Origin of the sequence: Streptomyces sp. NPDC017676 (assembly GCF_044329325.1) — a bacterium.
Lineage (GTDB): Bacteria > Actinomycetota > Actinomycetes > Streptomycetales > Streptomycetaceae > Streptomyces.
This window is the reverse complement of sequence record NZ_JBIRJA010000010.1, coordinates 56,978-114,248: the sequence shown is the minus strand read 5'-3', so window position 1 is coordinate 114,248 and position 57,271 is coordinate 56,978. Positions and strand designations below refer to the sequence as shown.

47 protein-coding genes (2 of these 47 cut by a window edge) are annotated in these 57,271 nt (G+C 73.2%); 16 read left to right on the top strand and 31 right to left on the bottom strand.

Translation table 11 applies throughout. The features are described from left to right. A protein-coding gene (locus tag ACH4LD_RS22845; protein WP_398058713.1) for an NAD(P)H-binding protein crosses the window boundary here: on the bottom strand, positions 1–871 show its 5' portion. The gene continues 11 nt to the left of window position 1, outside the view; only the first 871 of its 882 coding nucleotides appear in the window; its start codon is at positions 869–871; its stop codon lies off the left edge, out of view. A 247-nt stretch (positions 872–1,118) separates the two neighbouring features. Between ACH4LD_RS22845 and ACH4LD_RS22840 the strand changes: the two genes are divergently transcribed. Together ACH4LD_RS22840 and ACH4LD_RS22835 are read left to right on the top strand one after the other, a co-directional pair. Then, entirely contained in the window at positions 1,119–1,529 is a 411-nt protein-coding gene (locus ACH4LD_RS22840) for a lipocalin-like domain-containing protein (protein WP_398058714.1), read from the top strand. Positions 1,530–1,927: 398 nt separating this feature from the next. After that, positions 1,928–2,635 carry a BTAD domain-containing putative transcriptional regulator gene (locus tag ACH4LD_RS22835; RefSeq protein WP_398058715.1) on the top strand — a complete coding sequence of 236 codons (708 nt, stop codon included), beginning with the start codon at positions 1,928–1,930 and terminating at the stop codon, positions 2,633–2,635. Positions 2,636–2,724: 89 nt separating this feature from the next. Here ACH4LD_RS22835 and ACH4LD_RS22830 read toward each other — a convergent pair whose 3' ends face one another. From ACH4LD_RS22830 to ACH4LD_RS22815, 4 genes are all read right to left on the bottom strand, one after another. Continuing rightward, on the bottom strand, positions 2,725–3,711 hold the full coding sequence (locus ACH4LD_RS22830) for a carbohydrate kinase family protein (RefSeq protein ID WP_398058716.1): 987 nt from the start codon (positions 3,709–3,711) through the stop codon (positions 2,725–2,727). A 541-nt stretch (positions 3,712–4,252) separates the two neighbouring features. Next, a complete protein-coding gene (locus tag ACH4LD_RS22825) occupies positions 4,253–4,579 on the bottom strand; it encodes an acyl-CoA carboxylase epsilon subunit (protein WP_398058717.1) in 327 nt (108 codons plus the stop codon). 20 nt (positions 4,580–4,599) lie between these two features. Then, complete coding sequence (locus tag ACH4LD_RS22820; protein ID WP_398058718.1) at positions 4,600–6,174, bottom strand: acyl-CoA carboxylase subunit beta; 1,575 nt, start codon at positions 6,172–6,174, stop codon at positions 4,600–4,602. Between the two features lie 35 nt (positions 6,175–6,209). Further along, positions 6,210–6,371 carry a DUF6059 family protein gene (locus ACH4LD_RS22815; protein WP_398106186.1) on the bottom strand — a complete coding sequence of 54 codons (162 nt, stop codon included), beginning with the start codon at positions 6,369–6,371 and terminating at the stop codon, positions 6,210–6,212. A 255-nt stretch (positions 6,372–6,626) separates the two neighbouring features. On the opposite strand from ACH4LD_RS22815, the gene ACH4LD_RS22810 reads away from it, so the two are divergent. Beyond that, entirely contained in the window at positions 6,627–7,682 is a 1,056-nt protein-coding gene (locus tag ACH4LD_RS22810; RefSeq protein WP_398058720.1) for an aldo/keto reductase, read from the top strand. A 76-nt stretch (positions 7,683–7,758) separates the two neighbouring features. Here the strand turns inward: ACH4LD_RS22810 and ACH4LD_RS22805 are convergent, their stop codons facing one another. The 8 genes from ACH4LD_RS22805 to ACH4LD_RS22770 form a co-directional block, all read right to left on the bottom strand. Continuing rightward, positions 7,759–8,571 (bottom strand): LLM class F420-dependent oxidoreductase, encoded by an 813-nt coding sequence (locus tag ACH4LD_RS22805; protein WP_398058721.1) that lies wholly within the window; start codon positions 8,569–8,571, stop codon positions 7,759–7,761. Then, positions 8,568–9,638: a methyltransferase gene (locus tag ACH4LD_RS22800; protein WP_398058722.1), complete on the bottom strand. Its 1,071-nt coding sequence runs from the start codon at positions 9,636–9,638 to the stop codon at positions 8,568–8,570. The genes ACH4LD_RS22805 and ACH4LD_RS22800 overlap by 4 nt, the downstream gene beginning before the upstream one ends. A gap of 41 nt (positions 9,639–9,679) precedes the next feature. Next, a complete protein-coding gene (locus ACH4LD_RS22795; protein WP_398058723.1) occupies positions 9,680–10,165 on the bottom strand; it encodes a cupin domain-containing protein in 486 nt (161 codons plus the stop codon). Between the two features lie 132 nt (positions 10,166–10,297). Then, on the bottom strand, positions 10,298–10,648 hold the full coding sequence (locus tag ACH4LD_RS22790; protein WP_132782799.1) for a DoxX family protein: 351 nt from the start codon (positions 10,646–10,648) through the stop codon (positions 10,298–10,300). A 63-nt stretch (positions 10,649–10,711) separates the two neighbouring features. Continuing rightward, positions 10,712–12,037 (bottom strand): alpha/beta hydrolase, encoded by a 1,326-nt coding sequence (locus ACH4LD_RS22785; RefSeq protein WP_398058724.1) that lies wholly within the window; start codon positions 12,035–12,037, stop codon positions 10,712–10,714. A gap of 60 nt (positions 12,038–12,097) precedes the next feature. Further along, positions 12,098–12,418: a hypothetical protein gene (locus ACH4LD_RS22780; protein WP_398058725.1), complete on the bottom strand. Its 321-nt coding sequence runs from the start codon at positions 12,416–12,418 to the stop codon at positions 12,098–12,100. Further along, entirely contained in the window at positions 12,412–14,082 is a 1,671-nt protein-coding gene (locus tag ACH4LD_RS22775; RefSeq protein ID WP_398058726.1) for a cytochrome P450, read from the bottom strand. The genes ACH4LD_RS22780 and ACH4LD_RS22775 overlap by 7 nt, the downstream gene beginning before the upstream one ends. Before the next feature lie 54 nt (positions 14,083–14,136). After that, positions 14,137–15,189, bottom strand: coding sequence for a methyltransferase (locus ACH4LD_RS22770; RefSeq protein ID WP_398058728.1), 1,053 nt, complete (start codon positions 15,187–15,189; stop codon positions 14,137–14,139). Positions 15,190–15,505: 316 nt separating this feature from the next. Here ACH4LD_RS22770 and ACH4LD_RS22765 point away from each other — a divergent pair, with 316 nt between their 5' ends. The 6 genes from ACH4LD_RS22765 (at position 15,506) to ACH4LD_RS22740 (ending at position 22,102) form a co-directional block, all read left to right on the top strand. Next, entirely contained in the window at positions 15,506–16,810 is a 1,305-nt protein-coding gene (locus tag ACH4LD_RS22765) for an amidohydrolase family protein (RefSeq protein ID WP_132782804.1), read from the top strand. 314 nt (positions 16,811–17,124) lie between these two features. Continuing rightward, positions 17,125–18,393: a beta-ketoacyl-[acyl-carrier-protein] synthase family protein gene (locus ACH4LD_RS22760; RefSeq protein ID WP_132782805.1), complete on the top strand. Its 1,269-nt coding sequence runs from the start codon at positions 17,125–17,127 to the stop codon at positions 18,391–18,393. Beyond that, positions 18,390–19,595, top strand: a complete 1,206-nt coding sequence (locus ACH4LD_RS22755) for a ketosynthase chain-length factor (protein ID WP_398058729.1) — start codon at positions 18,390–18,392, stop codon at positions 19,593–19,595. Before ACH4LD_RS22760 ends, ACH4LD_RS22755 begins: the two co-directional genes overlap by 4 nt. Positions 19,596–19,609: 14 nt before the next feature. Next, a complete protein-coding gene (locus ACH4LD_RS22750) occupies positions 19,610–19,864 on the top strand; it encodes an acyl carrier protein (RefSeq protein WP_398058730.1) in 255 nt (84 codons plus the stop codon). A 285-nt stretch (positions 19,865–20,149) separates the two neighbouring features. Next, positions 20,150–21,214 (top strand): biotin/lipoate A/B protein ligase family protein, encoded by a 1,065-nt coding sequence (locus tag ACH4LD_RS22745; RefSeq protein ID WP_398058731.1) that lies wholly within the window; start codon positions 20,150–20,152, stop codon positions 21,212–21,214. Positions 21,215–21,433: 219 nt separating this feature from the next. After that, the gene (locus tag ACH4LD_RS22740) at positions 21,434–22,102 is read left to right on the top strand and encodes a hypothetical protein (RefSeq protein ID WP_398058732.1); all 669 of its coding nucleotides are present in this window, start codon (positions 21,434–21,436) and stop codon (positions 22,100–22,102) included. A 213-nt stretch (positions 22,103–22,315) separates the two neighbouring features. On the opposite strand, the gene ACH4LD_RS22735 is transcribed toward ACH4LD_RS22740, so the two are convergent. The 4 genes from ACH4LD_RS22735 to ACH4LD_RS22720 form a co-directional block, all read right to left on the bottom strand. Next, entirely contained in the window at positions 22,316–22,891 is a 576-nt protein-coding gene (locus tag ACH4LD_RS22735; protein WP_398058733.1) for an FHA domain-containing protein, read from the bottom strand. After that, positions 22,866–24,878: an AAA family ATPase gene (locus tag ACH4LD_RS22730; RefSeq protein ID WP_398058734.1), complete on the bottom strand. Its 2,013-nt coding sequence runs from the start codon at positions 24,876–24,878 to the stop codon at positions 22,866–22,868. Before ACH4LD_RS22730 ends, ACH4LD_RS22735 begins: the two co-directional genes overlap by 26 nt. Before the next feature lie 102 nt (positions 24,879–24,980). Beyond that, a complete protein-coding gene (locus tag ACH4LD_RS22725) occupies positions 24,981–26,606 on the bottom strand; it encodes a hypothetical protein (protein WP_398058735.1) in 1,626 nt (541 codons plus the stop codon). Next, entirely contained in the window at positions 26,603–29,302 is a 2,700-nt protein-coding gene (locus tag ACH4LD_RS22720) for a serine/threonine protein kinase (RefSeq protein WP_398058736.1), read from the bottom strand. The genes ACH4LD_RS22725 and ACH4LD_RS22720 overlap by 4 nt, the downstream gene beginning before the upstream one ends. A gap of 167 nt (positions 29,303–29,469) precedes the next feature. Between ACH4LD_RS22720 and ACH4LD_RS22715 the strand changes: the two genes are divergently transcribed. Continuing rightward, a complete protein-coding gene (locus ACH4LD_RS22715) occupies positions 29,470–30,654 on the top strand; it encodes a macro domain-containing protein (RefSeq protein WP_398058737.1) in 1,185 nt (394 codons plus the stop codon). Here ACH4LD_RS22715 and ACH4LD_RS22710 read toward each other — a convergent pair. After that, positions 30,629–31,306, bottom strand: a complete 678-nt coding sequence (locus tag ACH4LD_RS22710) for a 4Fe-4S single cluster domain-containing protein (protein WP_398058738.1) — start codon at positions 31,304–31,306, stop codon at positions 30,629–30,631. The two genes, ACH4LD_RS22715 and ACH4LD_RS22710, sit on opposite strands and share 26 nt — an antisense overlap. Before the next feature lie 238 nt (positions 31,307–31,544). On the opposite strand from ACH4LD_RS22710, the gene ACH4LD_RS22705 reads away from it, so the two are divergent. The 3 genes from ACH4LD_RS22705 to ACH4LD_RS22695 all read left to right on the top strand — a co-directional run bounded on the left by ACH4LD_RS22705 (position 31,545) and on the right by ACH4LD_RS22695 (position 34,631). After that, positions 31,545–32,231 carry a hypothetical protein gene (locus tag ACH4LD_RS22705; protein ID WP_398058739.1) on the top strand — a complete coding sequence of 229 codons (687 nt, stop codon included), beginning with the start codon at positions 31,545–31,547 and terminating at the stop codon, positions 32,229–32,231. A gap of 65 nt (positions 32,232–32,296) precedes the next feature. Next, positions 32,297–33,061: a hypothetical protein gene (locus ACH4LD_RS22700; protein ID WP_398058740.1), complete on the top strand. Its 765-nt coding sequence runs from the start codon at positions 32,297–32,299 to the stop codon at positions 33,059–33,061. Further along, positions 33,036–34,631 (top strand): hypothetical protein, encoded by a 1,596-nt coding sequence (locus ACH4LD_RS22695; protein WP_398058741.1) that lies wholly within the window; start codon positions 33,036–33,038, stop codon positions 34,629–34,631. Before ACH4LD_RS22700 ends, ACH4LD_RS22695 begins: the two co-directional genes overlap by 26 nt. A 430-nt stretch (positions 34,632–35,061) precedes the next feature. Here ACH4LD_RS22695 and ACH4LD_RS22690 read toward each other — a convergent pair whose 3' ends face one another. The 3 genes from ACH4LD_RS22690 to ACH4LD_RS22680 are packed head-to-tail and all read right to left on the bottom strand — an operon-like array spanning position 35,062 to position 41,011. Then, positions 35,062–35,712: an RES family NAD+ phosphorylase gene (locus ACH4LD_RS22690; protein ID WP_398058742.1), complete on the bottom strand. Its 651-nt coding sequence runs from the start codon at positions 35,710–35,712 to the stop codon at positions 35,062–35,064. Next, positions 35,712–36,389: a hypothetical protein gene (locus ACH4LD_RS22685; protein ID WP_398058743.1), complete on the bottom strand. Its 678-nt coding sequence runs from the start codon at positions 36,387–36,389 to the stop codon at positions 35,712–35,714. Before ACH4LD_RS22685 ends, ACH4LD_RS22690 begins: the two co-directional genes overlap by 1 nt. After that, positions 36,386–41,011, bottom strand: a complete 4,626-nt coding sequence (locus tag ACH4LD_RS22680; protein ID WP_398106184.1) for a CHAT domain-containing protein — start codon at positions 41,009–41,011, stop codon at positions 36,386–36,388. The genes ACH4LD_RS22685 and ACH4LD_RS22680 overlap by 4 nt, the downstream gene beginning before the upstream one ends. Before the next feature lie 146 nt (positions 41,012–41,157). Here ACH4LD_RS22680 and ACH4LD_RS22675 point away from each other — a divergent pair, with 146 nt between their 5' ends. Both ACH4LD_RS22675 and ACH4LD_RS22670 read left to right on the top strand, forming a co-directional pair. After that, entirely contained in the window at positions 41,158–41,529 is a 372-nt protein-coding gene (locus tag ACH4LD_RS22675) for a hypothetical protein (protein ID WP_398058746.1), read from the top strand. Continuing rightward, positions 41,526–42,179: a hypothetical protein gene (locus ACH4LD_RS22670; RefSeq protein ID WP_398058747.1), complete on the top strand. Its 654-nt coding sequence runs from the start codon at positions 41,526–41,528 to the stop codon at positions 42,177–42,179. The genes ACH4LD_RS22675 and ACH4LD_RS22670 overlap by 4 nt, the downstream gene beginning before the upstream one ends. 31 nt (positions 42,180–42,210) lie before the next feature. Here the strand turns inward: ACH4LD_RS22670 and ACH4LD_RS22665 are convergent, their stop codons facing one another. From ACH4LD_RS22665 to ACH4LD_RS22625, 9 genes are all read right to left on the bottom strand, one after another. Further along, a complete protein-coding gene (locus ACH4LD_RS22665) occupies positions 42,211–43,734 on the bottom strand; it encodes an NCS1 family nucleobase:cation symporter-1 (protein WP_398058748.1) in 1,524 nt (507 codons plus the stop codon). Between the two features lie 122 nt (positions 43,735–43,856). Next, entirely contained in the window at positions 43,857–44,876 is a 1,020-nt protein-coding gene (locus ACH4LD_RS22660; protein ID WP_132782811.1) for a TIGR03842 family LLM class F420-dependent oxidoreductase, read from the bottom strand. Between the two features lie 12 nt (positions 44,877–44,888). After that, positions 44,889–46,283, bottom strand: coding sequence for a dihydropyrimidinase (gene hydA / locus ACH4LD_RS22655; RefSeq protein WP_398058749.1), 1,395 nt, complete (start codon positions 46,281–46,283; stop codon positions 44,889–44,891). A 103-nt stretch (positions 46,284–46,386) separates the two neighbouring features. Beyond that, on the bottom strand, positions 46,387–47,229 hold the full coding sequence (locus ACH4LD_RS22650; protein WP_132782813.1) for a nitrilase-related carbon-nitrogen hydrolase: 843 nt from the start codon (positions 47,227–47,229) through the stop codon (positions 46,387–46,389). 155 nt (positions 47,230–47,384) lie between these two features. Next, a complete protein-coding gene (locus tag ACH4LD_RS22645; RefSeq protein ID WP_132782814.1) occupies positions 47,385–48,950 on the bottom strand; it encodes a PucR family transcriptional regulator in 1,566 nt (521 codons plus the stop codon). A 17-nt stretch (positions 48,951–48,967) separates the two neighbouring features. After that, complete coding sequence (locus ACH4LD_RS22640) at positions 48,968–50,251, bottom strand: aspartate aminotransferase family protein (RefSeq protein ID WP_398058750.1); 1,284 nt, start codon at positions 50,249–50,251, stop codon at positions 48,968–48,970. Beyond that, positions 50,248–51,090 carry a nitrilase-related carbon-nitrogen hydrolase gene (locus ACH4LD_RS22635; RefSeq protein WP_103813467.1) on the bottom strand — a complete coding sequence of 281 codons (843 nt, stop codon included), beginning with the start codon at positions 51,088–51,090 and terminating at the stop codon, positions 50,248–50,250. The genes ACH4LD_RS22640 and ACH4LD_RS22635 overlap by 4 nt, the downstream gene beginning before the upstream one ends. Positions 51,091–51,296: 206 nt before the next feature. After that, positions 51,297–52,964, bottom strand: coding sequence for a hypothetical protein (locus tag ACH4LD_RS22630; protein ID WP_398058751.1), 1,668 nt, complete (start codon positions 52,962–52,964; stop codon positions 51,297–51,299). Positions 52,965–53,115: 151 nt separating this feature from the next. Continuing rightward, a complete protein-coding gene (locus ACH4LD_RS22625) occupies positions 53,116–53,367 on the bottom strand; it encodes a helix-turn-helix transcriptional regulator (RefSeq protein WP_132782816.1) in 252 nt (83 codons plus the stop codon). Positions 53,368–53,938: 571 nt separating this feature from the next. Between ACH4LD_RS22625 and ACH4LD_RS22620 the strand changes: the two genes are divergently transcribed. Then, positions 53,939–56,488 (top strand): ATP-dependent Clp protease ATP-binding subunit, encoded by a 2,550-nt coding sequence (locus tag ACH4LD_RS22620; RefSeq protein ID WP_132783404.1) that lies wholly within the window; start codon positions 53,939–53,941, stop codon positions 56,486–56,488. A 203-nt stretch (positions 56,489–56,691) separates the two neighbouring features. On the opposite strand, the gene ggt is transcribed toward ACH4LD_RS22620, so the two are convergent. Continuing rightward, on the bottom strand, positions 56,692–57,271 hold the final stretch of the coding sequence (gene ggt, locus ACH4LD_RS22615) for a gamma-glutamyltransferase (RefSeq protein ID WP_398058752.1). Its footprint extends 1,226 nt past the window's final position; only the last 580 of its 1,806 coding nucleotides appear in the window; its start codon lies off the right edge, out of view — the gene reads right to left on this strand; its stop codon occupies positions 56,692–56,694.

Genomic DNA, 57,271 nt, shown 5'->3' with positions numbered 1-57,271 from the left:
GCACGGCGGGGGCCAGAACCTCCTCGCACCAGCTCCGGAAACCGGTGGGCGTGGCGGACCGCGCGGTGCGCGGCTCGACGGTGTCGAGGCCCTCGTCCTTGGCGAGCAGCATGTCGACCATGCCCTGCGCCATGGCGTCGGACATCCCGCCCGCGAGCATGGCCGCCTTGAACTCCTCCGGCGCCAGGCGCTGGTAGCGCACGGGCCTGCCGAGGACCTGGGACATGATGCGGGCGATGTCGTGGAAGGACAGGTCCCGCGGGCCGAGGACGGGCACCTCGTCCCGGCCGGTCCAGGTGCGGTCGAGCAGCAGCCGGACGGCGACGGCCGCGATGTCGCGGGAGGCGACGGTGGGCAGGATGCGGTCGCCGTCGATCAGCGAGAAGAACCTGCCCTCCGCCCTGATCAGCGGGGCCTGGGCGAGCAGGTTCTCCATGAACGCGGGCATGGTCAGCGCACGGTAGCCGACGCCGGTGCCGGCGATGAGGTCGTCCATGGCCAGGGAGGCGGTGGCGAGGCCCGCCTTCCCGGGGAAGCCGCGCCCCAGCGCGGAGATGCCGACCACCCGCCGGACCCCATGGCGGATCAGGGCGTCGCAGGCGGGGCGGGTGAAGCCGGTGAAGGCGGACTCGACGCTCTCGGCCCGCGGGTCGGGCGGCACCACCCAGAAGACGGTGTCGGCGGAGGCGAACGCCCGGTCGACGACGGCGGGGTCGCCGTGCGAGCCGGCCACCACCTCGACGCGGGCCCGGACGAGGGCCGGAAGGCGGGAGGGGTCGCGGACGATCACGCGGACGCGTGCGCCGGCCCCGAGGAGGGCGGCGAGGACCTGGCTCCCGAGATTTCCGGTGGGTGTGGTGACGACGATCATGCGGTGCTCCTCGGTGGCTGCCGGTGATGTGGAGGCGTACCGTGCCACCCGCGGTCGGAATTCCGTCCCACTGTAATAACGTCACCGCACACGTGATTAACGCTCTTTGAGTGGTTTTTTAGCCCATCGCGCCAGTGTGGCTTGATCGCCCCGGTCGGTCAGGGGCCGGGATTCGGATTGACAGCCCGGCGCACCAGCCGTGTTTCCCGGTGCGGGCGTCGGGCTCGTCCAGGTGCAGGGAGCACGCATGCTGTCCGAAAAGGATCTCATAGGAGTCTGGCGACTGGTGTCCCACTTCTACCTGGAAGACGACGGCTCCGCGAGCGAAGGCCCGCTGGGCAACGAAGCGGACGGACTGCTGATTTATCACGCGGATGGGTACATGGCGGCCAGCCTGATGCGGAACGAGCCACTGGCCGGAATCGACGGTGTGCCACCGGCGACCTACCTCGGCTCCGCCGACGACTATCTCGGGTATTCAGGGCGCTGGCGGCTGCGCGGCGACGCGGTCGTCCACGACGTGGTCATCGGGTCGCACCGGCGGGTGGTGAACACCGAGCAGGTCAGGGAGGCCCTCCTGCACGACGGCGTGCTGCGGTTGCAGCGCCGTCTCGGGGGTCCGCACGCCTATGTGGTGATGGACTGGCGACGCGTCTGACCCCCACCCCCGTCGACCAACTCTTTGCGAAGCCATGGGAATGCAAACACCATTCCAGGGGTAGGCGACAACCCCGGTTGTATTTCAAAATCTTTACAGAGTCCGCGACGGCGGCATGGAACGCTCGTTGACACGGCTGCTCAGACGGTCCTAGGCTCCAGCCGAAAACGAATACTTGAGCGAGCAGTCAGCCGTTGATGAATTCAATGGTGGATCAGAATTCTCGGTTCGTGTCCGTTCCGTATTTTGCGTTTGGCCGGTCGGCCATAACACCGAAATGGACGACCGTACGTACGCCGAGGTCTAGGGGGAAATCCACAGTGCTCGGGGAGCTGATATGGGTCAATCTGCTCGGCCCGCTTGAAGTGAGCCACGCCCTGGGAACCGACGACACCCGCTTGCCCGTCAGAATCACCGCGACCAAGCTCCGGCAGGTCCTCGCACTCCTGGCCGTCAACGCCGGCTCGACGGTGAGCGTGGAGCGCGTGATCGACGAGCTGTGGCCCGACGGTCCGCCCAACACGGTCAAGACGATCGTGCAGACGTACGTCCACCAGCTTCGCAAGCTCTTCGACAAGAACTTCCACTCCGCCCGCGGCGCGGAGCTGCTGGTCACCCGGCCCGACGGGTACATGCTGGCCATGCCGACCGACCACGTCGACGTCTTCCAGTTCCAGAGCCTCCTGGAGCGCAGCAGGAACGAGCTGCGCCGCAAGCAGCCCACCCGGGCCGCGGAACTGCTCCGCGAGGCCCTGAACCTGTACCGCGGCACGATACCCGCCGACATCACCTCCGGACCGGCGCTGTACGGCCTCTCCGTCCTCCTGGAGGAACTCAGGCTGGAGGCGGTGTCGCTGCGGATCGAGGCCGACCTGGCGAACAACCGGCACCGGGAGATCGTCGGTGAACTCCGGTCGCTGGTCGCCACCCACCGCCTGCACGAGGCGTTCTACATCAAACTCATGGAGGCGTTACACCGGTCGGGCCGCCGGGGGGACGCGCTGACCGTCTACCGCGATCTGCGCTGCGTGCTCGACGCCGAACTCGGCCTGAAACCCTCGCCGGAGGCGAGGAGGCTCCAGCACGAGATCCTGGTCAGCACATAGCGGACGGCACAGCACGTCGCGTCTGCCGTCTCCCCGGGGGCATCACCGGGAGACGGCAGTTCGCGTGCCCGCCCCGGGGGCCGGTGCGATCAGCGGACGCCGGTCAGACGGGGCCCGATCGCGCGCGCCTCGGCAGTACCGTAGGCGGCTTCGACCCGGCCGATCAGGTCGGCGGCCACCAGCTCGTACTCCTGGGTGCCCGTCGACTCCAGGACGACCGCGGCGACCGCACAGCCGAGGCGGGCGGCCCGCTCCTGCGGCCACTGCCAGGCGAGCCCGGCCAGGAAGCCGGCCCGGAAGGCGTCACCGGCCCCGGTCGGGTCGGCGATCCGCCGGACGGGGACCGCGGCAACGGCCGTCGGGCGCCGTCCGCTGCGGGCGACGGACACCCCGCCCGCGCCGAGCGTCACCACCCACCGCCCGACCCGCTCCAGGACCTCCCGCTCGGTCCAGCCGGTGCGCTCCCGCAGCAGCGCGGCCTCGTACTCGTTGGTGAACAGCAGCCAGGCACCGTCGACCAGCCGGCGGACCTGCTCCCGGTCCAGCCGGGCGAGCTGCTGCGAGGGGTCGGCCGCGACGGCGACGCCCAGGCGGTGCGCGGTGCGGGTGTGACGGAGCATCGCCTCGGGGTCGTCCGCACCGACGAGCACCACGTCCAGGCCAGGGGCTGCCCGCCCGGCGACGGCGGCGAGGTCGATGTGGCGGGCTTCGGCCATGGCGCCGGCGTAGAACGTGGCGATCTGGTTCTGGTCGGCGTCGGTGGTGCAGATGAAACGCGCGGTGTGCAGCGCGGCGCTGAGCCGCACCGGCGTGGTGTCCACCCCGGCCGCCCGCAGCCAGGCGCCGTACTCGGCGAAGTCGGTGCCCGCGGCGCCCACGAGCAGCGGGGTCAGCCCCAGCCGGGCCAGGCCGTAGGCGATGTTCGCGCCCACGCCGCCGCGCCGTACCTCCAACCGGTCGGCGAGGAAGGAGAGCGAGACCTTGTCCAGCCGGTCGGCGAGCAACTGGTCGGGGAAACGGCCGGGGAAGGTCATGAGGTGGTCGGTCGCGATGGACCCTGCTACGGCGATCCGCACGGGATGCTCCTGTCGGTGAGGGGGCGGGCCGCGGCACCGGCGTCCGGCCGGAACTTCGTTGAGTCCGGGGAGGTGACGGTGGAGCGGCCGGTCAGGCTCCGGCGGCGGCCCGCGGGGCGCCGACGCGGTCGGCGCGTTCCACGACGCCGCCGGCCGGTCCGCGGCCGAGGTGGCGGCCGCACGCCGCGGTCCGTTCCGTGGACGGGTCGCAGCACGTTCCGGTCGCTGTCCGGATGGGGGCGGATACCGGCCTCTCCGGTGATGCGCACCCGGCCGGTGTGAACAGGCGGCGGGGCACGGGGCGTCTCGGGGACGGGTGAGCGGTGGGGGCGTCAGGAGACGCTTCGCACCGCGTCGGGGCGGTCGGGGCGTGCGCGGCCGGGCAGGTGAGCGGTGGCGGGGCAGTCGTGGGCGTGCGCGGCCGGGCAGGTGAGCGGTGGCGGGGCAGTCGGGGGCGTGCGCGGCCGGGCGGGTGAGGGGTGGCGGGGTGTCAGGTGACGCCTCGCACCGCGTCGGGGCGGCCGGGGGCGTGCGCGGCGCGTCAGACGACGGTCTGCCAGCTGTGGGGGGCGGCGAACGTCCGGACGGGGTTCCACCGGGCGGCGGCCGGCAGCGCGACGGTCTCGACCGGCCGGGCACCGGCGGGGTGGGCCAGGGCCAGCAGGGCCACGACGACCGCGGCCAGTTCGCCGGGCTCGGCGTGGCCCCGCTCGACGCGCAGCAGCGGCTGCCCGGCGGCGGGGGCGAGGGCGGGGGGTCCCCCTTCGGCCACCGCGGAGGCGGTGCCGGGTCCCGCGTCCGCGGGCGCCTCCCGCCCCTCGGGCGACGGGGACGACGCATGTGCTTGGGACGTGTGCGAGGAGGGCATGGCGGCTTCCTGGGAGGAGGTCACTGGGGCGGGTTGCCGTGTTTGCGGGAGGGCAGGTCCGCGTGTTTGGTGCGGAGCGCGGCCAGCGCGGACGCCAGCACGGCACGCGTCCGCGCCGGGTCGATCACGTCGTCGACCAGGCCGCGCTCGGCGGCGTAGTAGGGGTGCATCAGCTCGGCCTTGTACTCCTTGACCAGCCGGGCCCGCATCACCTCCGGGTCGTCCGCCTCCGCGATCTGCCGCCGGAAGATCACGTTCGCCGCGCCCTCGGCGCCCATGACCGCGATCTCGTTGGTCGGCCACGCGAAGGTCAGGTCCGCGCCGATCGACTGGGAGTCCATCACGATGTACGCGCCGCCGTACGCCTTGCGCAGGACCACCGAGACGCGCGGCACGGTCGCGTCACAGTACGCGTAGAGCAGCTTGGCGCCGTGCCGGATGATCCCGCCGTGCTCCTGCTCCACCCCCGGCAGAAACCCGGGAACGTCCAGCAGGGTGATGATCGGAACGTTGAAGGCGTCACACGTCCGCACGAATCGCGCCGCCTTCTCGGACGCCTCGATGTCCAGCACGCCCGCCAGCGAAGCGGGCTGGTTGGCGACCAGCCCGACCACCTGCCCGCCGAGCCGGGCGAGTGCGCAGATGATGTTGGTGGCCCATCGCTCGTGGACCTCCAGGTACTCCCCCTCGTCGACGATCTCCTCGATCACCCGGCGCATGTCGTAGGAGCGGTTGCCGTCTGCGGGCACCAGGTCCAGCAGCGCCTCGGCGCGCCGGTCCACCGGGTCCGCCGGGTCCGCGGCCGGAGGGTTCTCCCGGTTGTTGGCCGGCAGCAGCGACAGCAGGTACCGCACCTCCTCCAGGCACGTCGGCTCGTCGTCATGGACGAAGTGCGCCACACCCGACACCTGGGCGTGCACGTCCGCACCGCCCAGTCCGTTGTGGCTGATCCGCTCCCCGGTCACGGCCTGCACCACGTCGGGGCCGGTGATGAACATCTGCGCGGTGTCGCGGACCATGAACACGAAGTCCGTCAGCGCCGGCGCGTACGCCGCCCCGCCCGCACACGGGCCCAGCATCACCGAGATCTGCGGGATCACGCCGGACGCCCGGGTGTTCCGCCGGAAGATGCCTCCGTAGCCGGCCAGCGCGGACACGCCCTCCTGGATGCGGGCCCCGGCACCGTCGTTCAGCGACACCAGTGGCGCACCGGCCGCGACGGCCATGTCCATGATCTTGTGGATCTTCGCCGCGTGGGCCTCGCCCAGCGCACCGCCGAAGATCCGGAAGTCGTGCGCGTACACGAACACCGTGCGGCCGTGCACCGTCCCCCACCCCGTGATCACCCCGTCGGTGTAGGGACGCTTCGCCTCCAGTCCGAACCCGGTCGCCCGGTGCCGGCGCAACTGCTCCACCTCGTGGAAGGAGCCCTCGTCCAGCAGCAGGCCGATGCGCTCACGCGCCGTCAGCTTCCCCTTGGCCCGTTGCGCCTCGGTCGCCTTGTCACTGGGACCGCGCTCCGCCTCCGCGCGCAGGAGGCCCAGTTCGGCCACCCGGCCGCGCGTGCTGCCGACGTCCGGCGTCACGTGTGCCACCTCTCGTCCTCTCTCCCCGGGCGCGCGCCCGGGCGTCAGGCCGTGTCGCGTATCTGGCGTTCCCAGGCCCTCTCGGCCCGGCTCAGGGGGATGTCGGGGCGTACCCGTTCCGGATGGCGCTCCCCGGGCGCCGCGCCCGCGGGCCCGGCCTCGGAAACCTCCGGAACGGCGATCCACATTTTTCCGTAGGCCACCACATTCCCCCAGACGGAGCGCAGACAGGCGAGAGCAATGGATTTCAGTGGGCGCAGCACGTCGGGCCCCTTTTCGACGGAACGACGGAACGACGCTAACGGGTCCCGCTAGAGCAGGGCTCAGAAAGCGGTTCAGCGGTCTGTCGGGGATGGAAGCGCAGGTGAGCGGCGGTTCTGGAGGATGGCTCCAGTGAAAATACTGCCGTCCTGCAGCGGCGCTTTAATGCGTCCACCGGCCGTACGGCTAGCATCTCGGACATGGAATATCGACAGCTCGGTAATTCCGGTCTCCGGGTTTCTGTCCTGACCCTGGGCACGATGACATTCGGCGGGCGCGGTGTTTTCGCGAAGGTGGGCCGGGCCGACCTCACCGAGGCGAGCCGGCAGATCGACCGCGCGCTGGACGCGGGCGTCAACCTGATCGACACGGCCGACTCCTACTCCGGCGGTCTGTCGGAGGAGATCGTCGGCCGGGCGATGAAGGGGCGCCTGGACCGCGCGCTGATCGCCACGAAGGCCCGCATGCCGACCGGGACCGGCCCCAACGACGCGGGCCTGTCCCGCCACCACCTGATCCAGGCGTGCGAGGCGAGCCTGCGCCGGCTGGGCACCGACCACATCGACCTCTACCAGGTGCACGCGTGGGACGGCCTGACCCCGCTGGAGGAGACGCTCTCCGCCCTGGACGCCCTGGTGCGCGCCGGCAAGATCCGGTACGTCGGCTGCTCCAACTACTCCGGCTGGCACCTGATGAAGGCGCTCGGGGTCTCCGACCGGACCGGCACGGCGCGGTTCGTCAGCCAGCAGATCCACTACTCGCTCCAGGCCCGGGAAGCCGAGTACGAACTGCTCCCGATCGCCGTCGACCAGGGCCTCGGCGTCCTGGCGTGGAGCCCGCTGGCCGGCGGGCTGCTGTCCGGCAAGTACCGCCGGGGCGTGGAGCCGCCCGCGGGTTCCCGGCGCCTGAGCGGCTGGGACGAGCCGCCGGTGCGCGACGAGGACCGGCTGTACGCCGTCGTGGACGCGCTGGTCTCCCTCGCGCGGGACCGGGACGCGACCCCGGCGCAGGTGGCGCTCGCCTGGCTGCTGTCCCGGCCGGCCGTGACCTCGCTGGTGATCGGTGTGCGCAGCGAGGAGCAGCTCGACCAGAACCTGCGCGCCGCCGACCTGGTCCTGGAGCCTGCCGAGCTGGGGCGGCTGGACGAGGTGAGCGCCCCGCCGCTGCCGTACCCGTACTGGCACCAGGCGAAGATCGCCTCCGACCGGCTGGGCCCGGCCGACCTGACACTGCTCGGCCCGTATCTGCGCCGGTAGTACCAGTGTGGTGACAGCGGAGCGCCGCCGGCCCGGTGCCGGCGGCGCTCCGCTGTCCTGAGCGGGGGCCGGGGGCTCAGGTGACGGAGTCCCGCCAGCTCACCATGTCCTTCAGCAACGACAGGTCGTACCCGGCGTCCGTCGGCTTGACCTCCGTGACGAAGAGGGTGACGCCTTCGGCCCGCAGCGCGTCGGCCTGGGCGGGGCCGCTCCAGTTGGCGGCCCGCTCGATCGCGTCGGCGTCCCGGCCGGCCGCCGCGGCGTGCTGCTTGACGAGGTCGTTCTTGCGGCGGAAGGTCTCCAGGTCCAGTCCGCAGTGCCAGATGTCGGCGTACCGCCCGACGACCGGCAGGGTACGGCGTTCACCTCCGCCGCCGATGAGGAGCGGGATCTTCCGCAGGGGTGGCGGGGTCAGGTGCCCCAGCCGGTGCTCGATGCGCCGGACGCCCTCGGTGAACAGGTCCATCCGGGACCCGAGGGTCCCGTAGGCGTAGCCGTAGGCCGTGTAGTCCTTCTCGTACCAGCCCGCGCCGACGCCGAGGACGAGCCGGCCGCCGCTGATGTGGTCGACGGTACGGGCCATGTCGGCGAGCAGGTCGGGGTTGCGGTAACCGATGCCGGTGACGAGCAGGCCGATCTCCACCCGGCTGGTGATCTCCGCCCACGACGCGAGCGAGGTCCAGCCCTCGAAGTTGGTGACATCGGGCTGCACCGGGTCGATCTCGATGCCCTCCGGGCCGCGGCGCACCCACGGCTTGTGGAAGTGGTCGTAGCCGAAGACGGCGTCGGCGCCCATCTCCTCGGCCCGCAGCACCGCCGCGCGCCAGGTCGCGTAGTCGGGGGCGCCGCCGGGCCACAGGTGGGCGGCGACGCGGACGGGACGGGTCATGCGGTCTTGGTGGCGGACAGGATGCCGTGGACGACGAACGTGCCGGGCGGCATCGTGGCGCGGTCCTGGGTGAGGGTCCGGGTCACCTCGAAGCCGCACTCCTCCAGCCAGGCGCGGTAGGTGGACATCTTCTGCGGGCCGCCCTGGCCCATGGTGCAGCCGAGGAAGAAGGCGGGGAAGAAGTCGATGTCGACGTTGTCGTCGCCCTTGACGTCCTCCGGGTAGACCGGGACCAGGATGTGGATCTGCCCGCCGGCCGGCAGCGCCCCGTGCACCCCGCGCAGGATCTCGAACACCTGGTCCTTGTCGAACATGTCCAGGAAGTGCTTGACCAGAGCGACGTCGAAGCCCGTGGGGACGGACTCGAAGACGTCACCGCCGATGAAGGAGCAGTGCTCGGCGACGCCGTGCGCCCGGAAGTTCTCCAGGCACTCGCTCTCCTTCTCGGGCAGGTCGAAGGTGGTCACGTGCAGTCCGGGCGACTGCTTGCGACGGTACGTCAGGATGGCTCCCAGGCCGGTGTTGCCGGCGACGTCGAGCACCTGGGAGCCGGCCGGGATGTCGACGTTGGCGAAGAACCAGGTGTCGATGTACTCGGTGACGTTGTCCATCAGCGTCGCCCACGACTCGCGCAGGTCCTTGTGCTCGGCGACGGCTCCGTACAGGTTGCCCTGGTATCCGTAGAGCTTCTCCAGGCCGACGACCGTGCCGGTCTGCACGCTCTCGGTGAGGTAGAAGACCTGCCGGAGCATGACCACCTTGATCATGTTCATCAGGGTCAGCAGGCGCTGCACGTCCGTCTGGTCCACGCGGGCGAGCGAGTCGAGGGAGTACTGGCCCGACGCCTCGTCGTGCGCGACGAAGCCCTCCTTGACCGGCAGGAGCAGCAGTTGTTCCACGGCGTCGGGGCGGGTCCCGGCGGCGGCGCCGAGCTGGGCCGCGGTCAGGGCGCCGTGTTCCCGGAGTTCGTCGATGAGGCCGAGTTCGAAGACGCTCAGCAGGTTCATGAACCTGGCCGGGCCCACCATGTAGTCGCGAAAGCGCTCGAACGTGAGGTCCGCGGTCATTGCAGTGATCCCTTCGGCTGGGGTTGGCTCGGTCGTGCCGTTCACTCGGGCTGCTCGGGCGCGCCCTCGGCGCGGACGGGGGGTCCGAGCCGCTCCACCTCGAACCGGAACGCGGGGCGGGGCACGTCGGGGTCGCTCGACGCGGCGGCGAAGACGTTCTCCAGGCCGCCGGGGGTGGACACGGTCAGTCCGGCAGCGGGCTCGCCACCGGCGTTGGAGAAGGAGTGCGGGGTGTTCCGGGGCATCCAGGCCAGCTGCCGCGGGCCGAGGACGTGGCGCTCCTCCCCCACCTGGAAGACCACGTGGCCCTCCAGCACGTAGAAGGCCTCGTCGAAGTTGTGCTGGTGCAGCCCCGGGCCGGTCTGCCAGGGGTCGAGGTGCCATTCGAGGAGGCTGAACCGGGCGTCGGTGTCGCTGGCGATGAGCTTGAAGGCCGTCCTGAAGGCGGTGCCGGCCGCGTCCTCGGGGCTGGGGGCCCCGGGCCGGGCCTCGGACGGCTTCAGCACGAAGGGTTTCGAGATGTGCACGATGACCTCATCAGCATCGGGGATTTCGCTGGTCGGACGCCTGTGTTCCGGCGTCGCTCGTGTCGATGGTCCGGGGCCGCCGTAAATCCCGGCTCAAGCCTGGCTAACCGGCGGGGCCGCTCGGACCGGGCCTCACGCGCTCAGCGTCACCAGGCACAGTGCCGTGACGGAGCCGAGCAGGATGGCGGCGGACAGTCCGGCGCGGCGCGGGTGCCCGACCCGGAGGTGCGACCCGACGGCGCCGAGGAAGTACAGCACGAGGCCCGTGGCGGCGGCGATGGCCAGCGGCGACCAGTACAGGCCCGCGATCAGGCCGACGGCGCCGGCGCACTGGGCCAGGCCCAGGAACCACAGGAGGGATGCCGGGAAACCCACCTCGACGATGCCCCGGCGGACGGCCTCCTTGCCGGTGAAGGTCGCGTAGGAGGTGAAGAGGAGCACCGCGGCGAGCATGACCGAGACGGTGGTGGCGGCGGCGGACATGAGCACTCCAGGGCAGCGGTGAGGACGGCTGGGCGGATCGGGTGCCGGGTCGGGACGGACGGGTCAGGACAGGCCGGTGCCGGGGCCGTCCCCGAGCAGGGTGCGCGGGTCGAGGGGGGCACCGTAGGTGTAGTGCCGCTCGCCGCCCCACGGTTCGGTGTGGGAGCGGCCGCGGGCGTCGACGGTGGTGTGCCGGGACGTGAGCGGTTCTCCCGCCGCCCGTTCGGCGAGCCAGTCGGCGACGGCGACGAAGACGGCGGGGCCGAGGCGGCCCGCGGTGCGGGTGACCGGGGCGTGGTGCTCGCCGACGTAGAACAGCAGTTCCTTGGGGCCGGGCACGTCGTTGAGGTGCCGGTAGGTGTCCGCGGGGTCGCACAGCGGGTCGTCCTCGCCCATGACCGCCAGGTAGGGCATGTGGATCTGCTTGCTGAGCCCGGCGACGGTCATGGTGGCGACCTTGGCCTCCAGCTCCTCGACACCGGACGTGCCGGTCATGTACATGAAGCGCTGGCGGAAGGTCGGCGAGGCGGAGCCGAACATGACGGCGTTGCCGGGGTCGAAACAGGTGAACAGCGTGGCGCAGGCGGCGTACCGGGGCTCGGCCGCGGCCATCTGGGTGACCCAGAACGACCCCTGGCTCACCCCGCAGAGCATGACCCGCTCCGGGTCGACCTCCGGGCGGGCCGCGACCGCCTCGTAGGCCGCGGTGCCGACCTGTCCGTAGCGGTCGGGGTCGTACCAGATCTCCCGGACCAGGGACGTGCCCTGGCCGGGACCGTCCAGGGTGAGCACGGCCATGCCGCGGCGCAGATGGCGGTCGGCGCTCGCGAAGACGTTCATCTCCTTGAAGCCGTCCATCCCGGAGAGCAGCACCACGCACGGCAGCGGGCCGGTGGTGTCCCTGTGCCCCGGGGGCAGGTGGAACCAGCCGGCCAGCGTCCGGCCCTCGTACGGCACCTCGACGGGTTCCACGAGGTGGTCCGCGCCGGCGGCGTAGGCGGTGTAGCAGTCGGTCTTCTTCTGTTCCAGTACGACGTTGAGCTCGGTGTTGGCGAAGATCGGCCACTGGGCGCCGCCGTAGAGGACGGCGGCCGCGAAGTGGTCGTCGCTCGCGGAGGCGGTGTGCCCGGCCCGCCGCTGCGCCGCACCGCGGAGTTCGAAGTGCCGGGCGAGGTTGACCATCTCACGGGTGAAGTCGTCCAGTTTGCGGATCGAGCGCCCCAGCCCCAGGATCGCGCCCTTGTGATCGGCGCTGACCGGAGCCGACAGGTAGTGCAGGCGGTCCTGGTCCCATTCCGGCCCGAACTGCTCGATGGCCAGATCCAGCAGCCAGCGCTGATCGGCGAAGCGGGGATCGCGGTTGCCCAGGGCATGAGGATTGACCGGCATGGTCTGACGCTCCGGTGGGTGAGGGGGACGGACGGCACGACGGGAGTTCGACGACGGGGCCTACTCCTCGGTGTTCACCGAGACCGCCTGGTAGGGGAACCTGGACTGCCAGTGGCGGACGAACTCCAGCAGTGGCGGGTGGGCGAAGAGTTCGCGCATCGTGCCGAGGTCGCGGCAGGTGATCCGGGCCATCGCGGAGGGGACGAAGACCGGGGCGACCTCGGCACCGACGTCGTCGTGCAGCGGCACGTGCGGCCAGTGCCGGTAGGAGTCCGCGAACCCGGAGGCGAGGACCAGCGCGGAGCCCTCCCGGAAGAACCGCGCGCGGTCCGCTTCGGACATCTCGTCGCTGAAGTGGAAGACGAGCGTGTGCGTCACCATGACGTCTTCGCCCACAGGTCGGCCACGAACTGGTGGTAGTAGCCGGACTGGAGCACCAGCATCAGCTCCAGCAGCTTCGCCTTGTCGCCGGTCACCCGGAACTGCCCGGTGACGAAGGCGGTAGCGGCGTGCAGCTCCCCGGCCTGGAAGTCGACCAGGTCGCGGTAGGTCCCGGTGATCGCCAGGTCGCTGTCGCCGATCACCCCGCGGCCGGCCTTGACGATGACGCCCCGTCGGATCAGCAGGTGGTAGTCGACCTGGCCCTCGGGCGTGTCCGTGACGTGGAACTGCACCCGGACGTTCACGTGCGGTATCTCCGGCTGCTTGGCCGGAGCCAGCGCCTCCAGCTCCGCCAGGTACTCCTCCGACAGGAACCGCACGGTCGAGCCGGACGGCGCGGGACGCTCCGCCGGGTGCTCGTGGAACCGGATCCGCAGCGACTCCAGCTGCGGGAAGGCGACCCGCGCCCGGTGGCGCAGCGGTTCGGTGATCTCCAGCCGGGAGAAGCGGGTGAGCAGCGACGAGAAGACGACCTGCGCCTGGAGGTTCGCCAGCCGCCAGCCGAGGCAGAAGTGCGTGCCCAGCCCGTAGGCCAGCGGCGCGGGCTGCCCCTCACGCAGGATGTCGAACCTGTCCGGGTCCGGATAGCGCTCCGGGTCGCGGTTGGCCGCCGCGATCCACACCATGACCCGCGCGCCGGCCGGGATCTCCACGCCGCCGACCCGCACCGGCGCGGTCGTCGTCCGGGGGATCATGTGCGCCGACGGCATGTAGCGCAGCACCTCCTCCCGCGCCCGGTCGAGGAGCGACGGGTCCGCGCGCACCAGGTCCGCCTGGTCCGGGTGCTCGGCGAAGAGCCGGATGCCGTTGGTCATGAAGAAGGTGGTGGTCTCGCTGCCCGCGGCGATGATCATGTGGCACATCTGCACGAGCTCGTCGAAACCGAGCCGTTCACCCTCGTCCTCGGTGTCGATCAGTGCCGAGACCAGGTCGTCGCCCGGCCGGCGCTGCTTGCCGCGGACGTGGTCGGCGAAGTAGTCGTCCAGGAACTTCGCCGCCTCGTCGGCCTTGCGCAGCTCGGTGGCGGTCATGCCCGGCTCGAAGGTGCGCTGGAAGTCACGGATCTTGTCGCGCAGCAGCGGGGCCTCCTCCTGCGGGACTCCGATGAGGTTCGCCACGACGCTGAGGGCGAGCGGGAAGCAGACGTCGTTGCAGATGTCGCCGCCGCCCGCCGCGGCGAGCGGCTCGATCAGCTCGTCGAACCTGCGCTCTATGAAGGCCCGGTGCTCGTTCACCCGCTTCTCGGTGAACGCCCGGTTGGCGATCCGGCGCAGCCGGGTGTGCTCGGGCGGGTTGGTCCACAGCATGTTGGCGGCGAGCTTGCGCAGCGCCTGGTGCTGTTCCCAGTCGCCGCTGAACCGTCCGGCCATGTAGACCTGGATGTCCTTGTTGACCAGCTTGCTGCGCAGGAACTCGTCCACGTCGTCGTAGCGGGTCAGCACCCAGGTGCCCATCGAGGTGCGGTGGACCGGCGCGGCCTCACGCAGTCGGTGGTACCGGGAGAACGGGTCCGCGAGTCCCTCGGGGGAGAACAGCAGCTCGGCGAACGCCTCGTCGGCGGTGTGCTCGGCCGTGGCGTCCGGCCGGGCGATGTCAGTGGTCATCGTGGCACCTCGATCGGTGGGAGGGGTCGGATCTGGTCGCTCGCGCCGCGCGGGTCACTCGGGGACGGACGTCTCGACCACGTGCAGGAGCCGGCCCACCGGGGCGATGCCCTCCAGCCGCAGTCCGGCCCGGTCCACGAGTCCGGCCACGCCCTCCCGGGTGTGCCGCCTGCCGTTGGTGTTGAGCAGGAACAGCAGGTCGATGCCGGTGGCATAGCGGATCTCCGGGCTGTCGTCGACGAGGTTGGTGACGACGAGGACGCGGCTGCCGGGCCGGCCCGCCCGCCGGGCGTTGCGCAGCGCGGTCACGGTCCGCTCGTCGTCCCATTCGAGGATGCTCTTGAACTGGTAGACGTCCGCCTCCACCGGGATCTCCCGCAGGCAGTCGCCGGCCACCACACTGGAGCGTCCGGCGAGCGCGCCTCCGGGGCGCAGCCGCGGATCGGGGTGGGCGACCGCGGCCGGCAGGTCGACGAGTGTGCCGTGCAGGTGCGGGTTCGCCTCCAGCAGCTCCGCGAGCGTGAAACCGCGCCCGCCGCCGACGTCGGCGAAGGTCTTCACCTCGCTCAGGTCCAGCGACTCGGCGATGGCCGCGGAGGTCAGCCTGGACAGCTCCGTCTGCGACTTGTTGAAGATCTCGGTGGACTCCTGCCACCGGCTGTGCAGGTGGGCGAAGAACTCCTCGCCGTAGCGGTCCTCGAAGTGACCCCGGCCGTCGCGCACCGCCGCCTCCAGGTCGGGCCACAGCTCCCACACCCACGGCTCGGTGACCCACTGGACCCAGTACTTCAGCCGCTGCGGGTCGTCCTCGCGCAGCAGCCGGGAGGTGGCCGTGTGCACGATGCCGTCGGCGGTCTCGTCGAAGACGCCGTAGCAGCGCAGGTTGCGCAGCAGGCGCAGCAGCACCGCGGTGTCGACCTTCAGTGCCGCCGCGAGGTCGCCGACCGGCACGGGGGTGTCGCCGAGCGCGTCGGCGACCCCGATCCGGACGGCGGCCCGCAGCGCCGCCGGCGCGGCGGAGGCGAGCGACAGATCACGCAGTGCGGTGACGGGCGAGGGACCCTGGTCACCGGCCGCGGCGGACGGTGTGCTCCTGATGACGGGCATCTGTTTTCCTCTTCGGCCACTCGGTTCTGCCGGAACGGGACATGACGGCGAGCGGGCCCGGGAACGCGACGGCCGGAAACAACGGCCAGGAATTCCGAAGGCCGCGCGACGGGTAATTGTCGCCCGGCTGGAAAGAGGTCGGTCCACGCATCCGGAAAATCGACCCTCGCCACATCGGTCACATGGTGGATCAGTCCGTTAAAGCGGGGCTCAATTATGGCTAACCAGTCGGCGCGTGGGTATTCGACCTTGCCCCGCCTCAATAATTCCGTTATAGATTCCGGGAAAACATTTTCTCGTGCGCTGGAGGCGTGCCGTGGAATCCGTACTGCTGCGCAACGGGCTCGTGATCGACACGGAGCCCGAGCCGGTCGCCCATCCCGGCTGGGACCTGCTGATCGAGGACGGCCGCATCGCCGCGGTCGGCCCGCACCTGTCCGCCCCCGAGGGGGCGACCGTCATCGACGCCACCGACCGGATCGTGCTGCCCGGTTTCGTGGACACCCACCGCCACGTCTGGCAGGCCGTGCTGCGCTCCATCGCGGTCGACGTGGACCTGCCCGAGTACTTCCAGCTGGTGCGCCAGCAGATCGGTCCCCGGTTCCGGCCCGAGGACGTGCGGGTGGCCAACCTGATCGGCGCCTTGGAGTGCGTCGACTCGGGCGTCACCACCGTGCAGGACTTCGCCTACGCCCGTGCCGACCGCATCAAGCCCGACGGCTTCGTGCCCGGCTTCGATCTCGACTACGCCGAGGCCGCGCTGGACGGTCTGCGCGCGGCCGGCGTCCGCGCCGTCTTCGGTTACCTCCTCACCCCGCAGTACCAGGCCGAGGTCCGCCGGGCCCGTGAGCTCATCCGGCCCGGCGAGACGCTGCTGCGCATGGCGGCGGCCTCGCTCGGCCCGTCGAACCAGAAGCTGGACGCGGTCGAGGCGGACTGGAAGCTCGCCGACGAACTGGGCCTGCCGATCGTCACGCACGTGGCCAGCGGACCGGTCAACGAGCGGCCGATCGAGCTGCTGCGCGACAACGGGCTGCTGCGCGAGGACACCCTCTACGTGCACGGCAACTCGCTGGCCGACGACGAACTGGCGATGATCGCGGACTCCGGCGGCGCCGTCTCCATCACCCCGGCGGTGGAGGCCCGGCTGGGCCACGGCGGCCCGCTGATCGGCCGGCTGCGTGCGGCCGGTACGACCACCGGCCTGGGCGTGGACGTCGTCACCACGGTGGGCGGCGACTTCTTCTCCGTCATCCGCGCCGGCCTGCTGACCAGCTACCTGACGCCGGGTCCGCACCTGACCCCGGCGGATCTGCTCCGGATCGCCACCCTGGACGGGGCCCGGGCGCTCGGCCTCGGCGACGAGGTCGGTTCGCTACGGGTCGGCAAGCAGGCGGACATCGTGCTGCTGCGGGCCGACGACGTGAACCTGGCCGGCGCGCACGACCCGATCGGCGCGGTGGTCAGCTCCGCGCACCCCGGCAACGTCGACACGGTGCTGGTGGCCGGCCGGGCCGTGAAGCGCAACGGCGTCCTGCTCCACCACGACCTGGCGGCCGTGCGCGCGCAGGCCCGGGCGGCGGCGGAGTACGTCACCGGCGGCGAGGCCGTCACCTCCTGACGCTCTCGCGGAGCGCGTCCCGCCGGCCCCCGCGGACTCTTGGTGCCGCCCTCGCCGGGCCGCGGGCCCGGGTGACCCGACCGGCGTCACCCGGGTGGCGAGGGCGCGCACCCGAGGTGCGGCCACGGCCGGATTCCTCGTGCCCGGAACCCGTCTCACCCGGCGCATTCCACGGCTCCCTGCTTTAGAGCACGGATTGAGCGAGCGTTGAGCTGCGAACTTTATCTTTCGGAGCGACGCGAATTCGTACGGAGACCACATCACAGCGCGGAGGCCACGCAAATGAACGGCATAAACGTGCCCGGTGGCACCTCATGAATCGTCGAGTCGTCATCACCGGGATGGGAGTGCGGGCACCGGGATCACGAGGCAAGGGCGCCTTCTGGGATTTGCTGTCCTCCGGCCGTACGGCGACCCGCCGTATTTCGTTCTTCGATCCCTCGCCCTACCGGTCCCAGGTCGCGGCCGAGGTGGACTTCGACGCGGCGCAGGAGGGGCTCACCCCCCGTGAGGTACGGCGGATGGACCGGGCCACGCAGCTCGCGGTGGTCGCCGCCCGAGAGGCGGTTGCCGACAGCGGCATCGACCTGGACGCGCTGTCGCCGTACCGGACGGGGGTCAGCCTGGGCAGCGCGGTCGCCGCGGCGACCAGCCTGGAGCAGGAGTACCTGGTGCTGTCCGACGCGGGCAGGAGCTGGGAGATGTCGCCCGACCACCTCTCGCCGCACATGTTCGACCACATGGTGCCGAGCATCATGCCGGCCGAGATCGCCTGGGCGTTCGGCGCCGAGGGGCCGGTCACGATGGTCTCGGACGGCTGCACCTCCGGGCTCGACTCCGTCGGGCACGCCGTCTCGCTGATCCGCGAGGGCAGCGCCGACGTCATGATCGCGGGGGCCACCGACACCCCCATCACCCCGATCGTGGTCGCCTGTTTCGACGCGATCAAGGCGACCACCACCTACAACGACGACCCCGCCCACGCGTCCAAGCCGTTCGACGGCACCCGCAACGGCTTCGTGCTCGCGGAGGGCGCGGCCTTCTTCGTACTGGAGGAGCTGACCGCCGCCCGGCGGCGCGGCGCACGGGCGTACGCGGAGGTCGGCGGCTTCGCCACCCGCTGCAACGCCTACCACATGACCGGCCTCAAGGCCGACGGCCGGGAGATGGCGGAGGCGATCCGCGCCGCGCTCGGCCAGGCGCGGGTGCACCCGTCCGAGGTGGACTACATCAACGCGCACGGCTCGGGGACGAAGCAGAACGACCGGCACGAGACGGCGGCGTTCAAGCGGAGCCTCGGCGAGTACGCGTACAAGACGCCGATCAGCTCGATCAAGTCGATGGTGGGGCACTCGCTCGGCGCCGTCGGCTCGGTCGAGATCGCGGCCTCGCTGCTGGCGATGGCGCACCACACGGTGCCGCCGACGGCGAACCTGCACGTGAGCGATCCGCTGTGCGACCTGGACTACGTGCCGAACGTGGCCCGCGAGCACCGCACCGACACCGTGCTGACGGTCGGCAGCGGCTTCGGCGGTTTCCAGAGCGCGATGGTCCTGACCCGGCCGGACCGGGAGGCGTCATGACCGTGATCACCGGTGTGGGTGTGGTCGCACCGAACGGTGTCGGCCTCAAGGAGTTCTGGGCGGCGACCCTGTCCGGCCGCACCGGCATCAGGGAGCTGGACCGGTTCGACACCTCCGGCTATCCGGCGCGGCTGGCCGGCCTGGTGGACGGGCTGGACCCGGCGCAGCACCTGCCCAGCACACTGATGGCGCAGACCGATGTCTCCACCCGCCTGGCGCTGATCGCCGCCCAGGACGCCATCGAGGACGCGGGAGTGGACACGTCCGCCCTGAGGGACTACGACATGGGCGTCGTCACGGCCAACGCCTCCGGGGGGTTCGACTTCACCCACCGGGAGTTCAGGAAGCTCTGGAGCCTCGGGCCGGAACACGTCAGCGTGTACGAGTCGTTCGCCTGGTTCTACGCGGTGAACACCGGCCAGATCTCCATCAGGCACAAGATGCGCGGCCCGTCCATCGCGCTGGTCGCCGAACAGGCGGGCGGGCTCGACGCGCTGGGACAGGCCCGGCGGGTGGTCCGCACCGGTGTGCCGCTCGTGGTGTGCGGCGGGGTCGACTCCGCCTTCGACCCGTGGGGCTGGGCCTCGCACCTGGCGGGCGGGCGGGTCAGCCTCGACCCCGACCCGGCCACCGCGTACCGGCCGTTCGACCGGCACGCGGCCGGTTACGTGCCCGGCGAGGGCGGCGCGATCTGCGTCCTGGAGGACCCGGCGGCGGCCCGCGCCCGAGGGGCCCGTGTCTACGGCGAGATCGCGGGCCACGCGGCCACGTTCGACCCGGCCCCCGGCACCGGACGCCCACCGGGCCTCGGCCGGGCCGCGCGGCTCGCCCTGGCGGACGCCGGGATCGGCCCGGACGCGGTGGACGTCGTGTTCGCCGACGCGGCGGGCCTGCCGACGCTGGACCGGGCCGAGGCGGAGGCCCTGCGGGACCTCTTCGGGGCCGGCGGCGTTCCCGTCACCGCACCCAAGTCCCTGACCGGCAGGCTCTTCTCCGGCGGCGGGGTCCTCGATGTCGTCGCGGCCCTGATGAGCATCCGGGAGGGGGTGATCCCACCGACCTCCGGGGCCGTTTCGCCGCCCGACGACTACGGCCTCGACCTCGTCGTCGGTGAGCCCCGCCCGGCGGCGGTCGAGACCGCGCTGGTCCTGGCCCGGGGCCGCTGGGGGTTCAACGCCGCCGTCGTCATCCACCTCGCCTAGAACGGAATCCGACCATGCCCGAACCGATGACCATCGACGAACTGCACGGCATCCTCGTCTCCTGCGCCGGCGGCGGGGAGTTCACCGAGGTGCCCGACGACCTCGCCGACATCCCGCTGGACGACCTCGGCTACGACTCGCTGGCGCTCATCGAGACGGCGACCCGGCTCAAGGTGGAGCACGGGGTGGTCGTGCCGGACGAGCAGATCACCGAGGTGGTCACCCTCGGTGAACTGCTCCGCCTGGTCAACGACCGCATCGCCGCCTAGGCGCGGGGCCCCCAGCGTCGTCGCCGGTTGCCGGCTCCCCCAGCGCGACCGCACAGCGGGCCCCGGCCGGACGACAGGGACCGGCGGCTTCGTTCCGTCCGGGGCCGGCGGGCCGGGCCCCGCGCCCTCCCGGCCCGGCGGCCGGCGGACGCTCCTGCCGGTCGCCGGTCCGTCTCGTGGCCGGCCGCCTCTCCCGGCTGACCGTACGGACGTGACCGGCGCCCGGGGGAACACCGCGGCCGGCCCCCGCGTTGGTCTCGTGCGGGAGGAACGGAGGCCCAGGCAGTGCACGGTGAGTACAAGGTGCCCGGCGGCAAGCTCGTCGTCGTGGACGTGGACGTGGAGGACGGCGTGCTGCGGCACGTCCGTGTGGCGGGTGACTTCTTCCTGGAGCCGGACGAGGCGCTGGAGGCGGTGAACCGCGCGCTGGAGGGGGCCCCGGTGGACACGGACGCGGCGGGGCTGGCCGCGCGGATCGAGGCGGCGCTGCCGGCGGGGACGGTGATGTACGGGCTGACGTCGGAGGGCGTCGGCACGGCGGTCCGCCGCGCGCTCGCGCACGCGACGGACTGGACGGACTACGACTGGCAGCTGATCCACGAGGCCCCGCAGTCGCCCGCCCTGCACATGGCGCTGGACGAGGTGCTGACCGCCGAGGTGGCCGCGGGCCGGCGGCCGCCGACGCTGCGGGTGTGGGAGTGGAGCGCCCCGGCGGTGATCATCGGCAGCTTCCAGTCGCTGCGCAACGAGGTGGACCCGGAGGGTGCCGCCCGGCACGGCATCGAGGTCGTGCGGCGGATCTCCGGCGGCGGCGCGATGTTCGTGGAGCCCGGCAACACGATCACCTACTCGCTGTCGGTGCCCGAGTCCCTCGTGCAGGGCCTGTCCTTCCAGGACAGCTACGCCTATCTGGACGACTGGGTGCTGGGCGCCCTCGGCGACATGGGCATCCGGGCCTGGTACCAGCCGCTGAACGACATCGCGACCGACCAGGGCAAGATCGCGGGCGCGGCGCAGAAGCGGATCGTCGGCCCCGGCGGCGGCCCGGGTGCCGTACTGCACCACGTGACGATGTCGTACGACATCGACGCGGACAAGATGGTCGAGGTGCTGCGGATCGGGCGGGAGAAGCTGTCCGACAAGGGGACGAGGAGCGCGAAGAAGCGGGTCGACCCGCTGCGGCGGCAGACGGGGCTGGCGCGCGAGGCCGTCATCGACCGGATGATCGCCTCCTTCCGCGCGCGCTACGGCCTGGCGCAGGGCAAGGTCACCGACGAGGAGCTGGCGCGGGCCGAGGAACTGGCGCGCACCAAGTTCTCGTCGCCGGAGTGGACGGCGCGAGTGCCGTAGCCGCACCCCGTGCCGTGCCGGCGGCCGTCGGCGACTCGTGGTCTCCGCGTGCCGGCCTGGGGGCATAACGGGCAGAGCAGTACGTCATGAACGCGCGGCCGTGATCGGGCGGGTACGCAGCGAGTTGGCACTTCCGCCCCACCGGGAGTCGTGTGACACTGTCGTCCCCGTCCACCATGCGGACCCCTTCCGCACCCCCTCCCCCACGAGAAGTGCGCCGTGCGTTCCCTTCCTCTGCCGCTCGCTCTCACCGCGCGCCTGACGCCGGTCGCGGTGCTCGCCTGCGCCGGCTGGGCGCTGTCGTCCGGCCCTGCCGCGCCGTCGGCCTCCGCCGGGCACCAGACGGCCCAGAAGACGCCCGCCGGGTCCTCCGCCGCCGCGCCGTCGTCCACCGCGGCGGCGAAGACGTACACCACCGCGCCCGCCCCCTGCTCCGCCGTGCCCGCCGGCACCGTCAAGTCCCTGGTTCCCGGGGCGAAGACGGCCGGCAAGGAGATCCCGTCCACGGACACCGCACTGCGCCGCACCTGCTCCTGGAACGCGCTCCAGGGCTACGACTACCGCTGGCTCGACGTGTCCTTCGAGATCAGCGAGTCGGACCAGCAGGCGAAGAAGGAGTACGAGCAGCGGGTCGCCGAGAAGAGCGGCGGCGGGGTCGTCCCCGGGCTCGGGGACAGCGCCTACTCCGTCGTGAACCTCACCACGGAGGACGGCCAGCAGACCCGTGAGGGCGTGGTGCTGGTCCGCGCCGCCAACGCCCTCGTCGTCGTCACCTACAACGGAAGCGACTTCGAGAGCAAGAAGGCCCCCGGTACGGACGAGATCAACAAGGGTGCCATCAAGGGGGCGAAGTCCGCGGTGGCCGCGCTGGGCGCCGACCGGGGCTGATCCGCACGCCGTCCGGAACGGCCCGGCCGGTGGCCGGTGGTGGGGGCCGAGCCCGTGCGCGGTGCGCCGGTGGTCGAGTCCTGGCCCGAGGCCGAGCCCGTGCGCGGTGCGCCGGCGGGCGAGCGTGAGCCCGCGCGCCGTGCGCCCGTGGTCCGCCGAGCCCGTGCGCCGGTGTCGAGGCGGAGCCCGGGCCCGTGGACCGTACGCCGGTGGTCAGGTCGGCGGGTCCGTGGGCTCGTTCTCGACGCCGCGGACCACGAAGCCGACCCGGGGGCCGAGTTCGACGCGGTCGCCGTTGCGCAGGCGGACGGCCCGGTCCGGTACCAGGACGCGGTCGTTGACGCGCGTGCCGTTGGTGGCGCCCCGCGCGACCTCGGTCACCCACGCCGCCCCGTCCGCGGTGTGCACGACGGTGGCGTGCCGGGCCGAGACCGTCTCCTCGTCGGCCAGGATCGCCGCCGCCTCGGGCGCCCAGCTGCTGCTGCGCCCCAGCCGGAGTTCCCCGCCGCGCGGCACGTCGAGGTGCCGGCCGCCGGCGCGGAAGACGAGCCGGAGCACACCGCCCGCCAGCCGCTCCGGCCGGGGACCCGCACCGCTCTCCCAGCCGGGCGCGCCGAGCGGGGACAGGCACACGGGGCACACCGCCGTACCGGCGGGGACGACCCTGCGGCACCCCGGGCACCGCTCACCGGTGCGCGGCGGGGTGGGGCGGGGGGCGGCCACCGGGGAGGCGACGCCGGCGCCCACCTCCCACTCGTCGTCGTCATCCCAGTCGTGCACCTCCGCCACCGGCGTCCCCCTTCTTCAGCACGACGGTCGTGTCCACCCGGCCGCTGTCGGTCTCCCGTACGTCCGTCACCACGACCGTGGTGCCCGGTCCGAGGTCGGAGGCGGCGAACAGTTCCCGGGCGAGCGGGTTGATGAGATGGGTCTCCAGGACCATGCCGATGCCGCGGCCGCCGTTCCACTTGTCCCGGGTGCAGTGGTCGAGGAGTCGGCGCCGGGCCGTGTCCTCGATCCGCAGGACGAGTTGGTGGCCCTGGGCGAGCTGGCGCTGGATGTTGCGGACCTGGAGGTCGAAGATCTGCTCGGCGACCTCGTCGGAGATGAAGTCGAAGACGACGACGTTGCCGCCGATCCGGTTCATCAGCTCCGGCCGGCCGATGACCTGTTCGAAGTGCTTCTTGACGTTGTCCCGGACGGTGGCCTCCAACTCCTTGTACGGCGTGCCGGGTTCCACGATCCACTCGCGTTCACCGGTCTCCGGGTCCGTGCGCTGCACGCCGAGGTTGGAGGTGAAGATGAGCACGCACTCGCTGAAGTAGGTGGTGACGCCCTGCCCGTCGGTGAGCCTGCCGTCCTCCAGCACCTGGAGGAACTTGTCCAGGATGCCCTTGTCGGCCTTCTCGATCTCGTCGAAGAGGATGACCCGGAAGGGGTTCTCCCGTACGGCGGAGGTCAGCTCGCCGCCCGCCTCGTAGCCGACGTAGCCCGGGGGCGCGCCGACGAGCCGGTCGGCGGAGTGCGCGGCGGAGAACTCGCTCATGTCGAAGCGGAGATATGCCTGGTCGCTGTCGAAGAGGACGGAGGCCACGGCCTTCGCCAGTTCCGTCTTGCCGGTTCCGGTCGGGCCGGCGAAGAACAGCACACCGCGCGGCCGGTGTCCGGGACTGGTGGCCTGTGCCCCTGACAGTCCGAGCGCGGCGCGCTTGAGGATGTCCAGGGTCATCGCCACGGCGGCCTCCTGCCCCAGGACGCGGCTGGGGATGGACCGCTCGTTGCGGGGGTCCTCGCCGCGCAGGATGCGCTGCCGGATCTCGTCGCGGCTCCAGGGGTTCTTCTCCACCCCGAGCCGGTAGATCCGTACGGCGTCCGGCATGGCGGCGAACGGCAGGCCGCGGGAGCGGGCGAGCTTCACGCTCTCCTCCATGGCCCGCAGGCTCAGTCCGGAGGCCGCCCGGGCGAACGCGCCGACCGCCCGCGCCGTCTCCTCGGCGTCCGTACCGCCCGTGGTGGCACCGCCGTCGCGTGCCCCGTGTCCGGGGTACCGCTCGTAGCGCTCATGCAGGAGGCGGGCCATGGTGGTGCGCTCGTCCGCGTCCGGCTCCGGTACGGCGACGGCGCGGATCCGCTCGCTGCCGGAGACCAGCCACGCGGGCACGTCCCGCTCCCCCTCGGCGAGCCAGACGACGGGGTTGAACAGCCCCGGCCCCTTCGGTACGACGCCGGTGCCGACACGGGGCGGCAACGGCTCGGCCTCGTGGGCGAGTTTGAGGCAGGCGAGGAAGAAGTCCCGTTCGTCGGGGGTGACTCGGGACGGGTCGCTGAGCAGGCGGGAGGCGTGGTCGATCACCAGGGCGACGCGCAGCGGCCGCAGCCGGCGGCCGTCGCGCACCATCTCCTCCCGCTGCCGCGCCCACCCGCTCGTGATGTTCCGCAACTGCTCCAGCACCGCCTGACGGTGCGCCGCCGTCTGACCGGGGAACTCCTGCGGTCCCTGGAGCAGTTCCTCCACGACCGCGCGGACCTCGCCCTCACCGACCTGCGCCACGCGGAAGCCGCTCACCTGGTCGCACAGCACCAGCGCCTCGTAGCCCTTCTCCCGCAGCGGGTTCCAGAGCACGTCGTGCAGCGAGTGGAACCGGTCCCGGCCGCGCCGGCGCACCAGGTGCAGATCACGGATGTTGCCGTGCAGGACGTACTGCGCGTGCACCCCGAGGGTTCCGGTCAGCTCCTCCACGAAGGGCGGGAGTCGGTCTTCCTTGGACAGGTCCATCGTTCCTCCCCGATGCGCGCTGTTCCGGGCCGCGCGCCGGCCTCAGGTGGTCTCAGTGGCGCGCGCCCGGCCTTCTCGGCGGCGAGCGGCGTCCGTGCGGTCTCAGCGGCGGCCGTCGCCGTCGACGGTGCGGTGCCGGGGAGCGTCCCGGGGCACGTCCCGGTGGGTGCCGGCCGCGCGGTCGACCTCCTCGATCAGTTCGTCGAGCACCCAGGCGTCCTCCCCCAGGACACCCGGCACGGCCCCTTCGGTGTGTTCGATCTTCAACTCCAGGTCCAGGCCCAGCGCTCCGACGATCTCCTCGAACTCGGCGAACCGCTCCTGGGCCTCGGCGCAGCGGGCGTCGTCCAGGGCGCGCTGTTCGGGTGTCCGCTCCCCCGGCGTGCCCCGGTACATGGTCGCCACGCGCAGGCAGCCGTCGACCAGGGTCGCCCTGAGCCAGTGCCCGGGCTCCCAGCCGTCCGGCGTCCAGTCGAGGCGGATCTCCTGGCCCTCGGGCCGGCCCGCCCCGGCCCGGCCGCCGAACCTCCGGGCCAGCTCCGCGACGGCGCCGGCGCACTGCCGGCGGACGTACATCGCCTCCAGGGCGTGCAGCCGCTCCTCCACCCGGCGCCGGACCAGCTCCTGTTCGGCCGGGGTCAGCGCGGTCCCCTCCTCCAGGGTCCGGCGCAGCAGCGCGACTGCGTCCGGGGCGGGGGCCAGGTCCTCGGCGCCCTCGGGGGTCTCGTACACGAGGAAGTCGTAGTGCAGGGCGGCCTTCTCCTGGGCCTCCCGCGTCTCCTGTGCCTGCTTGTTGGCGTCCCGCACGAACTTGCGTGCCTCCGTGAGGTGCATGCGGGTCCGGCGGGGGTCGTCGGCGGCCCGGCGCACGGCCTCCCGGACGGCGCCCGCGGCGAGTTCGGCGGCCTTGGCGTCGGCGTACGGGTCCAGCTCGCCGAGGATCTCCGCCCCGGTGCGGCGGACCTCCCCGGGGTCGAGCGCGGCGGTGCCGCGCCGGGCGGTGCTCTGCCGGGGCAGTTGCCGTGCCTCGGCGTCGGCGGTGCGCTCGGTGGAGAACCGCCGCAGGGTGCGCTGACGGCTCTCGTGCAGGGCGCGCTGCCAGTCGTCGTCCCGCTCCTCGTCCAGTCGCAGCAGGGCGGCGAGCCGTTGCTGTTCCCACGCGGCCTGGAGGTCCTCCGCGCGGCTCAGGGCCTCCTCGGCCCGGGCCATGTCCCGCCGCAGTTCGCCCAGTCGCTCCCCGACGGGCGTGAGAGGCGGTGGCACGTCGGGCCGGGGCGGGGGTCCGGGCGGGCCGCCGTGCGCCGCGGCCCGCGCCACCCGGGACAGCAGTGCGCGCCTGCGGGCGTTGACCCGGACGGCGGCGAACGCGGCGGCCTCCCACTGCTCGGCGGCCGTGGCCGCCAGTCGCTGCTGCCGCTCCAGGCAGCGCTGTTCCTCCGCGGCCCGCACCGCCGCGGCGGCGAGGAGCCGGGTGCCGAGCAGGGCGGCCCGCCCGGCGAGCAGGACACCGCTGAGCGAGCCGAGCACCTGGAGCGCGGCGTCCGCGGCCTGGTGGACCGCGTGCCCGGCCGCGTCGGCGAGGTGGGCGGAGGCCTGTCCCGCCGCGTCGTGCAGGTGCAGCATGCCGGTGTGCGGCAGCGCCTGCGGGTCGAGGGGCGGCGGGGGCGGTGCGAAGTGCACGGCGGGTGCCACCGTCTGGATCGTGGGGATGCCCAGACCCGAACTCATGCCTGCTCTCCTGTCGTATCGGTCGTCGTCCCGGACCGCCGGCGGGCCGGCTGCCGCGCCCGGCGCCACCGGCTCCGGCCACCGCCGCCCGGGCCGGCCACCCGCCGTGCCCGGTGTTCACGCCATCGCCGCCACCGGCCGCCGGCACCCGGGCGCACCGCCGGTGGCGCCCCGGACCCCCGGTCGCCGGCGTTCCGGCGCGTCCCCTGCCACACGCCCCGCAACCGGTTCCCGGCGACCCGGCGGACCACCTTCCAGGACCGGCCCCCGGCGACCCGCCGAACCATCCGGCGCCACCGGTCCCCCACGCCCCGGCCGACCGCCTGCCGCACCCGGCGCCACCCGTCCGCCACATCCCGGCGCACCATCCGCGGCACCTGCCGCCAGGTCCAGCCGGCTCGGCCGCCGGCTCGCCGGCCGGGGCGCCGGTCGAGACCCCGGCGGCGGGCCGTCCGCCGGCCCCGGTGGTCGCGGCGCAGGCGGCGCCAGGCCCAGCCGCGGCGGACGCTCCACACGGCGACAGCGGCGGCCGAGGCGAGCGGCCACAGCCAGGGCGCGACGGCGATGGCGTAGAACGCGAGGACGGCGGCGAGGACGAGCAGCGCGGCCGCGGCGTAGCGCCCGGTCCGGGTGCGGGCCAGCCTGGCGGGTCGGTCCGCGCTGCGGATCAGCAGGCCCGCGAGCGACCGGCCGGGGTGGTAGAAGGGCGGGCCGATGTACACGGCGGTCCACAGCTCCACCACGAAGACGAACGCGGCGGCGGGCAGCGCCTCCAGCCAGGCCGTGACGACCGCCTCCTGGGAGGCGCGGCCCAGCACGTCCGCGAGACCGATGGCGAAGCTCCAGGGCGCGGTGACGGCGGTCGCGCCGAGCAGCGCCCAGCCCAGGGTGGGCAGGCGGTCCAGCCGGCGCAGTACGGTGCGCAGGCCGTCCTGGTCGGCGGCGAGCAGGCGCTCGTGCTCCTCGACGACGCGCCTGTGCCTGAGTTCCTGCGCGTCCTCCCGCGCGCGGCCGCCGAGCAGGAGGGCGGCGACCAGGCGCAGGTCGTCGTCCTGAGCGGACAGCAGCGCGTCGAACCACGGCACCCGTTCGGGGAACTCGGCGCGCAGTCGCACGAGTTGGCCGGTGAGCCGGCTCCTGGTGCGTTCCGGTTCGCGCGCCAGCTGCAGCAGCCAGGCGTCCACGGCCACGGTGCGCCTCAGGGCCGCCCGGTCCCGGCGGTCGCGCCTCAGCTCCCGGACGGTGGGCTCCCAGCGGGCGCGCAGGACCCGCCAGGCGCGGTCCGTCTCGTCCAGTCCGTCGCCGCCCGGCCGCTGGGCGAGTCCGGTCAGCACCTCCGGGTGCCGCGCCAGGTGCCGCAGCAGCGCGACCGCGTCGGCGTGCCCGTCCCGGGCGCCCTGGCACAGCCGGCGCATGCTCTGCGCGTCCAGGGCGGCTCCGTGCCAGGTGACGTCCAGGCCGGGGCCGAGCCAGTTGAGGAGCCGTACGACGCCCGCGACGGACGGGGGCTGGGCCAGTTCCCGCCGCAGGTCGGCGAGCCGGCCCAGTTCCTCGGGGCTGCGGCCGCCGACGGTCTCGAACTGGCCCAGCCACGCGACCAGTCGCGCCCGGTCGCCGTCGTCGGCCAGCATGCGCGCCGCCGAGACGTGGTTCTGGTCCAGGTGGACGGCGAGGTGGTCGGTCCCGGTGAACTCCTGGCCCATGAACGGGAAGGGGTCGACGGCGGGGCGGGTGGGGTCGTCGGGGAAGATCCGCCCGTCGGTGCGCGGGGCGACGTCGGGGTCCCGGCCGTCGAGCCAGTCCCGCACCTCGTCCGCCTGCCAGCGCTGTTCGGGCGCCCGGGTGAGCAGTCCCTCGCAGAGCAGGCGGGTCCTGCGGTCGGTGATGCCGCTGACATCGGGGTCGTGCGTGGCGATCTCCGCGAGCACGTCCTCGTCCCGGCGGAACCCGATGGGGTGTCTGCCGAGGGCCAGCTGGGCGACGACCATGCCGAGCGACCACCAGTCGCCCGCTTCGGAGACGGTCTGCCGGAGCAGTCCGGCCTCGGGTGCGAGGTAGAGGGGTTTGCCACGCCAGTCGGTCCGGGGTTCCAGCGCCTCCTCGGGCCGGTGGGCGGCGGCGCCGAAGTCGACGAGGACGAGGTCGACCGTGTCGGCGCGGCGGGTCTGCACCATGATGTTGTCCGGGGTGACGTCCCGGTGGACGACGCCCCGCTCGTGCAGGGCGGCGACGGCACCGTGGAGCTGGCCCACCACGGCGCGGACGGCCTCGGGCGGCAGCCCGTCGGGGTGGTCCTCGTGGTACTTCTCCAGGGTCTCCTCGCCGTGCGACCAGTACAGGTGCCAGGGGTGTCCGTGCGCGGCGCCGGTCTCAAGGAGCCGCTCCAGATGGGGAGTCGGGGGCTCGGCCAGGTCCCGCAACTCCCGTTCCACGTTCGGATCCGGGGCGTGCAGCCGGTGGTACCACTTGAGGACGAGGGGTATCTCCGCAGGTCCATGACGGGCCGTCAGGTCACGTACGCGCAGGACGACGGCCTCGGCGGGCCGGCGCGCCTCGGCGAGTACGGCGACGAGCAGAAAACGGTCGGCCAGTTCGGGCGGTACATCGGCGCCGACCGGACGTGTCTCGATGACCCGGGCATTGGTGAAACCCCCGTCCGCGGGATCGACGAAACGGGTGGGCGGAGTGGTCGTCATCTTCCGGCCTTCCGGGGAACGCGCGGGGTGAACCGGGGGGCCACAATGCGGAGCGAACCGGCCCGACGCGCGGGCCGCGGGACGATGAAGATAACGCGATTCCCGCCAGGTGGCGGCCGCTTTCCCGGATCTTCAGGGAATCCCCGGCCAGGGCTACGATGCGCATCATGCAGCCCCTGCCCCCGCACGGGAATCTCGTCGCAGAACTCAGGGAACTCAGACGCCGCGGCCTGCCCGGGTTGCGCCACTGCACCAGGGACGCCCTGCGCGAGGCCGCGGTCGCGGCCGGCCTGTGCGCCGGGCCGGACGACGAACAGACCGGCATCGAGGAGCTGCTGGGCGCGGCGGTACGGCGGCTGGCCGGCGGGCATCCGGTGCGGGACGACGACTCGTGCGATCCACTGGCCCGGGCCGCCGCCCATTCCTTCGGGATCTTCGCCGCGCGGCGCGGGGTTCCCGGCACCGACCGGCGCAAGGCCGCGGCGGCTGTCTACGGCGTGACCACCGAGCGGTTCCGCAAGAGCCAGGAGCACGACGTCATCGCCGAACTCGCGACGGCGGTCCTGGCGGTCGCCCGGGAGGCGGGCATCGGTGAGACACCGGGCCAACAGGTCGTCGTGGTAGGTGAGTCGGCGGTGTCGACACCGGCCATTCCGCCGGCGCACGCGGTCCCGCCCGCCGCCGGGCTGCCGCCCCGGCGCCCGGGTGCCCGGCCGGCCGCCACCGTACCGGTGCCCCCGGCGGGCCGCATCACCGTCCGGGTGTGCCCGATCGAGGAGGTGCGGGACGTGGACGTCCTGGTCTCCTCGGAGAACACGTACCTGGAGATGTCCAAGACCTTCCGCCCCACGGTGTCCGGTGCCCTGCGCCGGGCCGCCGCCCTCCGGGACGCCTCGGGCGAGATCGTGGACGACGTCCTCTCCCGCGAACTGCGCGTGTGGCAGCGGACGCACGGCCGGGCGGGCATGCCCGTACGGCCGGGCACGGTCGTCGCCACGTCGTCGGGCGCCCTGGCCGCCCACGGGGTACGGCGCATCCACCACGCGGCGATCGCCACCCCGGTCGGCGACGGCGACCGCTATCACGTGTCCCCCGCCGTGCTCGGCGAGGCGGTGCGTACGTCCTTCGAACTGGCCCGCCACGAGAGCGAGTTCCTCTCCCTGCCGATGTCCTCGATCTGTTTCCCGCTGCTGGGTGCCGGCCGGGGTGGCCTGCCCGTGGAGACCGTGGCCCGCCGGCTGCTCGACGCCATACGTGCCGAGCTGCGCCGGGACCCGTCCTGGTCGGTGCTGCTGGTCACGCCCGAGGAGCGCCACGCCCGGCTGCTCACGGCCGCCAGCTCCGCTCCGTGAGGGCCACCCCGCCCTGCCCCAACCGACGCTCCAGCGCTGTGAGTTCACCGCGCAGCGGGACACCGTAGAGCCGTAGCTCGCCGTCCGCGCCCGAGGTGACCTGGAGGCGTGGGCCCGGTGCCTCCCGGGCCAGGTACGGGCCGTAGCGGGTGGCGCCGAGCGGTGTCAGCGGGGCGATCCGCTGGTTGGCCGAGCCGCGCCAGGCGAGCCGGGTGGGCTCCGCCACCCGGAAACGGCCGGTGATCACGGCGTCCGCGCCCTCAAGGGCGGCGCGCCGCCCGGGTGTCAGCTCCGCGGGCTCGTACCCCGTGTACACCAGCAGGTCGGCGGGGCGGTGCCCGGCGCTCCCCTCGCGGCGCCGGGCACCGTCCCGCAGGCGTGCCGCACCCGCCAGGAGTTCGGCGAGCGCCGCCGCCTGCTGCAAGGGCTCACCGCCGCTGACCGTGAGGCCGTCGGCCCCGTCGGCGAGGGCCCGCCGCCACAGCGCGAGCACCTCGGAGACCGTGGCCGGCGTGCCCGCCGCCGGGTCCCAGGTGTGCCGGGACATGCATCCGGCGCAGGCCAGGGAGCAGCCCTGGAACCAGACGCCGAGCCGTTTCCCGGGGCCCAGGGTTTCCAGTGGGTAGTGCGTCCCGTCGAGGCGCAATTCCACGGCATCTCCTCCTCGCACCGGCTTGGAGTATCCAGTGCGCCGAGGGGCCCCCGCAATTGCCGGAAGGCCTCGATCCGGCTCTCCGCCGGGCGAGAACCGGTTGTTTTCCGGAGCACCGCAAAGAATGATCGGTTCCTCTCAAATCACGTGTCCCGCTAGGGGTTTTGCTCCGCTACTCTCTCCCCATCGCGGCGCCTTCCCACCCGGACCGTCCGCGACGAATGGGGGCTCTTCGAAAATGATCAACAAAGCTCGAATAAATGTCCGGGTTCGACGGCTGAAAGCGGGGCGGCTCTCCTCGGCACGCGCCCGGTTCCACGGCCGCCGGGACGCGGCCGGGCTCCGGGAATTCCTGGCGGACGCGTCGGCCGGCCGCACACCGGCCGACGACGACGGCCTGCCGCCCTACATCCTGGGCCTGCGGGCCCAGGTGCGGCGCGGCACCGCACGGCTGCGCTCCCGCACCCTCGCGGCGCACCGCGCGCTGCACATCCGCGTCCAGGCCGAGTCGGTGCGGGTCGTGACCCAGTACACGGTGCGCGGGGAACCGGCGCCCGCCGCGCTCGCCCGGTTCGGGCAGATGGTCGGCGAGTGGCGCTCCGCCGCTTCCGTGTGCCGCCAGCAGGCCCAGCAACTCGTCGACGAGGCGAACCAGTTGATCGCCTGCTACTGGGACGGCGCCTGGACCCGCGGCCAACGCGACGGCCATGTCGACGGGCCACGGCCCACGGGCTGGCTGCCCGGGGAGATCACCCTGGACCGCACCTGGGCCCACCTGGACGACGGTCTGCTCAACGACCGTTGGTACGCCCCGGAAGACTCCCGGCGCGACACCGATCCGTCGGCCGTCGCGCAGGCGCTGCACATCCTCGACCACCAGGCGGCGCGCGGCGGCGACGCCACGAGCGGGGTCCGCGGCCGATGACCGTCCGTCTCCCGCCTGCCGACCGCTCCCCGTCCCCCGCTCCCAGGAAGGCCAAGGAAGTGATCGTGCGTCACCCGGTCCGGACCGCCCACCGGTCCCCCGTCCGCGCCGCCGCCCGGCTCGCCGTCGTCGTCCCGCTGGTGTGCGCGCTCTCCGCCCTCGTCTCCTGCACCAAGCAGGAGGAAGCCCTCACCACTCCGTGCGGGGTGGTCGTCGACGGCTCGGGGTCGGCCGCCGCGGTCAAGCAGGGATTCGACTCGGAGGCCAAACTCAAGGACAGCCTCATCGAGTTCCTCACCGAGCAGAAGTGCGGCACCGTGGACTTCGCGCCCATCACCCGGTCCTCGCGCAGCTCCTCCTGCCGGCAGGGCCAGGTGGACCTCGACCCGCCGCACGACGCCAACACCGACCAGAAGGTCCAGCGGGCCAACGCCCAGCGGGACGCCGCCGTCGCGGCGCTCGCCGAGCTCAAGTGCGCCCGTGCGCAGAACGGTTCGGACGTGTGGGGGGCGCTGGCCCGCATCGGGGAGGCCGTACCCGACGACGGCAAGGCGCCGAAGCTGCTCGTCGTGAGCGACTTCGCCCAGGCCGACCCGGAGTTCTCCCTGTACCGCCAGGACCTCACCACCAAGGCGAAGCGGGCCAAGGTCATCGACTCGCTCGTCAAGGAGCGGGGTCTGCCCGGCATCGAGGGCATGGACGTCTTCCCGGTCGGGCTCGGCATGCAGTACTCGGCGAAACCCAGCGAGGCCGACGACTTCGAGTCCTTCTGGGTGGAAGCGCTCGAAGGGAGGGCCAAGGCACATGTCGACACCCAGTACAAGCGCTGACACACCCGAGCCGCGCCGTCGGCGGCTCACCCGCTACGTCCCGTTCCCCGGACGGAGCACACAGCAGACCACCCGGCCCCGGCCCGGCCCCGCACCCGGCGGGTTCGCCGGCCGGCGGCCCCTGGTCCTCGACGACAAGGCCGAGAGCGGACTGCTCGGCACGGCCCGCAAGCGGGGCAGGCAGGCCGGCCGGAAAGGGACGCTGGACCCGTGGGTGCTCAACAGCGGTGACCGGTTGCCGTACTTCGCGGAGCTGGCCTCCGTACGGGACACCGTGATCCACCGGATCGAGGAGGACCTGCGTCTGTGGGAGGAGGCGGCGCGGCTCCAGGACGCCCGCGCGGCCACCGCCGTGACCGCGGGCGAGGAGGAGACCCGCCTCCTGGACGAGCGGCTGGGGGAGGCCGACCGGGACATCGAGGCGGCCCGCGGCCAGCTCGACCTGCTCGCCCTCAGGTCCTCCCGTTGGCTCCGCTTCCGGGACCGGCTGCGCGAACGCGTCGAGGAACGCTGGCTGCTCGCCCGCTTCCCGGACGCCGCCGGGCACCCGGCCGCCCGCACCACGGACCCGGACACCACGCCGGACGAGCCCGGGCCGGCGGCCGGCAAGGACGAGAGCGCCGAGCCGGGAGACGACTGGCAGTCGGTGTCCACGGCGGGCGCCCCCGCGGACGACCTCTCGCCCACCGCGCTGCGCGAGGAGTTCCGCGCCGCACGGCGGGAGGCCGGCATCGCGTCGGGCGAGGGCTGGGAGGGCCTCCAGACCCGCCCCGGCCTCCCCCGGTGGCTGACCCTGGCCCTGCTGGGCGTCATCATGGCCGTCGAAGTGCCGGTCTACTGGGTCGCCTACCAGCCCTTCCACGGGGTCGGCAGCACCGGCGGGGACGCGCTCTCCGGCACGCTCGCGGTGTCCTCCGCCGTCATCATGCTGATTCTGCCGCACCTGGCGGGACACATGCTGCGGTGGCGCTCGGCGACCGGATCGCCGCGCGGCGGCTGGCTTCCCGCCCTGTCGCTGCTCGGCGTGTGGGGCGGGCTGACCTGGGTGCTCGGCACGCTGCGCGCCAAGTTCGTGATGCAGCACAACGCCCCGGCGGCCACCGGCAAGGACACCGCGGGTTTCCGCGGGCTCGGCGGCTCGTCCGCCGACACCTCGACCCTGGTGGACCGGCTGCACCTGTCGACCCAGACGGTGACCTGGCTGTTCTGCGCGCTGCTGCTGCTCTCCGGCGGGGTCGGCTTCCTGCTCGGCCTGTTCCGGGAACACCCGTTCCTCGACGCCTACCGCACGGCGGTCGAACGGCGTGCGGAGCTCCAGCAGCGGCGCGAGCGGAGCGCCGCCGCCACCGAGCGGGCCCGGGCCGCGCAGCAGACGGCCGAGGACCGGCAGGAGCATCGCAGGGAGGCCGCCAACGAGCGGATCGCCGCGGCCCGCCAGCTCTACGAGGCCGCCGCCCACGAATACCTGGACGGGGTGATGACGGCCTCCAAGGATCCCGCCGTCACCGAGTCGGCGATGCGCCTGTCCCGGAACTGGCCGCTGCTGCCGGCACCGCTACGGGACCGGTGAAGGACGGCCGACGTCTCCGGACCACCGGATCCGGCACTGCCCCGGCCCCCGCGAGGGGACCGGGGCAGCCGCGTGTCCCCGGCGCTCGGTCCTCCGGCCCTCAGTCCCCCGGCGCTCAGTCCTCCGGCCCTCAGTCCCTCGGCGCTCAGTCCCCCGGCCCTCAATCCTCCCGCGCTCAGTCCCCCGGCGCTCAATCCTCCCGCGCTCAATCCCCCGGCCCTCAATCCTCCCGCGCTCAATCCCCCGGCCCTCAATCCTCCCGCGCTCAATCCCCCGGCCCTCAATCCCCCGGCCCTCAGTCCCTCGGCGCTCAATCCCCCGGCCCTCAATCCTCCCGCGCTCAATCCCCCGGCCCTCAATCCCCCGGCGCTCAGTCCTCCCGCGCTCAATCCCCCGGCCCTCAATCCTCCGGCGCTCAGTCCCCCGGCCCTCAGTCCTCCGTGGCGGAGACGACGGCGTGCAGCGGCGCCAGCAGCCGGTTGACCTTGCGTACGTCGTCCGTCGAGGCCAGCCGCAGGCGCTCCCGCGGGCGTGGGTCGAGGGGCGGGTCCGGGCAGCGGTCCTGGAACAGCTGGAGCGCGGGGCGCGGCCGGCAGCGCTTGGACGTCCACCACAGGCCCTGGACGTCGTCGCAGCGTTCGCGGATCACCCGCACCCAGTACCGGGTCCCGGCGTACTCCTCGGTGTCGATCAGCCAGTCGTCCTGCCAGACGGCGGCCAGCCCCTCGGCGGTCGTGAGGTCGACCAGGGAGAGGTCCGCCGTGGTGCGGACCGCCGAGAGGACGTACCGGGAGGCCTGTGCCCAGGGGATCTGGCGCACCCCGTCGTCACCGAACTCGACCGACCTCAGCAGGACTTCGGACAGGGCGGTGACCGGATCGAGGGCCGCGTAGAGGTAGGGGTAGGGGTCCTTGTCGGTGGGGTCGAAGCGGCTGCCCTTGAAGAACTCGTGGGCGACGTTCGGGTTGAACTCGCCGGCCCCGAACCGCTCCTCGTGGCACCGCCACAGCACCGTGCCCGCCGTCAGGGTGTGGCGCAGCGGCCTCATCGCGACGCCCTCGGGGGGAAGCTGACCTGCCATCAGTACGCCCCCACCAGCTCGGCGGCGGCGCGTTCCAGCGCGTCGTCCGGCAGGACGCCGAGCAGTTCCGCCGGGACGCCGCCCAGCCACCGGTTGCCGCCCAGCCACCAGTCGGCGGCTCCCCAGGGGTCGCGGTCCGCGCGGAGCAGTACGTTGATCCGGCGGACGACCGGCAGCGGTTCGGCGGTGCCGGGCCTGAACTGGAAACGGGGGTAGCGGAGGCCGCGGTCCGGGTCGCGGAGCCGGATCAGCTCGGCGGGGCGGTCGGGGCCTGCGGGCGGGGTGGCGGTCAGGGCCGCGTGCTCGGCCTCGGTCAGCGCGGGGGCGTCGAGGAGCCGGCGGCGGGCCGAGCGCAGCAGTTCGGCGGGGTCGGGCGGTGGGGTGCCGAGGACGTCGATCACCGCGTCGATCGTGGTGAGACTGGGCAGTTCGCGGGTGCCGGCCGCGTAGCGGTGGCCGCCGAGCGCCCGGGCCACGGGGTGGTCGGGCGGCAGCGCGGACAGGGTGCGCTTCAGCCGGCGGACGGTGCGGGCGACGGCCGCGGGATTGCCGGCGGCGGTCTCCTCACGCATCTCCCGCAGGGCGCCGGACACCTGCCCGAGGTCGTCGTCGCCCAACTCCGTGACGACCGTGGTCCAGTGGCTCTCCAGGAGCCCGAGCAGTTCCTCCGACGTCATACGCGCTCTCCTTCCTGCCGCCGGGCGTGAGCCGCCGGTGCCGGGTTGCCGTGGTGGACGAAGGCCGCCCAGGTGTCGGGCCGGTCGCGGAAGTCCTCCGCGAGCCGCCGGGGGGCCGAGAGGCCGTGCAGCGCCGGAACGGGCGGGCGCTCGCCGGGCGGGGTGAGCATCCAGCGCTGGGCGGCGCGCAGCGCGTCCGGCGGGGCCAGGCCCCGGGCGAGCGCGTCGTGCAGGACGAGCATGAGCAGTTCGGACCGCATGTCGTCGACCTTCCAGCGGGAGCCGATGGCGTCGGTGGCCAGCCGGTGCACCAGGACCGAGGTCACGGTCAGGGCCTCGTCGTGGTCACGGGTGGTGAGGTCGGTCTCGCAGCCGCCGCACACGACGAGGGGGCCGACCGCGCGGAAGGCGTCGCCTTCGGCGGGCGTCTCCAGCAGCGTGCTGAGCGTGAGCTCCCCGCCGCCGGACGGCTCGCCCGCCTCACTCGGTGCCGCCAGGTACAGCGCCGAGCGGGTGGGGTCCGGCCCGGCGAGCCCGTGACAGGCCAGGTGCACCAGGGAGGCGGGGGCGGTGGCCCGGCCGCCGAGCAGGGCCAGGACGGTCTCCGGGGTGGCGGGGTCGTGGTCGGGATGGTGGACCAGGGCGCCGGGATAGTGCACGCCGGCGAGGGTCTCGATCTCCTCCTCGGCCCACTCCAGATCGTCCACGGCGTGGAACACCAGGGCCGGCCGCTCACCGAGCGCCATCCGTCGACGGGCCGCGGCCCGCAGGAACTCCCGTCCGGAGGCGGCGTACGTGAGCACACCGACCTCACAGGCCCGCACGTCCCGCGCCACACCGGGCACGTCCAGAACACCCGCCTGCCAGGGCACGACACCCGACTCCCCGCAGGGCACGATGACGAGCCTCACGGCGGGGGGTGGGGCGGGGCGGGGGTCGGCGGCTTCGGGGTGAAGGGCTTCGGGAGGGGCCGCGTCGGCTGGGGTACCAGGGGTGCCGGACGCGGTGGCATCCGGCGGGGAGCCGACCGTCCGGGAACCGACCGCGCCCCCGGCATCGTTGCCCGTGCCCGAACCGGCCGTACCGGCTGAACCTTCCGCCTCCGCCGGGGAGTCGGCCGGAGCAGGGCCGGCCTCACCGGTCGAAGCAGGCACGGCACCGGCAGCGGTGGCATCCGCCGGGACCGCGGCCGCACCGGAACCGCCGCCATCGGCCGCCGCCCCGGCCAACCCTGCCTCCGCAAGGGCCCGGTCCCACAGTGCCAGGTGGTCCAGGGCGGGGCCGAGTACGCCGCCGGCCCAGACGCACAGGTCGTCCAGGGCCCGCAGCCAGCGGCGTTCGGCGCGCTCCTTCTCCCGGGGGTTGACGGTGTCCTCGTCGGCGGCCTCCAGGCGCTGGCGGTCGGCGCCGGCCGCCAGGTACCGCGCGACCGGCTCGCGGCCGTCGGGGGTGAGGCCCGGGAGGGGCAGCGCGGTGACGGGGCCGTCGGCGGGGACCACCAGGACCGCACCGTCGGAATCGTCCAGGCCGGGCACCAGGTACAGCAGCGCGTCCGCCCCCGTCGCCCGCAGCCCGGCGCGCAGATCGTGCACGGACGGGACCACCGGCTCCACATCGGCCCCGCCCTGCCTCCGCAGCAACTCCAGCGAGCGGCGCCGCAGGTCACCGGGCAGACCGGGATGGCCCGAGCCCACCGCGGCGAGGATCTCCAACGGGGAGCGCCCCCGCGGCTCACCGGGCGCACCCGGACCCCGGTCGGCGACCGCCCCCACCGGGGAACGCCCCCGCACGTCACCGGCAACGCCCGGACCACCGTCGGTACCCGACTCCGCAGAGGAACAGCCCCGCACGTCACCGGCAGCCCCCGGACCACCGTCGCCGCACATCGCCGCCGAGCAACTCCCCAGCGACTCACCGGGGCCACCCGGACCCCCGTCGGCACCCATCCCCGACGAGGAGTGGTCCCGAGACTCACCGCCCGCGTCCCCACCCCCGTCAGCGAACGTCTTCGCCGGGGAACGCCCCCGCACCGCGCCGCCGGCCTCCGTGCCCACCGCGGCCGAAAGCTCCAGCAGGGAACGGTCGTCGGTCCGTTCCCAGGAGGGCTGGGCCGTGGCCTCGCGCCAGCGGTCGGCCAGTTCCGTCTCTCCGAGGGCCGCCAGCCGGTCGGCGACGCCCGCCGAGACGGCCGCCGCGCCGAGTACCAGGGAGCGGCCCGCCTCCAGGCACGCGATGGCCTCCTCGGTGAGTCCGGCGCGCAGCGCCCAGAAGGCCGCTCGGCGGCCCCGGTCGGGGGGGGGGGGGGCGGGGGCGCCGGCCCCGCCGGGCCGCCCCCCGGGGGGCCCCCAGCCGCGCGGGCCGCCCCCCCCCCGACCCGGCGCGGCCCCGGGGGGGGGCCGGGGGCCCCCCCCCCCCCCCCGGGGGGGGGGGGCGGGGGGGGGGGGGGGGGGGCGCGCCGGCCCCCCCCCCCCCCCCACGCCCTGCTGGAGCAGAACATCGTCGGCGGACAGCCGCAGTGACCTGCGGGCGAGACCGACGGCGATCCGCAGATCGCCGTCGGCACCGGACCCGCCTGCCCGCAGATCACCGTCGACACCGGCCACCCCTACCGGGAGAGCAGGGTCAGCACCGGCACCACCCGCTCGCAGCGCGCCGTCAGCACCGGCACCACGCACCCCCAGGCCACCGTCGACACCGGCCCCACCCGCCCCCAGGCCGCCGTCGACACCGGCCGCCCCCGCCCGGACCGCACCGGCGGCGCCGGCCGCGCCGGCCGCGCCGGTCACACCCGCCCGCACCTCCGGCCGCAACCTCGCCCGCTTCGCGTGCAGCTCCGCCAGGTCCCAGGTGAGGCCCGCGGCGCCCGGGCCGCCGTCGGGGAGTTCCGTCAGCGCCTGGGTCAGTTCGTCGATCGCCTCGTCGAGGGCGCCGGCGTCCCCGGTGAGGAGGTGCAGGGTGTCCAGGGCGATCGCGATGCCGCCGCGGGCCCGGGGCCGGAAGTCGGAGGTGAATCCGGTGGCGCCCAGGGCGGCCCGAGCGCGCTGGACGCCCTCGGCGATGCGACCCGGGTCCGACTCGACGATCGCCGTCAGGGTGATCAGCGGGGCCCAGGTGATGTCGAGGAGGCTGCGCAGGACGGGCATGTCCACGGACGTCTCCACGGCCCGCTGGAGGTGGTGCACGGCCGCGCGCAGATGTGCGGTGCGGTCCTCCGCGGACGGCACGAGCACGACGCGGGTGAGGTAGGCCATGCCGAGGACGAAGCCGGTCAGCGCGCCGGTCCATTCCTCGGCACCGTCGTAGGTCTCGTCCAGTTCCAGTTCGCACAGCGCGTCGATGGCGTCCTCGACCCCCTCGACGTCACCCCGGTCCAGGGCGGACGTCACCCGCCCGTGGAGCCGGACGGCCTCCGCGCACAGACGCAGGCTGGCGGCGAGGTCGCTCGTGGGGTCGTCGTCCCACCGCTGTGCCTCCAGCAGTTCCCGGGCCATGTCCTCGTCCTGGAGGCTGCCGCCGGTGAGGGCGGCGCCGAGGAGTACTCCGGGCAGGACGGTACGGAGCCATTCGTCCTGGGAGCGGCTGTCGAGCTCGCCGTCGGCCGAGGCCTCGTGCATCAGCCGGAGCGCCGTGCGGAAGCCCTCCATGTCGCCGGTGCGGGTGGCGAGGGCGACGTGGACGAGCGCGGCGACCATCCGGGACGGCAGGGGTGCCGGTCCGTGCTCCGTCGCGGTGGCCGCCCGGTCTCCGGTCAGTTCGGCGAGGAGTCCGGAGAGGTGCTGCGGAGCCATGGTCCCGGGCGACATGACCTCGGCAAGGGCCAGCAACTGGCTCAGGAGGTGCCGGGCCTCGCCGGACGAGCCGGAGGAGCCGTCGGCCGGTGCCTCGCCGGTCTCGTCGGACGGCCCCCGCTCCAGCTGGCCGAGCATCAGCGACAGTATGGTGCCCAGTGACGACGGCAGCGTCTGCTCCGTCATGGTGTCGAGGATCCGCCGGCCCCCGCGGACGAGCGTGGCGGTGTCACCGGACAGCAGCGCGTCGGTCATCTCACCGAAGGTGCGGAGGTTCTGGCGGAGCTGGGGCTCCATCCGCGGGTGCTCGCGTTCCAGCAGCAGCCGGACGAGCAGCGCGCTGTCCTCCACCACCCCCGAACCGCCCTGGGCGAGCGGGGTGCCGGCCGCGGCCAGGGACATGAGCCGGTCGACGGTCCAGTCGCCGGGAGACACGGCCATGACCTCGGGGCTGAGCCGCACCAGCCGCGACCCGACCAGCGCCACGAGGTCCCGGTACGCGGCGTCCCGGTCCGCCTCCCCGAGCAGGGGCGAGCCGAGGGACCGCTCCAGCAGGGGCAGCGCCCGCTCCCGGTCGACCGGGGTGCCGTACAGGACGAACCGTACGGCGTGGCACCGGCCGAGCCGTGCCGCCACCGCCGCGGCCGTCGTCCCGTCAGTCTCCGCTCGCCCCAAGTGTTCGAGCAGCAAAGCGAGTTCGTCCGTGAGCGCGTCGAGCTCAGGTCCTCGTATCCCCTGGTACACCTTCGGTTCGAGCGGTACGGAGAATCCGTCCGCGCGGGCCAGCGCGGCGGTGGCGCGGTCGGCCACGGGTGCGGCCCCGGCTTCAGTCATGCGTCCTCCCCTCCCGCCGCCATGGTGCCCGTTCCCGGGCCGCGGCAGCCGGGTCCGGCGCTCCTGACCGGCATCCTGCCGGACAACGCCCGGCTCCCGGCCGGTTTCCGCCCGATCCGCCGTGGCACGGGAGGGACGGAGTGGGCATGCTGGGGTTGCCGGTCGAGGACGGCCGCACGGGTGGCGGAGGGGGGAACACGGTGGCGAACTCCGGACCGGGGCCGGGCACACCGGCGCCGTACGTGGAGACGACCCACGGGGACTACGCGGCCCGTTACACGGCCGGTCTGCGGGTCGAGGCGGCGGACGCCGGCGTGGTCGTCCTGTACGGCCGCTGCCCCCGGTGCGGCTGCGCGTTCACCTACACGCACACGGACCGGGTGTTCCGTTCGCCGCGCCGCGGGCCCCGCCCGGCGCACGTGCCGGTGCTCTGCGCGTGCGAGGCCGAGCATCCGGGCCGGCCGGCCGAGGAGACGGGGTGCGGCGCCTACTGGAACGTCGTCGTGGAGCGGGGGTGACCCCTGACCCGCGGGTCCGGCCGGGCCCGCCCGGGACCCCCGCCGACCGCCAGGCGGCCCGGCAGGCCCGGGAGTTGCTCGCCGGTGAGCTGTCCCGGGCCCGGGAGGCGGCGCTCGCCTGGCGCAACGGGCTCGCGGCCCTCTTCGCCGGGCTGCTCGGCTTCGGCCTGGTCAAGGGCCGTACCGACGTGGGGAAACTGGCCTCCCCGTACGACGCCCTGGTGGGCGGCGCGCTGCTGCTGTGCCTGGTGTGCGGCACGCTGGGCGCGCTGCTGCTGCTCCGGGCGGCGCACGGCGCGCCCACCGGGGTCCGGCTGCCCACCGGGGTGCCCGCCACGGCCACCGCGCTGCACCTGGGCGATCACATGGAGACCCGCCGCACGGTACGGGCCCTCACCCGCGGGGTGGCGCTGACGATCTGCTGCGGGGCGCTGCTCGTCACGGCGGTGGCGCTGACCTGGTACGGCCCCGAGAAGGACGGCCCCCGCATCCTGGTGCGCACCCCGTCGGGGGTGGTGTGCGGGAAGCCGGGGCGCACGGAGGCCGGAGTGCTGCTGGTCAGGACGGACACCGGTGAGGTCGCGGTGCGGCTGGCCCGGGCCGAGGCCGTGACCGCGGTCGACGACTGCCCGGGCGCCGCGCCCCCTTGATGGCGCCGGTCCCCTGACGGCGCCGGTCCGCTCAGCCGTCGGCGCGCCGCCCCGAGGCCAGGGTGAGGGCCAGGTACAGCACCAGGGAGGTACCGAGGCCCACCGCCCAGCCGTAGTCCGCGAGGGGCGCCAGGGCGGGGATCGGGCGGCCGTCGGTCAGGGGCTTGAGGCTCGCGCCGCCGATCGCGAGGACACCGCCCGCCAGGAAGGCGACGACCGCCCGCCAGTTCCAGCCGGCCGCGTACCAGTACCGGCCGCCCGGGCGGTAGAGGTCGCCGAGGTCCAGGCGGGTGCGGCGCAGCAGCCAGTAGTCGGCGACGAGGATGCCGGCGACCGTGCCGAGCAGGCCGCCGACCAGGCCGAGCCAGGTGAAGATGTAGCCCCGGGGGTCGGAGTACAGCTTCCAGGGGAAGATCAGCACGGCGAGGACGGCGGTGATCAGGGCGCCGGTGCGGAAACTCACCTTCCGGGGCGCGACGTTGGAGAAGTCGAAGGCCGGGGAGACCAGGTTGGCGGCGATGTTCACCGACAGCGTGGCCACCAGGACGGTCACGAGCGCGTACAGCAGACCGGCCACGTTGTCCGTCTTCGCCGCCAACTGCACCGGGTCCCAGACGGGTTCGCCGTACACGGCCTGCGAGCCGGAGGTGACCAGCACGGACAGGAACGCGAACAGGGTCATCGTGGTCGGCAGGCCGAGGGCCTGGCCCCAGGTCTGCGAGCGCTGGCTCCTGCCGTAGCGGGTGAAGTCGGGGATGTTGAGCGACAGCGTCGACCAGAAGCCGATCATGCCCATGAGGGAGGGCCAGAACAGCTTCCAGAAGTCGCCGCCCCAGCCGAGCCTGGACGGCTGGTCGAAGAGCGGCCCGACGCCGCCGGCCTTGCTGCTCATCCACCACAGCATCACGAACGCGCCGACCAGGACGAAGGGCGCGGCCCAGTTCTCGAAGCGGCGGATGGTCTCCATGCCTCGGTGGATGATGGCCACCTGGATCGCCCAGAAGATCGCGAAGGACAGCCACATCGTCCAGGCGTGGCCGCCGATGTGCCCGGCGTTCTTCCAGCCGTCGCCGATCAGCTTCCCGGCGAGGAAGTAGATCGCCTCGCCGCCGATCCAGGTCTGGATGCCGAACCAGCCGCACGCCACCAGTGCCCTTACGACGGCGGGCAGGTTGGCGCCGCGCACGCCGAAGGACGCGCGGGCGAAGACGGGGAAGGGGATGCCGTACTTGGGGCCCGCGTGCCCGGTGAGCAGCATCGGCACCAGCACGATCAGGTTGGCGAGGGCGATGGTGAACACCGCCTGCTTCCAGTCCATGCCCACCGCGATCAGGCCGGAGGCGAGGGTCCAGGAGGCGGTGTTGTGGGCCATGCCGACCCACAGGGCGGAGAAGTTGTACGTCGTCCACGTGCGCCCGGCGACGGGGACCGGGAGCAGGTCCTGGTTGGCGTAGGGGCCGCTGGGCGGCGGGGTGCCGGGGGCGAGTTCCACGCGCCCGTCGGGGAGGGTGACCTGGCCGGATATCGGTCTGGCCGTGGGAGCGGTGTCGGTCATGGGCTGGCCAATCGGGGAGAGGCGGATCGGGATGGCCGTGCGGGCACCAGCCCCCTCCCCCCAGGCGGCGGGGAGGGGAGACCAAGAGGGGCGTGGGGGGACTCGGTGGGCGTGGACGGGGGTCAGGAGTTGACGGCGGGGATGACGTGCCGGCCGTAGGCCTCGATGGTGGCTTCCTGCGCGTCGTGCATGTCGTACACCGCGAACTGGTCGACACCCAGGGCGCGCAGCGCGGTCAGCTTCTCGATGTGCTTCCCGACCGGGCCGATGACGCAGAACCGGTCCACGATCTCGTCGGGCACGAACGCGGTGTCCGGGTTGTCGCTGCGGCCGTGGTGGGCGTAGTCGTAGCCCTGCCGGGCCCTGATGTAGTCGGTGAGTTCCGCGGGGACCTGCGCGGAGTGCTCGCCGTACCGGGCGACCAGGTCGGCGACGTGGTTGCCGACCATGCCGCCGAACCAGCGGCACTGGTCGCGGGCGTGCGCCAGGGCCTCGGGCGAGTCGTCCTCGGTGACGTAGGCGGGGGCGGCGACACAGATCGTCACCTCGGACGGGTCACGGCCGGCCTCGGCCGCCGCGTCCTTGACGGCCTTCACCATGTACTCGGTCAGGTACAGGTCGGCGAGCTGGAGGATGAAGCCGTCCGCCTCCTCGCCGGTCATCTTCAGTGCCTTCGGTCCGTACGCGGCCATCCAGACCGGGAGTTCGGCGCCCTCCTTGATCCACGGGAAGCGGATCTTGGTGCCGCCGAGGTCGGCCTCCTCGCCCCGGCCGAGGGCGCGGATCACCTTCATGGCCTCGCTGATCCGGGCGAGCGTGTTGGGTCTGCGGCCCGCGACGCGCATCGCGGAGTCGCCGCGGCCGATGCCGCAGACGGTGCGGTTGCCGAACATGTCGTTGAGGGTGGCGAACGTGGAGGCGGTGACCTCCCAGGTGCGAGTGCCCGGGTTGGTGACCATCGGGCCGACCGTGAGCTTCTGGGTGTTCGCCAGGATCTGGCTGTAGATCACGAACGGTTCCTGCCAGAGCACGGCGGAGTCGAAGGTCCAGCCGTAGCGGAAGCCGTTGCGTTCCGCCCGTTTCATCAGGCTGACCACCCGGGAGGCGGGCGGGTCGGTCTGGAGGACGAGTCCGAAGTCCATGGGGCGCCACTCCTAGGTGAGGTACTGACAGGTGGAGCGCGGGGTGAAGACGCCGTGCCCGGCGCGTCCGGTGTACTCCCGCTGGTCGATGACGAGTTCGCCGCGCGACAGGACCGTCTCGACGCGGCCGGTGACGCGCTTGCCCTCGTACGCCGAGTAGTCGACGTTCATGTGGTGGGTCTCGGCGGACATCACCTGTTCGGCGTGCGGGTCGTAGACGACGACGTCCGCGTCGGCGCCCGGGGTGATGGTTCCCTTCTTCGGGTACAGGCCGAACATCCGGGCCGGGGCGGCGCAGGCGATCTCGATCCAGCGGCGGCGGGAGATGTGCCCGTCCACGACCGCCTGGTGGAGCAGGTCCATGCGGTTCTCCACGCCCGGCAGCCCGTTGGGGATCTTGGAGAAGTCACCGCGGCCCAGTTCCTTCTGGCCGGTGAAGCAGAAGGGGCAGTGGTCGGTGGAGACGACCTGGAGGTCGTTGGTCCGCAGGCCCTGCCACAGCCTGGCCTGGTGCTCCTTCGGCCTGAGGGGCGTGCTGCACACGTACTTGGCGCCCTCGAAGTCCGGCTCGGCCAGGTTGTCGGTGGACAGGAACAGGTACTGCGGGCAGGTCTCGCCGAAGACGTTCAGCCCCTCGTCGCGGGCCCGCGCCAGTTCGGCCACGGCCTCCATGGCGGAGACGTGCACGACGTACAGGGGCGCGCCGGCCACCTGGGCGAGCTTGATGGCCCGGTGGGTGGCCTCCGCCTCCAGCAGGGCCTTGCGCACCTCGCCGTGGTAGCGGGGATCGGTCTCGCCCCGGGCGAGCGCCTGCTCGACCAGCACGTCGATGGCGATGCCGTTCTCGGCGTGCATCATGATCAGCCCGCCGTTGTCGGCGGAGCGCTGCATGGCGCGCAGGATCTGCCCGTCGTCGGAGTAGAAGACCCCGGGGTAGGCCATGAACTGCTTGAAGCTGGTGACCCCCTCCTCGACCAGCAGGTCCATCTCCTTGAGCGTCTCGGGGTTCACATCGGAGACGATCATGTGGAAGGCGTAGTCGATCGCGCAGTTGCCCTCGGCCTTGGCGTGCCAGGTGTCCAGGCCCTCGCGCAGGGTGTGGCCGACGCTCTGCACCGCGAAGTCCACGATCGTCGTCGTACCGCCCCAGGCGGCGGCCCGGGTGCCGGTCTCGAAGGTGTCGGAGGCGAAGGTGCCGCCGAACGGCAGCTCCATGTGGGTGTGGGCGTCGACGCCGCCCGGGATGACGTACTTCCCGGTGGCGTCGATCGTGCGGTCCGCGCTCCAGTTCTGTGAGCCGGGCGTGGCGAGCGCGGCGATGCGGGAGTCCTCGATGAGGACGTCGGCGTGGATCTCGTCGGACGCGGTGATGACTAGGCCACCGCGGATGACGGTGCGCGTGGTCATGGGGTGCCTCTCTCTCGTGGCCGTCTGCGGGTCGTCTGTGGCTGGTCGCGCCCACGCGGCGGAGCCGCATGCCGGATGTACGGCCCCGCGCCCCGGGCGTGCCTCACGGCGCCGTCAGCGGGTCGTACGCCCCCGGCGCCCGGTCCCGGTAGAACTGCCAGCGGTCGCGGACCTCGCGGAGCTTGGCCAGGTCCAGGTCGCGGACGACGAGTTCGGTCTCCTTGTCGCTCGCGACCTCGCCGACGAACTGGGCCTCCGGGTCCACGAAGTAGGTGGTGCCGTAGAAGTCGTTGTCGCCCAGGTCCTCCACGCCGACCCGGTTGATCGCGCCGACGAAGTACTCGTTGGCTACGGCCGCCGCCGGCTGCTCCAGCTGCCAGAGGTAGCGGGACAGGCCGCGCGAGGTGGCCGACGGGTTGAAGACGATCTCGGCGCCGGCGAGGCCGAGCGCCCGCCAGCCCTCCGGGAAGTGGCGGTCGTAGCAGATGTACACGCCGATCCGGCCGGCGGCGGTGTCGAAGACGGGCCAGCCGCTGTTGCCGGGGCGGAAGTAGAACTTCTCCCAGAAGCCCTGGACTTGCGGGATGTGGGTCTTGCGGTACTTGCCGAGGTAGGAGCCGTCCGCGTCGATCACGGCGGCCGTGTTGTACAGGACGCCCGGCTGTTCCTCCTCGTACATGGGCAGGACCAGGACGATGCCCAGCTCGCGGGCGAGGGCCTGGAAGCGCTGTACGGTCGGGCCCTCGGGGATCCGTTCGGCGTACTCGTAGAACGCCTTGTCCTGGACCTGGCAGAAGTAGGGGCCGTAGAACAGCTCCTGGAAGCAGAGGACTTGGGCGCCCTGCGCGGCGGCGTCGCGGGCCGCCTGCTCGTGCACCTGGATCATGGACTCCTTGTCGCCGGTCCAGGCGGTCTGGAAGAGGGCGGCACGGATCACTCGGCTCATCGGGACCTCCGGTAGCTCGGTGTGCGGTGAGCGTAGGAAGCCCGGACGGCCGGTTCGACGGGCAGCGTGTCACGTCCACGGGTGGTCGGCGTGCCACCGTGTCACGTGTGCGCGGGCCCATGTTTCACCGCCGTTGTCGCAGGTCGTCGCATGTTTCACCCCTGTTGCGCGTCATGCGCGAGGAGCGCGATGTGCACGGAGGCCGCCTGTTCGAAGTCGTCCAGGTCGACGCCGAGGCGGGTCTGTATGGCCTCCAGGCGGCGGTAGAGGGCCGGCCGGGAGACGTGGTGGAGCTGGGCGGTGCGGGACTTGTTGCGGCCCGTCGCGAGATAGGTCCGCAGGACGTTCAGCAGTTCCGGTTCGGCGTCGCACAGCAGCCCGTCCAGCTCGCGCTCGGCGAAGGACTGCACCTGTGGGTCGTCGCGCAGCAGGCGGATCAGCCCGCGCAGATGGACGTCCTTGAGGCGGACGACGGCCGGCAGGTCGAGGGCGGCCGAGGAGCCGGCGACGGCGTCGGCGACGTGCCGGGCCTCGCGCAGCCCGGCGGGCACGTCGTCCCACGCGGTGCGGGGACCGGCGGCGGCGACCACGGCCGGGGACGCCGCGCGCAGCCGGGTCGCGAAGTGGAGGGTGAGGGCCTCGGCGTCCTGGTCGCGGGCGAGGCTGAGCAGCACGGTGGCGGTGCCGGCGGCGAGCTCGGCCACGAGGCCGGGCAGCCCCAGCAGGCGCAGTACGCGGTCGAGTTGGTCGGGGGTGCGGCCCTGGACGACGAGCGGGACGAAGGTCCGCCGGTTGACCGGCAGCCCGGCCGCCCGGGCCCGCGGCAGGAGCTGCCGGGCCGGTACGACCCCGGAGACGAGGTCGGTCAGCAGGCTCTGCGCGGACTGCTCCTCCCAGCTGTGCGCGGAGGAGCCGCCGAGCATCCGGTGCAGCACCAGGGCCTCGGCGGCCCGGTCCGCGAGCAGCCGCCCGGTGGCCGCGTCGCCCCGGTAGCCGCAGAGCAGCAGCCGGCCCCACCGCTCCCCGCGTCCGCCCAGCTCGGCGCGGATCCAGCCGTCGCCGGCGCTGCCGCCGGCCTGCCGGGCGATCCGCTCCCAGTCGCGCAGGACGTCGTCCACCGCGGACCGCTCCCCCGCCGTGCCGAGCACGCGGTGGGCGAGGTTGGTGACGACGACCGGGCAGCCGCCGTGCCGGGCGACCTCGTCGAGCAGCCGTTGCAGCGGCGCGCCGGCCGTGATCAGCCCGGTGAGGGCGGTGCGTACGCTCTCCGACAGGCTGATCGCGGCGAACTTCCGCCGCACGAGCCGGGACTGCACCTCCTCCGTGAGCTCGGCGAAGGGGAACGGCCGGTGCAGTACGACCATGGGCAGCCCGCACCGCTCGGCGGCCCGGCGCATCACCTCGGGCGGCGCGGGGAAGGCCCGGCCGAGACCGAGGACGACGGCCGCCGCCTCCGCCCGGTGCAGGGACCGGACGTACTCGGCCTGCCGGGCCTCGTCCCCGGCGAGCAGCACACCGGTGGTGAGGACCATCTCCCCGCCGCTGAGCATGACACCGACGTCAGCGGCCTCGGCGACGTGCACCCAGCGCACCGGCCGGTCGAGCTGTGCGGCGCCGGCCACCACCTCGGGCTCCCCGGCGAGCACGCGCTCCAGGGTCAGCACCTGGCGCACGGAGAGGGCGGGTTCCAGCACGTGCCGGGACTCCGAGGTGATGCTCATGGCGGTACACCTGTTCTCTAGTACGTGCTCCTCAGTGCCTGTTCCAGGATCGCCGCGCCCTCCTCGGCCTCGGCGACGGTCAGCGACAGCGGCGGACTGATCCGCAGGGCGCTGGTGTTGTGCCCACCGCCCTTGCCGAGGAGCAGCCCGCCCTCCCGGGCCGCCTCCAGCACCGCCGCGACGGCCTGCGGGTCGGCCTCGTCCGTGCCCGGCCGGACCAGCTCGACGCCGATCATCAGCCCGCGTCCGCGCACCTCCCGCACGCCGGGCAGCTGCGCGCCGACCGAGCGCAGCCGCTCGATGAGCAGGCCGCCGACGCGCCGGGCGTTGCCCTGGAGGTCGTGTTCGAGCAGATAGGTGAGGTTGGCGAGGCCGGCGGCCATGGTGATCTGGGTGCCGCCGAAGGTGGAGATGCTGTTGGCGTCCAGGCAGTTCATGATCTCGGAGCGGGCGATGACCCCGCCGATGGACATGCCGTTGCCGATCCCCTTGGCGAAGGTGACGATGTCCGGCGGGCCGCTGCGGGCGTGCGCCTGCCAGCCCCAGAAGTGGTCGCCGGTGCGGCCCCAGCCGGTCTGCACCTCGTCGGCGATCCACAGGACGCCGTGCTCCTTCAGCACCTCCCGGAAGGCGGCGTAGAGGCTGTCCGGCGGGGAGGTGAACCCGCCGACGCCCTGGACGGGTTCGGCGATCAGCGCGGCCGGCGGCCGGGTGTGGCCGAGGACGTCCTTCAGGTCGTCGACACAGGCGTCGATGAAGGCGCGGTCGTCGAGGTGGGCGAACGGCCCCCGGGTCCGTACGCCGCCGTGGACGTACAGCGTCTGGAGCGGGGAGAGGGAGGTCGGGGACCAGCCGCGGTTGCCGGTGACGCCGATCGCGCTGAAGGACCGGCCGTGGTAGCTGTTCCGCATGGCGAGGACGGTGTTGCTGCGCCGGTAGGTGGTGGCGAGCAGCAGGGCGGTGTCGTTGGCCTCGGTGCCGGAGGTCGTGAAGAACACCCGGGCGTCCGGGATGCCGCTCACCTGGGCGACCCGCTCGGCGAGTTCCACCATCGGCCGGTTGAGGTAGAGGGTGGAGGAGTGGATGATCCGGCCGGCCTGCTCGCTGACCGCCTTGGTCACCTCGGGCAGCGCGTGCGCGGTCAGCGTGGTGAGGATGCCGCCGAAGAAGTCCAGGTACCGCCGGCCGGCGGTGTCCCAGACGTGGCGCCCCTCGCCGTGGCTGATCTCGATCGGGTCGTCGTAGTAGAGGGCGAGCCAGTCGGGCAGCACCCTGCGGTGGCGGGAGTAGAGGTCGTTCACGGCTGCACCAGCCCTTCGTAGGCGTCGGGACGGCGGTCGCGGTAGAAGGCCCACTGCCGCCGTACTTCCTCGATGAGGTCGAAGTCCAGGTCGCGCACGAGGAGTTCCTCGCTCTTGTCGCTCGCGACCTCACCCACGAACCGGCCGCGCGGATCGACGAAGTACGACGTCCCGTAGAAGTCGTTGTCGCCGTACTCCTCCTGCCCGACCCGGTTGATGGCGGCGATGAAGTACTCGTTGGCGACGGCCGCGGCGGGCTGCTCCAGCTGCCACAGGTAGGCGGACAGGCCCCGGTGGGTGGCGGACGGGTTGTAGACCAACTGGGCACCGTTGAGCCCGAGTTGCCGCCAGCCCTCCGGGAAGTGGCGGTCGTAGCAGATGTAGACGCCGACCTTGCCGACGGCGGTGTCGAAGACGGGCCAGCCCAGGTTGCCGGGCTTGAAGTAGTACTTCTCCCAGAAGCCCTTCACCTGCGGGATGTGGTGCTTGCGGTACTTGCCGAGGTAGGTGCCGTCGGCGTCGATCACGGCGGCGGTGTTGTAGTAGAAGCCGGACTGCTCGACCTCGAAGACCGGGACGACGATCACCATGCCGGTCTCGCGCGCCAGCTCCCGCATCCGGCGCACGGTCGGGCCGTCGGGCACGGGCTCGGCCCAGCGGTAGTGCTCCGGCTCCTGGACCTGGCAGAAGTAGGGGGCGTTGAAGACTTCCTGGAACCCGATGACCCGCGCGCCCCGGCGGGCCGCCTCGCGGGCGTGCTCCTCGTGCTTCGCGACCATGGACTCGGTGTCGCCGGTCCAGGTGGCCTGGACCAGAGCGGCGCGGACGACGTTGGTCATGAGCTGCTCCTTCGACACGACGTCAGAGCCTCTACGCCCGTAGAGCAGGCCGTAGAGGGTCGAAAGTAAGCCTCCGCGCGGCCCTTGCCAAGACCATCGCCGTCAACCCGCTGAGTCGATCTCGATTCGCACCCCTGCGGGTGAGCCGTCGGCCCGGCCCGAGGGCGCGGATCGTGACACACCAGGACACTACCCACCCGGACCCGTCACGCGCTGTGCCCGGCGACACGCAGCGCGTGCACGAGGTCCCAGTGCCGTTCGTCGGAGACGCCGAGCGCGGCCTCCAGCAGCAGCGGCACCAGTCGCCCGGGGTCGGCGGCGACACACCGGGCGGCCTCCTCGGCGGTGCGGACGCGCACGTGGGCGTCGAGCAGGGCCCGCGCCTCACGCCGTCCGCCCTCGTCCTCCAGCCGCAGCACGGCCGCGCCGATCTGCTCCGCCGGCCGGGCCACGCCCTGCCGCAGCAGTTGCCGGCCGTCGCCGTCCCGGCCGGCCGCGGTGAGCGCGTCGGCGGCGGCGACCAGCCGCTCGGCGGGCAGCGTGGCGGCCTCCCACAGCAGCGTGGTCCAGTCGGCGCCGAGCCCGGCCCGGTGCAGGGCGTCCGCGAGCAGCGGCAGCCGGCCCACGGGCCACCGCGCGGCCTCGACCAGCACCACGTGCGCCTCACCGCTCCGCCCCTCGCCCCGCAACCGCGCCAGCCGCCCGACGACCCCGTCGACGGCCTCCCGGGCCCCCTCGTCCACGACCGCGCCGTCCGGCACCGACGGCTGCACCACCTCCCCGGCCCCGGCGAACCGGGCCCCCCGCGGTGACCGCGGCCCACCGTCCGCCCCGACACCCCCGGAAGCCTGCGGTACGACGACGGGCGCGGCCTCCTCGACCTCGACGACCCCGGCGAACCGGGCACTGCCACGGCGGCGTTTGCGGGGTTCGGGGGGTGGAGGGACGGGGCCGCCCGGGGTGGGGGTGTGCGAGGGGCCGGCGCCGGGCGAGACGAGCGCCGAGGCACCCGGCAGGGAGGAACCTCGGTCTTCGGCACCGGCGCCGGCGGCCGGTGAAGGGGGCACGTGAGGAGCGGGCGTCCGGGAGGCCGCAGCGGGCGGTACGACGCCGTGGCGGGCCTCCTCGGGGACCCCTGCGGCCCGGGGGCGGGGAGCCGCGGGCGGAACGGCGCGGGAAGGACGGACGGCGACGTGAGGGGCGGCGACGTCAGGGGTGCCGACGTCAGAGGCGGCGACGTCAGAGGCGGCGACGTCAGGGGTCCCGACCTCAGGGGCGGCGACGTGAGGACGACCCACGCCCCACCCGGCACCCGGCTCCCCACCCGCCCGCAAGCCCCCGGCCGCGTTCCCTCCCCCGGAGCCCGTGCGCCGGTCCAGTACCTCCAGGCGGGCGCGGAGTTCCGCGCAGCGGGACGTGGCGCGGGTGTGGTCGTCGTGGGCCCAGGCGAGGTCGAGTCGCAGGGCGTCGGCCTGGTCCCCGGGGACCGGCGTGGACAGCCGGCGGCTCAGTCCGGCATGGCGTTCCGCGGCGTACCGCTGCTCGCGGAGCATGACGTCGAGCCGGTCGGCCAGGGCGTCCCGGGCGCCGGGCCGGGCGTCGTACGCGGTGACCGCGGCGGCGTGCAGCGCGCGGGCCCGTTCCCGCTCGGCCCCCGCGGCGGCGGGTCCGTACAGCGCGCCGAGGTCCTCCAGCAGCGCCTCCACCACGTCCCATGGCGGGACTTCCCGTCCGTCCAGGCAGGCGCGCATGCCCTCGGGGTCCCGCTGCCAGAAGACCCCGTTCCAGCCGCCGCGCGGATCGAGGCGCACCAGCAGAGCGTCCAGGTACCTCGTGAACTCCCCTACCTGACCGGAGACTTGATCCACAGCCATCGTCCAGCTCCCGCCCGACCGCCGGCACTTTCGTCCGGGTAGGCAACACCAGTCGTGTTGCGGGCTTGCTACGGAGAGTTTTCCGGCAGCACGCGGACCGCTCATTGCGGGATCTTGACCGTTGCGCGTCCGACCCCGTCGTACGGGCCCCTCAGACGGCCACCAGGGCACACCGGGCGACCAGGTCGTCCATGGACAGGCCGAGGACGCGCGCCAGTGCGGCCACGGTGAAGAACGTCGGTGTCGGCGCCCGCCCCGTCTCGATCTTGCGCAGCGTCTCGGCCGACACACCCGCCTCGGCGGCGACGTCGACCATGCTCCGGTCGCCGCGCGCCGCCCGCAGCAACTGCCCGAGCCGCTCGCCGCGTTCACGCTCTTCGGGGGTGAGGGGGGTGCGCACCATGCGGCCCATTCTAATACCACCGCAGACCATCTCCCCATTCAAATACCGGTATAATAATTGGCACGGTGGAGCGGGAGCGCACACCGGCGTCTCCCCGCTGGTACCGGACGGCCATGGCATCCCACCCGGTACCGGCTCCGCGACCGCGACCCGCTCCGGGCCGGCGACTCGGCGATCAGCTTCACGGTGGGCCGCCGTACGCACGAGGACCCCGAGGCCCCGAGCGAGGGCCGCCCGGCCACAGCCTCCCGCGGCGGCCGGCGGCTGGACGCCCCGCACGGACGAGGCTCCCGCGCGGCCCCCGTCGGGCACGCGGCGGCGGTCACGGAGAACGGCCCCCGCGGCGTGACGGCACGGGAAGTCACCGGAGGGGCGCGGGGCCGTGCACGGCATGCGGCCCCGCCGCGTGGGTGCCGGCCGGCACGACGCTCGCGCGGCCGCCGTGCCGGACCGGCACCCACCCCACTGGGCGAACATGCCCACCCCCACGGATCGTGTCATCGTGGGCATGAGCAACCCGCCCCCGGGTTACCCGGCCGCTCCGCATGTCGTCAGCGAAGGAACCCACGCGATGACCAACGGCTACCCTCCTGACCCCTTCGGTGAATTCCTGGCCCGCTTCTTCGGCGGCACGGGCGGTGCCGGTGCCCCCGGGCCCCGCCACATCGACATCGGCCGTCTGCTCAGCCAGCCGGCCCGGGAGCTGGTCAGAGGAGCCGCCCAGTACGCGGCCGAGCACGGCAGCCGGGATCTGGACACCCAGCACCTGCTGCGCGCGGCCGTGTCGTCGGAGCCCACCCGGAGCCTGCTGAGCCGGGCGGGCGCGGACCCGGACTCGCTCGCGCACGAGATCGACGACCGGGCGGGCCCCGTGCAGCACCCGCCGGGCGAGGCACCGCCGCCGACCTCGCTGTCGTTGACCCCGGCCGTCAAGCGCGCCCTGCTGGACGCGCACGACATGGCGCGGGCCAGCGGCGCCGGGTACATCGGCCCGGAGCACGTGCTGAGCGCGCTGGCCGCGAATCCGGACTCGGCGGCCGGGCACATCCTGCACGCGGCCCGGTTCTCGGCGGGCGGCCTGCCGCCCGAGGCCCCGGAGAGCGCGCCGCCCCGCCCGGAGCGGCAGCGCCAGCGGCCCACCGGCACGCCGACCCTGGACAAGTACGGCCGTGATCTGACCGACATGGCCCGGCAGGGCCGGATCGACCCGGTCATCGGCCGGGAGACGGAGATCGAGCAGACCATCGAGGTGCTGTCGCGGCGCGGCAAGAACAACCCGGTGCTGATCGGTGACGCGGGCGTCGGCAAGACGGCGATCGTGGAGGGCCTGGCCCAGCGGATCGCGGACGGGGAGGTCCCGGACGTGCTGGCGGGACGCCGGGTGGTCGCCCTGGACCTCACCGGGGTGGTGGCCGGCACCCGCTACCGGGGCGACTTCGAGGAGCGCCTCAACAACATCGTGGAGGAGATCCGCGCCCACTCCGACCGGCTGATCGTGTTCATCGACGAGCTGCACACCGTGGTGGGCGCGGGCTCCGGCGGCGAGGGCGGCACGCTGGACGCCGGGAACATCCTCAAGCCGGCGCTGGCCCGCGGCGAGCTGCACATCGTGGGCGCGACGACGCTGGAGGAGTTCCGCCGGATCGAGAAGGACGCGGCGCTGGCCCGCCGCTTCCAGCCGGTGCTGGTGCCCGAGCCGACGGCCGAGGACACGATCGAGATCCTGCGCGGGCTGCGGGACCGGTACGAGGCCCACCACCAGGTCCGCTACTCCGACGAGGCGCTGGTCGCCGCCGTGGAGCTGTCGGACCGGTACCTCACCGACCGGCGGCTGCCGGACAAGGCGATCGACCTGATCGACCAGGCGGGCGCGCGGGTCCGGCTCGGTGCCCGGACCAAGGGCACGGACGTGCGCGCGATGGAGCGCGAGATCGAGCAGCTGGTCCGGGACAAGGACCAGGCGGTCGCGGACGAGGACTACGAGCAGGCGAAGCAGCTTCGCGACCGCATCGGTGAGCTGAAGCAGCGGATCGACCAGGTGTCCGGCGGCGACAGGGCCGACGAGGGCCTGGACCTGGAGGTGACGGCGGAGGCCATCGCCGAGGTGGTGTCCCGGCAGACCGGCATCCCGGTCAGCCGGCTGACCCAGGAGGAGAAGGAGCGGCTGCTCGGCCTGGAGCAACACCTGCACCAGCGGGTGGTGGGCCAGGAGGAGGCGGTCGCCGTGGTGTCCGAGGCGGTGCTGCGCTCCCGCGCGGGGCTGTCCAGCCCGAACCGGCCCATCGGCAGCTTCCTCTTCCTCGGCCCGACCGGTGTCGGCAAGACGGAGCTGGCGCGGGCGCTGGCGGAGGCGCTGTTCGGCAGCGAGGACCGGATGGTCCGGCTGGACATGAGCGAGTACCAGGAGCGGCACACCGTCTCCCGGCTGGTGGGCGCCCCGCCCGGGTACGTCGGCCACGAGGAGGCCGGTCAGCTCACCGAGGTGGTGCGCCGGCACCCGTACTCGCTGCTGCTGCTCGACGAGGTGGAGAAAGCGCACCCGGACGTCTTCAACATCCTGCTCCAGGTGCTCGACGACGGCCGGCTCACCGACTCGCAGGGCCGGACCGTGGACTTCACCAACACGGTCATCGTGATGACCAGCAACCTGGGCTCGGAGGCGATCACCCGGCGCGGTGCCGGGATCGGGTTCGGGCCGGGTGGCGCGGAGGCCGACGAGGAGGCGCGGCGCGAGCAGATCCTGCGGCCGCTGCGCGAGCACTTCCGGCCGGAGTTCCTGAACCGGATCGACGAGATCGTGGTGTTCCGGCAGTTGACGGGCGAGCAGCTGCGGCAGATCACCGATCTGCTGCTGGAGACCACCCGGCGGCTGCTGGACGGGCAGGGCGTCTCGGTCGAGTTCACGAGCGCGGCCGTCGACTGGCTCGCCGAGCGCGGCTACCAGCCGGAGTACGGCGCCCGGCCGCTGCGCCGCACGATCCAGCGGGAGGTGGACAACCAGCTGTCCCGGCTGCTGCTCGACGGCACGATCTCCGAGGGCAGCCGGGTGACGGTGGACGCGCGGGACGGGCGGCTGGACTTCCGCACGGAAGCGGACCGGCCGCCCGCGCCCGAACTCTGACCCGACGGCCGGGGACCACTCCGCGGCTGTCGGCCGGGGCCACCGACGCGTCGCGGCCCCGGCCGCCGACGCACCGCTGCCCGGCGAGCGGGCCCCGGCCGGCTGGTGTTGTGCCAGGGCGGGCTGTCGGCCGGGGTCCGGTGCGCTGACCCGATCCGCCCACCAACCCCCGTGCGACGCTCTCCAGCGCGCCGCACCGGCCCTCAGCGCGTCGGGTCCACCACCATCGCCGAGCCGCCGCCGCGCCGTACCTTCTCGGCGGCGGCCAGCCACTTGCCGTCCGGCAGCCGCTGCACGCCCGTGGCCGCACCGATCTCCGGGTTGAGGCTGAAGGAGTGCCCGATGGCCTCCAGTTGCTTGCGCAGGTCGCTGTCGTACAGCCCGGGTTCCAGCTCGGTCCGGGCGGCGTTGCGCTGGCTGGCGCGGGGTGCGGCGATCGCGTCGACCAGGGGCAGTTTCCGGTCGAGGAACCCGGTGAGCGTCTGCAGCACGGTGGTGACGATGGTCGCGCCGCCGGGTGAACCGAGCGCCACGACCGGCCTGTTGTGCTGGTCAAGGACGATCGTCGGGGAGATCGAGGAGCGCGGGCGCTTGCCCGGGCCGGGCAGGTTCGGGTCGTGCACGGCCGGGTTGGCCGGGGCGAAGGAGAAGTCGGTCAGCTCGTTGTTGAGCAGGAAGCCCCGGCCCGGGACGGTGATGCCGCTGCCGCCGGTCTGCTCGATGGTGAGCGTGTAGGCGACGACGTTGCCCCACTTGTCGGCCACGGTGAGGTGGGTGGTGTTC

Bases quoted from the DNA above. Each gene is read 5' to 3' on its own strand.
- ACH4LD_RS22715 (WP_398058737.1), top strand. From the start codon at position 29,470: ATGCAGCCCCTGCCCCCGCACGGGAATCTCGTCGCAGAACTCAGGGAA.
- ACH4LD_RS22840 (WP_398058714.1), top strand. From the start codon at position 1,119: ATGCTGTCCGAAAAGGATCTCATAGGAGTCTGGCGACTGGTGTCCCAC.
- ACH4LD_RS22660 (WP_132782811.1), bottom strand. From the start codon at position 44,876: ATGGACTTCGGACTCGTCCTCCAGACCGACCCGCCCGCCTCCCGGGTG.
- ACH4LD_RS22695 (WP_398058741.1), top strand. From the start codon at position 33,036: ATGTCGACACCCAGTACAAGCGCTGACACACCCGAGCCGCGCCGTCGG.
- ACH4LD_RS22810 (WP_398058720.1), top strand. From the start codon at position 6,627: ATGGAATATCGACAGCTCGGTAATTCCGGTCTCCGGGTTTCTGTCCTG.
- ACH4LD_RS22785 (WP_398058724.1), bottom strand. From the start codon at position 12,037: ATGCCGGTCAATCCTCATGCCCTGGGCAACCGCGATCCCCGCTTCGCC.
- ACH4LD_RS22705 (WP_398058739.1), top strand. From the start codon at position 31,545: ATGATCAACAAAGCTCGAATAAATGTCCGGGTTCGACGGCTGAAAGCG.
- ACH4LD_RS22805 (WP_398058721.1), bottom strand. From the start codon at position 8,571: ATGACCCGTCCCGTCCGCGTCGCCGCCCACCTGTGGCCCGGCGGCGCC.
- ACH4LD_RS22625 (WP_132782816.1), bottom strand. From the start codon at position 53,367: ATGGTGCGCACCCCCCTCACCCCCGAAGAGCGTGAACGCGGCGAGCGG.
- ACH4LD_RS22755 (WP_398058729.1), top strand. From the start codon at position 18,390: ATGACCGTGATCACCGGTGTGGGTGTGGTCGCACCGAACGGTGTCGGC.
- ACH4LD_RS22825 (WP_398058717.1), bottom strand. From the start codon at position 4,579: ATGCCCTCCTCGCACACGTCCCAAGCACATGCGTCGTCCCCGTCGCCC.
- ACH4LD_RS22680 (WP_398106184.1), bottom strand. From the start codon at position 41,011: ATGACTGAAGCCGGGGCCGCACCCGTGGCCGACCGCGCCACCGCCGCG.
- ACH4LD_RS22675 (WP_398058746.1), top strand. From the start codon at position 41,158: ATGCTGGGGTTGCCGGTCGAGGACGGCCGCACGGGTGGCGGAGGGGGG.
- ACH4LD_RS22690 (WP_398058742.1), bottom strand. From the start codon at position 35,712: ATGGCAGGTCAGCTTCCCCCCGAGGGCGTCGCGATGAGGCCGCTGCGC.
- ACH4LD_RS22760 (WP_132782805.1), top strand. From the start codon at position 17,125: ATGAATCGTCGAGTCGTCATCACCGGGATGGGAGTGCGGGCACCGGGA.
- ACH4LD_RS22790 (WP_132782799.1), bottom strand. From the start codon at position 10,648: ATGTCCGCCGCCGCCACCACCGTCTCGGTCATGCTCGCCGCGGTGCTC.
- ACH4LD_RS22750 (WP_398058730.1), top strand. From the start codon at position 19,610: ATGCCCGAACCGATGACCATCGACGAACTGCACGGCATCCTCGTCTCC.
- ACH4LD_RS22800 (WP_398058722.1), bottom strand. From the start codon at position 9,638: ATGACCGCGGACCTCACGTTCGAGCGCTTTCGCGACTACATGGTGGGC.
- ACH4LD_RS22775 (WP_398058726.1), bottom strand. From the start codon at position 14,082: ATGACCACTGACATCGCCCGGCCGGACGCCACGGCCGAGCACACCGCC.
- ACH4LD_RS22620 (WP_132783404.1), top strand. From the start codon at position 53,939: ATGACCAACGGCTACCCTCCTGACCCCTTCGGTGAATTCCTGGCCCGC.
- ACH4LD_RS22635 (WP_103813467.1), bottom strand. From the start codon at position 51,090: ATGACCAACGTCGTCCGCGCCGCTCTGGTCCAGGCCACCTGGACCGGC.
- ACH4LD_RS22730 (WP_398058734.1), bottom strand. From the start codon at position 24,878: ATGGACCTGTCCAAGGAAGACCGACTCCCGCCCTTCGTGGAGGAGCTG.
- ACH4LD_RS22665 (WP_398058748.1), bottom strand. From the start codon at position 43,734: ATGACCGACACCGCTCCCACGGCCAGACCGATATCCGGCCAGGTCACC.
- ACH4LD_RS22770 (WP_398058728.1), bottom strand. From the start codon at position 15,189: ATGCCCGTCATCAGGAGCACACCGTCCGCCGCGGCCGGTGACCAGGGT.
- hydA (WP_398058749.1), bottom strand. From the start codon at position 46,283: ATGACCACGCGCACCGTCATCCGCGGTGGCCTAGTCATCACCGCGTCC.
- ACH4LD_RS22720 (WP_398058736.1), bottom strand. From the start codon at position 29,302: ATGACGACCACTCCGCCCACCCGTTTCGTCGATCCCGCGGACGGGGGT.
- ACH4LD_RS22630 (WP_398058751.1), bottom strand. From the start codon at position 52,964: ATGGCTGTGGATCAAGTCTCCGGTCAGGTAGGGGAGTTCACGAGGTAC.
- ACH4LD_RS22780 (WP_398058725.1), bottom strand. From the start codon at position 12,418: ATGGTGACGCACACGCTCGTCTTCCACTTCAGCGACGAGATGTCCGAA.
- ACH4LD_RS22650 (WP_132782813.1), bottom strand. From the start codon at position 47,229: ATGAGCCGAGTGATCCGTGCCGCCCTCTTCCAGACCGCCTGGACCGGC.
- ACH4LD_RS22645 (WP_132782814.1), bottom strand. From the start codon at position 48,950: ATGAGCATCACCTCGGAGTCCCGGCACGTGCTGGAACCCGCCCTCTCC.
- ACH4LD_RS22685 (WP_398058743.1), bottom strand. From the start codon at position 36,389: ATGACGTCGGAGGAACTGCTCGGGCTCCTGGAGAGCCACTGGACCACG.
- ACH4LD_RS22725 (WP_398058735.1), bottom strand. From the start codon at position 26,606: ATGAGTTCGGGTCTGGGCATCCCCACGATCCAGACGGTGGCACCCGCC.